The 57,671-nt window shown below is 68.4% G+C and carries 46 protein-coding genes, 1 tRNA gene and 1 pseudogene (2 of these 48 cut by a window edge); 20 read left to right on the forward strand and 28 right to left on the reverse strand.

Features of this window, described 5'->3' with window-relative positions; all coding sequences use genetic code 11:
- From BMZ45_RS13120 to BMZ45_RS13155, 8 genes are all read right to left on the reverse strand, one after another.
- Positions 1-412 carry the 5' portion of a DUF899 family protein gene (locus BMZ45_RS13120; RefSeq protein WP_091636993.1) on the reverse strand. It extends 275 nt beyond the left edge of the window, so 412 of the gene's 687 nt are visible here — the first part of the coding sequence; its start codon is at positions 410-412; its stop codon lies off the left edge, out of view.
- A gap of 247 nt (positions 413-659) precedes the next feature.
- Positions 660-2,072, reverse strand: coding sequence for a replicative DNA helicase (locus tag BMZ45_RS13125; RefSeq protein ID WP_091636994.1), 1,413 nt, complete (start codon positions 2,070-2,072; stop codon positions 660-662).
- 301 nt (positions 2,073-2,373) lie between these two features.
- On the reverse strand, positions 2,374-2,826 hold the full coding sequence (rplI, locus tag BMZ45_RS13130; protein WP_056175089.1) for a 50S ribosomal protein L9: 453 nt from the start codon (positions 2,824-2,826) through the stop codon (positions 2,374-2,376).
- A 166-nt stretch (positions 2,827-2,992) separates the two neighbouring features.
- Positions 2,993-3,223 (reverse strand): 30S ribosomal protein S18, encoded by a 231-nt coding sequence (gene rpsR, locus BMZ45_RS13135; RefSeq protein ID WP_055899483.1) that lies wholly within the window; start codon positions 3,221-3,223, stop codon positions 2,993-2,995.
- A gap of 12 nt (positions 3,224-3,235) precedes the next feature.
- A complete protein-coding gene (gene rpsF, locus BMZ45_RS13140; RefSeq protein WP_056175092.1) occupies positions 3,236-3,664 on the reverse strand; it encodes a 30S ribosomal protein S6 in 429 nt (142 codons plus the stop codon).
- A gap of 474 nt (positions 3,665-4,138) precedes the next feature.
- On the reverse strand, positions 4,139-7,249 hold the full coding sequence (locus tag BMZ45_RS13145; protein WP_091636995.1) for an efflux RND transporter permease subunit: 3,111 nt from the start codon (positions 7,247-7,249) through the stop codon (positions 4,139-4,141).
- Positions 7,250-7,259: 10 nt separating this feature from the next.
- A complete protein-coding gene (locus tag BMZ45_RS13150; RefSeq protein ID WP_254776634.1) occupies positions 7,260-10,763 on the reverse strand; it encodes an efflux RND transporter permease subunit in 3,504 nt (1,167 codons plus the stop codon).
- Positions 10,764-10,778: 15 nt separating this feature from the next.
- Positions 10,779-11,906: an efflux RND transporter periplasmic adaptor subunit gene (locus BMZ45_RS13155; protein ID WP_091636996.1), complete on the reverse strand. Its 1,128-nt coding sequence runs from the start codon at positions 11,904-11,906 to the stop codon at positions 10,779-10,781.
- A 320-nt stretch (positions 11,907-12,226) separates the two neighbouring features.
- On the opposite strand from BMZ45_RS13155, the gene BMZ45_RS13160 reads away from it, so the two are divergent.
- Both BMZ45_RS13160 and BMZ45_RS13165 read left to right on the forward strand, forming a co-directional pair.
- Positions 12,227-12,631 (forward strand): c-type cytochrome, encoded by a 405-nt coding sequence (locus tag BMZ45_RS13160; protein ID WP_091637255.1) that lies wholly within the window; start codon positions 12,227-12,229, stop codon positions 12,629-12,631.
- 11 nt (positions 12,632-12,642) lie between these two features.
- On the forward strand, positions 12,643-13,077 hold the full coding sequence (locus BMZ45_RS13165; protein WP_091636997.1) for a c-type cytochrome: 435 nt from the start codon (positions 12,643-12,645) through the stop codon (positions 13,075-13,077).
- Positions 13,078-13,204: 127 nt separating this feature from the next.
- On the opposite strand, the gene BMZ45_RS13170 is transcribed toward BMZ45_RS13165, so the two are convergent.
- Positions 13,205-14,893: a hypothetical protein gene (locus BMZ45_RS13170; RefSeq protein ID WP_091636998.1), complete on the reverse strand. Its 1,689-nt coding sequence runs from the start codon at positions 14,891-14,893 to the stop codon at positions 13,205-13,207.
- A 19-nt stretch (positions 14,894-14,912) separates the two neighbouring features.
- Positions 14,913-15,509 carry an NfuA family Fe-S biogenesis protein gene (locus tag BMZ45_RS13175; protein ID WP_091636999.1) on the reverse strand — a complete coding sequence of 199 codons (597 nt, stop codon included), beginning with the start codon at positions 15,507-15,509 and terminating at the stop codon, positions 14,913-14,915.
- Positions 15,510-15,638: 129 nt separating this feature from the next.
- On the opposite strand from BMZ45_RS13175, the gene BMZ45_RS13180 reads away from it, so the two are divergent.
- From BMZ45_RS13180 to BMZ45_RS13200, 5 genes are all read left to right on the forward strand, one after another.
- Positions 15,639-15,980, forward strand: coding sequence for a 4a-hydroxytetrahydrobiopterin dehydratase (locus tag BMZ45_RS13180; RefSeq protein WP_056175111.1), 342 nt, complete (start codon positions 15,639-15,641; stop codon positions 15,978-15,980).
- An 8-nt stretch (positions 15,981-15,988) separates the two neighbouring features.
- Entirely contained in the window at positions 15,989-16,420 is a 432-nt protein-coding gene (locus BMZ45_RS13185; RefSeq protein ID WP_091637256.1) for an energy transducer TonB, read from the forward strand.
- Between the two features lie 114 nt (positions 16,421-16,534).
- Positions 16,535-17,263, forward strand: a complete 729-nt coding sequence (locus BMZ45_RS13190; protein WP_091637000.1) for an energy transducer TonB — start codon at positions 16,535-16,537, stop codon at positions 17,261-17,263.
- 166 nt (positions 17,264-17,429) lie between these two features.
- Positions 17,430-18,206, forward strand: coding sequence for an energy transducer TonB (locus tag BMZ45_RS13195; RefSeq protein WP_091637001.1), 777 nt, complete (start codon positions 17,430-17,432; stop codon positions 18,204-18,206).
- A 20-nt stretch (positions 18,207-18,226) separates the two neighbouring features.
- A complete protein-coding gene (locus BMZ45_RS13200; protein WP_217643204.1) occupies positions 18,227-18,514 on the forward strand; it encodes a hypothetical protein in 288 nt (95 codons plus the stop codon).
- A gap of 9 nt (positions 18,515-18,523) precedes the next feature.
- Here the strand turns inward: BMZ45_RS13200 and BMZ45_RS13205 are convergent, their stop codons facing one another.
- Positions 18,524-19,483 (reverse strand): RluA family pseudouridine synthase, encoded by a 960-nt coding sequence (locus tag BMZ45_RS13205; protein ID WP_091637002.1) that lies wholly within the window; start codon positions 19,481-19,483, stop codon positions 18,524-18,526.
- Positions 19,484-20,000: 517 nt separating this feature from the next.
- Between BMZ45_RS13205 and BMZ45_RS13210 the strand changes: the two genes are divergently transcribed.
- Complete coding sequence (locus BMZ45_RS13210; RefSeq protein ID WP_091637003.1) at positions 20,001-23,330, forward strand: Rne/Rng family ribonuclease; 3,330 nt, start codon at positions 20,001-20,003, stop codon at positions 23,328-23,330.
- A gap of 335 nt (positions 23,331-23,665) precedes the next feature.
- Here BMZ45_RS13210 and BMZ45_RS13215 read toward each other — a convergent pair whose 3' ends face one another.
- On the reverse strand, positions 23,666-24,313 hold the full coding sequence (locus BMZ45_RS13215; protein WP_091637004.1) for a response regulator: 648 nt from the start codon (positions 24,311-24,313) through the stop codon (positions 23,666-23,668).
- A gap of 142 nt (positions 24,314-24,455) precedes the next feature.
- Between BMZ45_RS13215 and BMZ45_RS13220 the strand changes: the two genes are divergently transcribed.
- Positions 24,456-25,367, forward strand: coding sequence for a M28 family metallopeptidase (locus tag BMZ45_RS13220; RefSeq protein WP_175489062.1), 912 nt, complete (start codon positions 24,456-24,458; stop codon positions 25,365-25,367).
- 76 nt (positions 25,368-25,443) lie between these two features.
- Here the strand turns inward: BMZ45_RS13220 and BMZ45_RS13225 are convergent, their stop codons facing one another.
- Complete coding sequence (locus BMZ45_RS13225) at positions 25,444-25,869, reverse strand: ankyrin repeat domain-containing protein (protein WP_091637006.1); 426 nt, start codon at positions 25,867-25,869, stop codon at positions 25,444-25,446.
- A 255-nt stretch (positions 25,870-26,124) separates the two neighbouring features.
- Between BMZ45_RS13225 and BMZ45_RS13230 the strand changes: the two genes are divergently transcribed.
- The 4 genes from BMZ45_RS13230 (at position 26,125) to BMZ45_RS13245 (ending at position 30,164) form a co-directional block, all read left to right on the forward strand.
- On the forward strand, positions 26,125-26,928 hold the full coding sequence (locus tag BMZ45_RS13230) for an isocitrate lyase/PEP mutase family protein (RefSeq protein WP_091637007.1): 804 nt from the start codon (positions 26,125-26,127) through the stop codon (positions 26,926-26,928).
- Between the two features lie 85 nt (positions 26,929-27,013).
- Entirely contained in the window at positions 27,014-28,381 is a 1,368-nt protein-coding gene (locus BMZ45_RS13235) for a phospholipase D-like domain-containing protein (protein WP_091637008.1), read from the forward strand.
- 192 nt (positions 28,382-28,573) lie between these two features.
- Positions 28,574-28,816: a hypothetical protein gene (locus tag BMZ45_RS13240; protein ID WP_091637009.1), complete on the forward strand. Its 243-nt coding sequence runs from the start codon at positions 28,574-28,576 to the stop codon at positions 28,814-28,816.
- Positions 28,817-29,348: 532 nt separating this feature from the next.
- Positions 29,349-30,164 carry an aminotransferase class IV family protein gene (locus BMZ45_RS13245; RefSeq protein ID WP_091637010.1) on the forward strand — a complete coding sequence of 272 codons (816 nt, stop codon included), beginning with the start codon at positions 29,349-29,351 and terminating at the stop codon, positions 30,162-30,164.
- A 46-nt stretch (positions 30,165-30,210) separates the two neighbouring features.
- On the opposite strand, the gene BMZ45_RS13250 is transcribed toward BMZ45_RS13245, so the two are convergent.
- Both BMZ45_RS13250 and BMZ45_RS13255 read right to left on the reverse strand, forming a co-directional pair.
- Positions 30,211-30,300: transfer RNA gene (locus tag BMZ45_RS13250), tRNA-Ser, on the reverse strand.
- 166 nt (positions 30,301-30,466) lie between these two features.
- A pseudogene (locus BMZ45_RS13255) lies at positions 30,467-31,345 on the reverse strand (LysR family transcriptional regulator); the annotation flags it as partial.
- Positions 31,346-31,462: 117 nt separating this feature from the next.
- Between BMZ45_RS13255 and BMZ45_RS13260 the strand changes: the two are divergent.
- Positions 31,463-32,041, forward strand: a complete 579-nt coding sequence (locus BMZ45_RS13260; protein WP_091637012.1) for an FMN-dependent NADH-azoreductase — start codon at positions 31,463-31,465, stop codon at positions 32,039-32,041.
- A 435-nt stretch (positions 32,042-32,476) separates the two neighbouring features.
- On the opposite strand, the gene BMZ45_RS13265 is transcribed toward BMZ45_RS13260, so the two are convergent.
- The 9 genes from BMZ45_RS13265 to BMZ45_RS13305 form a co-directional block, all read right to left on the reverse strand.
- Positions 32,477-35,638, reverse strand: a complete 3,162-nt coding sequence (locus tag BMZ45_RS13265; RefSeq protein WP_254776635.1) for a discoidin domain-containing protein — start codon at positions 35,636-35,638, stop codon at positions 32,477-32,479.
- 195 nt (positions 35,639-35,833) lie between these two features.
- Positions 35,834-36,655: a carbohydrate ABC transporter permease gene (locus BMZ45_RS13270; protein WP_091637014.1), complete on the reverse strand. Its 822-nt coding sequence runs from the start codon at positions 36,653-36,655 to the stop codon at positions 35,834-35,836.
- Positions 36,655-37,533, reverse strand: a complete 879-nt coding sequence (locus tag BMZ45_RS13275) for a carbohydrate ABC transporter permease (protein WP_091637015.1) — start codon at positions 37,531-37,533, stop codon at positions 36,655-36,657. Before BMZ45_RS13275 ends, BMZ45_RS13270 begins: the two co-directional genes overlap by 1 nt.
- Positions 37,530-38,807, reverse strand: coding sequence for a sugar ABC transporter substrate-binding protein (locus BMZ45_RS13280; protein WP_254776636.1), 1,278 nt, complete (start codon positions 38,805-38,807; stop codon positions 37,530-37,532). Before BMZ45_RS13280 ends, BMZ45_RS13275 begins: the two co-directional genes overlap by 4 nt.
- Before the next feature lie 79 nt (positions 38,808-38,886).
- Positions 38,887-40,527 (reverse strand): glucoamylase family protein, encoded by a 1,641-nt coding sequence (locus tag BMZ45_RS13285; protein WP_254776637.1) that lies wholly within the window; start codon positions 40,525-40,527, stop codon positions 38,887-38,889.
- A gap of 112 nt (positions 40,528-40,639) precedes the next feature.
- Positions 40,640-43,666, reverse strand: a complete 3,027-nt coding sequence (locus BMZ45_RS13290; protein WP_091637018.1) for a TonB-dependent receptor — start codon at positions 43,664-43,666, stop codon at positions 40,640-40,642.
- An 81-nt stretch (positions 43,667-43,747) separates the two neighbouring features.
- Entirely contained in the window at positions 43,748-44,767 is a 1,020-nt protein-coding gene (locus BMZ45_RS13295; protein WP_091637019.1) for a LacI family DNA-binding transcriptional regulator, read from the reverse strand.
- Positions 44,768-44,929: 162 nt separating this feature from the next.
- Positions 44,930-45,205 carry a BolA family protein gene (locus tag BMZ45_RS13300; protein WP_091637258.1) on the reverse strand — a complete coding sequence of 92 codons (276 nt, stop codon included), beginning with the start codon at positions 45,203-45,205 and terminating at the stop codon, positions 44,930-44,932.
- 11 nt (positions 45,206-45,216) lie between these two features.
- Positions 45,217-45,516: a YciI family protein gene (locus tag BMZ45_RS13305; RefSeq protein ID WP_057159468.1), complete on the reverse strand. Its 300-nt coding sequence runs from the start codon at positions 45,514-45,516 to the stop codon at positions 45,217-45,219.
- 180 nt (positions 45,517-45,696) lie between these two features.
- On the opposite strand from BMZ45_RS13305, the gene BMZ45_RS13310 reads away from it, so the two are divergent.
- From BMZ45_RS13310 to BMZ45_RS13335, 6 genes are all read left to right on the forward strand, one after another.
- Positions 45,697-46,944, forward strand: coding sequence for a zinc-dependent metalloprotease (locus tag BMZ45_RS13310; protein WP_091637020.1), 1,248 nt, complete (start codon positions 45,697-45,699; stop codon positions 46,942-46,944).
- A 550-nt stretch (positions 46,945-47,494) separates the two neighbouring features.
- Entirely contained in the window at positions 47,495-48,508 is a 1,014-nt protein-coding gene (locus BMZ45_RS13315) for a segregation and condensation protein A (protein WP_091637021.1), read from the forward strand.
- A 92-nt stretch (positions 48,509-48,600) separates the two neighbouring features.
- Positions 48,601-49,572 (forward strand): SMC-Scp complex subunit ScpB, encoded by a 972-nt coding sequence (gene scpB / locus BMZ45_RS13320; protein WP_091637022.1) that lies wholly within the window; start codon positions 48,601-48,603, stop codon positions 49,570-49,572.
- Positions 49,569-51,254 carry a pseudouridine synthase gene (locus BMZ45_RS13325; protein ID WP_091637023.1) on the forward strand — a complete coding sequence of 562 codons (1,686 nt, stop codon included), beginning with the start codon at positions 49,569-49,571 and terminating at the stop codon, positions 51,252-51,254. Before scpB ends, BMZ45_RS13325 begins: the two co-directional genes overlap by 4 nt.
- Before the next feature lie 47 nt (positions 51,255-51,301).
- Positions 51,302-52,081, forward strand: coding sequence for a hypothetical protein (locus tag BMZ45_RS13330; RefSeq protein ID WP_139215508.1), 780 nt, complete (start codon positions 51,302-51,304; stop codon positions 52,079-52,081).
- A gap of 93 nt (positions 52,082-52,174) precedes the next feature.
- The gene (locus tag BMZ45_RS13335; protein WP_091637025.1) at positions 52,175-53,326 is read left to right on the forward strand and encodes an NAD(P)/FAD-dependent oxidoreductase; all 1,152 of its coding nucleotides are present in this window, start codon (positions 52,175-52,177) and stop codon (positions 53,324-53,326) included.
- Positions 53,327-53,519: 193 nt separating this feature from the next.
- On the opposite strand, the gene BMZ45_RS13340 is transcribed toward BMZ45_RS13335, so the two are convergent.
- The 4 genes from BMZ45_RS13340 to BMZ45_RS13355 all read right to left on the reverse strand — a co-directional run.
- Positions 53,520-54,740 (reverse strand): lipase family protein, encoded by a 1,221-nt coding sequence (locus BMZ45_RS13340; protein ID WP_091637026.1) that lies wholly within the window; start codon positions 54,738-54,740, stop codon positions 53,520-53,522.
- Between the two features lie 205 nt (positions 54,741-54,945).
- Positions 54,946-55,410, reverse strand: coding sequence for an aminoacyl-tRNA deacylase (locus BMZ45_RS13345; RefSeq protein WP_091637027.1), 465 nt, complete (start codon positions 55,408-55,410; stop codon positions 54,946-54,948).
- 602 nt (positions 55,411-56,012) lie between these two features.
- Positions 56,013-56,810, reverse strand: coding sequence for an amidohydrolase (locus BMZ45_RS13350; RefSeq protein WP_091637028.1), 798 nt, complete (start codon positions 56,808-56,810; stop codon positions 56,013-56,015).
- 118 nt (positions 56,811-56,928) lie between these two features.
- On the reverse strand, positions 56,929-57,671 hold the end of the coding sequence (locus tag BMZ45_RS13355; protein WP_091637259.1) for a type IV secretory system conjugative DNA transfer family protein. 922 nt of this gene lie beyond the right edge of the window; the window shows 743 of its 1,665 coding nt (coding positions 923-1,665); the start codon falls outside the window, past its right edge — the gene reads right to left on this strand; the stop codon is at positions 56,929-56,931.

Below are 57,671 nucleotides of genomic sequence, written 5' to 3' on the forward strand. Positions count from 1 at the left end.
ACGGCGCCGGCCAGCCCATGAAGTCGCGATAGGCGGCAAGCTCGGCCCAGGGGCCGCGGCTGAATACCGCATAGCCCACGTCGCGCTCGGCCAGATACGCCAGCACGGCTGCATTCATCGCCGATTGGCTGTGCGTGCAACCGTCGCATTGCCGCTCGTGGGGCGCGCCGGCATGCCACATGAAGTGATACACGATCAGCATGCGCCGACCTTCGAATACCTCGTGCAGCGGGATCGGCCCGTTCGCGCCAACGACCACGACCGGATCCATCCGCACCATGGGAAGACGCCTGCGGGCGGCGGCCAGCGCATCGCTGGCGCGCGTATGCGCTTTCTCGCGCACCAGCAGGTCGGCGCGCTCGCGCTCCCATTCGCTGCGATCGACGATGCGGGGAGTGGCCGGCTCGTTCATGCGGTGTCCTCCTGGAAGCCGTCAGGGCTCGTGGTCGATAGGCGCATCGTGCGCAAGATGCCCGCATCCGCAGCGGCCGCCTATAGGCGACACGCGCGCATCGATGCCGTTGTTGCGGCCCTGAGTAGCACACGGAACCTTCGCCCGGCGTCAACGAGGGCGTTGCAGGCCGCATAGGCGGGCGTGGCCACGGCCAGCGAGCCGGGTCGCCGCCATGCCAGGGCGGCGGCCGAGGGCCGCGCCCGGTTTACTCGAACGAACCCACCGAGTCGTGGGCCAGGTTGTCGAAGCGGGTGTATTCGCCGAAGAACTTGAGCTTGAGCGAGCCGGTCGGGCCGGAACGCTGCTTGCCGATGATGACCTCGGCCAGACCTTTGTCCGGCGAGGTTTCCTTGTTGTAGTAATCGTCCCGGTAGATGAACACGATCACGTCGGCGTCCTGCTCGATGGCGCCGGATTCGCGCAGGTCGGCCATCACCGGGCGCTTGTCGGCGCGCTGTTCCAGCGAGCGGTTGAGCTGCGACAGCGCGATCACCGGCAGGTTGAGTTCCTTGGCCAGATGCTTGAGCGAGCGCGAGATCTCGGAGATCTCGGTGGCGCGGTTCTCGCTGTTGCCGGGCACCGACATCAGCTGCAGGTAGTCGATCACGATCAGGCCCAGGTCGTGCTCGCGCTTGAGGCGGCGCGACTTGGCGCGCAGCACGTCCGGCGACAGGCCCGGGGTATCGTCGATGAAGATCTTGGCCTCGCGCAGCTGGCGGATCGCACTGGTCACGCGGCTCCAGTCCTCGTCCTCGAGCTGGCCCGAGCGCAGGCGCTGGGCGTTGACGCGGCCGACCGAGGAGATCAGGCGCAACGCCAGCTGGCTGGCCGACATTTCCATCGAGAACACCGCCACCGCCTTCTTGCTGCGGAAGGCGGCGTACTCGGCCATATTCAGGGCCAGGGTGGTCTTACCCATGGCCGGACGCGCGGCGATGATCAGCAGGTCGGTGTTCTGCAGGCCCGCGGTCATCTCGTCGAATTCGGTGTAGCCGGTCGGCAGGCCGGTCACGCTGCCGCCGTTGGCGTAGCGCGTCTGCAGCACGTCGAAGGCTTCCGACAGCGCCTTGTTGACCGGGGTGAAATCGGTGCGGCCGCGCGCGCCGGCTTCGGCGATCGCGAACACCTCCTGCTCGGCCTTGGCCAGGATCTCGCTGCTGTCGCGGCCGTCGGGCTGGAAGCCGTCGTTGACGATGCCGGTGCCGACCTCGATCAGCTGGCGCAGCACCGCCTTGTCGCGCACGATTTCGGCGTAGGCGGCGATGTTGGCGGCCGAGGGCGTGGTGCTGGCCAGTTCGATCAGATAGGCGCCGCCGGCGACCTGCTCGGACAGGCCCATCGAATCGAACCATTCGCCCAGGGTCACGGCGTCGAAGGGGCGGTTCTTTTCGGCCAGCTCGCGGATCGCGCGGTAGATCAGCTGATGGTCGCGACGGTAGAAGTCGTCCTCGACCAGCTGGTCGGCGACGCGGTCGTAGGCGTCGGGCGCCAGCATCAGGCCGCCGAGCACGGCCTGCTCGGCCTCGACGGACTGCGGCGGTACGCGCAACTGGTCGATGCGCTGCTCGGCGCGGGTCTCGAACCGCTTTTCGCCGCGGAATCCGCTTCGTGCGCTCATTGGTGTCGCGGTCCTCGCTGAGCGGCCGTCTTGTGCGGCCGTTGATATCGGGGTGATTCGTCGGCCCGCATAGGCCCCGGCCGGTCGGACATCCTAGAGGCGAATGCCCCGCCGGCGTTGCATACAAGGCTGTGACGAAGCTGTGGATAAGAGGTGGGCAACTTTCCCTCTATCGCACGCTTGGATCTCATCGGCTGCGACGGTAGCCGTCGCAGCGATGCCAGGGCCTGGCGTGGGCCGGCCCGCAAAAACGAAGGGCGCCTCGCGGGCGCCCTACGTTCTTACCCAACGTCGCGTCGGATCAGGCGGCTTCGCCTTCAATCACGACCTTGACGGTGACTTCGACGTCCGCGTGCAGGTGCAGCAGGATGTCGTATTCGCCGGTGCGACGCAGCGGGCCTTCGCCCATGATCACTTCCGACTTCTCGACCGGGTGGCCGTGCTTGGTCAGGGCCTCGGCGATGTCGCGCGGGGTGACCGAACCGTATAGCTTGCCTTCGGTGGAGGCGTTGGCGTGGATCGTCACCGAGACGTCCTCAAGCTTGGCCTTGCGGCCTTCGGCGCCGTCGAGCAGCGACTTGGCCTTGGCTTCGTAGTCGGCGCGCTTGGCTTCGAACTCGGCCAGGTTGGCGGCGGTGGCCGGCACGGCCTTGCCCTGCGGGACCAGGAAGTTGCGGCCGTAGCCCGGCTTCACGTTGACCTTGTCGCCGAGGTTGCCGAGGTTGGTGACTTTCTGCAGGAGGATCAGTTGCATGGTGGTGCTCCGTATTCGTTAGCGGGCCTGTAGGTCCGCAGCAGAGGACGCTGTCCGAAAAGGCTTTGTGCGGGTTCGGGCGCTGTCGCGGCCCTCACCCCTACCCTCTCCCGCTAGCGGGAGAGGGGGACAAAGGGTTCGCCCGCAAGCGGGCGAACGTCTTTACTTATGCGTTGTGGTTGTCGGTGTACGGGATCAGCGCGAGGAAACGGGCGCGCTTGACGGCCGTCGACAGCTGGCGCTGGTACTTCGACTTGGTACCGGTCACGCGGCTCGGCACGATCTTGCCGGTCTCGGTGAGGTACTGACGCAGGGTGTTGAGATCCTTGTAGTCGATCTCTTTCACGCCTTCGGCGGTGAACTTGCAGAACTTGCGGCGGCGGAAGAACTTGGACATGAGTGCGATCCCTTAGGCGGCTTCGGCGTTGTCTTCGGCGCTGTCGGCGGTGCCGACTGCGTTGTCGCTGTCGTCGTCACGACGACGGCGCTCGCCGCGCTCGGGCTTGTCGCCCTTCTCGTCCTTGAACTTCATGATCAGGGACTGTTCGGTGTCGGCCTCGTCGCGCTTCATGACCAGGTGACGCAGCACCGCGTCGTTGAAACGGAAGCCGTCGACCAGCTCGTTGAGCACGGTCTGGGTGACTTCGATGTTGAGCAGGACGTAGTGGGCCTTGACCAGGTTCTCGATCGGGTAGGCCAGCTGACGGCGGCCCCAATCCTCGAGACGGTGGATCTTGCCTTCGCCGGCTTCGATCAGCGACTTGTAGCGCTCGATCATGGCCGGGACCTGCTCGCTCTGGTCCGGGTGGACCAGGAACACGACTTCGTAATGACGCATCGTTGTTTCCTTGTGGGTGTCGGCCCGTCTGCCGGGCCGGTTCAGCCCCCCGCCACCGGGCGTAGCGACGCCGGGCGCGGTAGGGCAAGGGTCCTGCGACGGCACGGGGCCTCGCGGGAGCCGGAAATTATGGCAGGGTCAAGGGCTTAGGTGCAAATCGGGGGTTGGGGAGGCGCCGGCTGGGGCCGAATGGGGCTGGGGACGCGGGTTTGGGGCCCGATCGGCTCTGGTGGGGACCTGCGCGCGCCCTCGCGGGGGCGCGGTCGCGGCTTGCGCCGCTCCTACAGGGGGCGGATGGGGCTTGCGCGGCATGTCGGGGGCGCGCGGTCGCGGCTTGCGCCGCTCCTACAGGGGGTCGGACGGGGCTTGCGCGGCATGTCGGGGGGGCGCGGTCGCGGCTTGCGCCGCTCCTACCCCGGAGCATCGGGCCCGCCCTGCCCCGGGCCCGCCGTTGGGCGGACCCGGGACCGGGGCTCACTCGGCGTGCAGGGCCGCGACTGACGCGGCCGGCAGCGCCGGGTCGCCCGATTTGCCGCGCGCGCGGCGGACCGCGCGGGCGCTGCCGTTACGCAGGTCGTCGAGGATGGCGTAGATGGTCGGCAGGAACAGCAGGCTGACCAGGGTCGAGAATGCCAGGCCGCCGGCGATCGCGCGCGCCATCGGGTAATACGCCGGCATGTCGTTGCTGCCGCTGGTCGACAGCGCGATCGGCACCATCGCCAGGATCGCCGTGCCCATGGTCATCAGAATCGGCCGCAGACGTTCGCGGCTGCCCTCGACCAGGGCCTCGGTGCGCGACAGGCCGCGTCGGCGCAGGTTGTTGATGTGCTCGATCATGACGATGCCGTTGTTCACCACCACGCCCATCAGCACCAGGATGCCGATGAAGGACATGATGCCGAAGGTGGTACCGGTGATCCAGAACAGCCAGAACACGCCGAACACCGAGAACAGCACGCCGCTCATGATCGCTGCCGGAAACAGCAGCGACTCGAACACCGCCGCCATCACCACGTAGATCATGATCAGGGCCAGGACCAGGTTGAACACCATCTGCCCCATCGCGTCGTCCTCGTCCTCGAACGCGCCGCCCTCGAACGAGTAGCTGTAGCCGGCCGGGAACGACACCGCCTTGAGGGTGTCCTCCATCGCCTTGCGCGCATCCGGCACGGTGGCCTTGTCGGCCAGGTTGGCCTGGATGGTCAGGGTGGTCTGACGGTTGGCGCGCCGGATCTCGGTCGCGGCAGGACGCACGCTCACGTCGACCATGCTCAGCAGCGGCACGGTGCGGCCGTCGGGCGCGCGCACGGTGAACGAGGCGATGTCCTCGACGCCGTAGTTCTCGGCGCCGGCGAAACGCACCCACACCGGCACTTCGGTCTCGCCGCGACGGAACTCGCGCAGCGGCGCGCCGCGCAGGGCCAGGCCGACGAAGCGCGAGACTTCCTGGGCGCTGAAGCCGAACGAGGCCGCGCGCTCGCGATCCACGCGCACCGCCAGCTCGCTGTTCTGATCGCCGGCATCGACGCGTACGTCGCGCAGTTCCTTGCGCTTGGCCAGGATCGGCACGATGTCCTTGGCCACTTCGGCCAGGGTCTGGGTCGAATCGCCGACCAGTTGCACCTGCACGTTCTTGCCGGGCTGGCCGCCACCGCCACCGGGACCGCCCTGGTCGCCGATGCCGATGTCGGCGCGCGCCGACTTCGGCAGCGCCTTGCTGATCGCGTCCACCAGCGGCTTGGTCGCGCTGGCCTCCTTGGTGTCGAAGGTGATGCGGGTGCCCGCGCCGCCGACTTCGCTGTAGTAGGAGTAGACCTGGGTGATGTGGTAACGCTTGCGGTTGGCGTCGAGGAATTTCTCCACCCGCAGCACTTCCTCCGACATCTGTTCCTTGGTGTAGCTGCCCTTCCATTGGTAGAAGACGTTGACTTCGCCGCCCTCGTCGCCGCCGAACATGTCGAACTTGGTCATCTTCATCGGGATCACGCTGACCGCGACGATCAGCACGATGCCCAGCACGCTCCAGCCGCGATGGGCCAGGGTCCAGCGCAGGAAGCGCGCGTAGCGGGTCTGCAGGCGCGGGATCAGGCCGGTCGTGTTGTTGACCGTGGGCGGGGTCTTCAGGCGCGCCGAGATCATCGGGATCAGGCTGACCGCGACCAGCCACGAAGCCAGCAGCGACACCGAGATCGTGATCGCGATCTGGGCCATGTAGATGCTGAGGAAGTTGCGCTCGCCGAACAGGTTGGGCAGGAACACGATGCAGTGGCACAGCGTGCCCGCCGACAGCGCGATGGCGACGTGGCGGGTGCCCAGGATCGAGGCCAGTCGCGGTTGCCCGGGCATCTTCTCGCGTTCCTGGTAGATGCTCTCCACCACCACCACGGCGTTGTCGACCAGCATGCCGACCGCCAGCAGCAGGCCCATCATCGACAGGATGTTGAGGGTGACGCCGGCGAAGTACATGAAGCCCAGGGTCATCACGAAGCAGATCGGGATGGCCAGGGTCACCATCAGCGTCGACGGCCAGTGGCGCAGGAAGAAGAACAGCACCGCGATCGACAGCAGCAGGCCGATGCCGCCGGCCTCGGCCAGGTCCAGCAGCGAGGTGGTGACGTTCTCGCCCTGGTTCTCGATGATCTTGATCTGCACGCCGCGCAGCGAGGGTTCCTTGCGGATGTCCTCGACTTCCTGCAGGGCCAGCCGCGAGACCTCCACCAGGTTGGCGTTGCGCTCCTTGAAGATGTCCAGGCCCACCGCCGGACGGCCGTCGAGACGACGGCCGTAGTCCATGCGTGCCGGCTTCATGCGCACGTCGGCGATATCGCCCAGACGCGTGCCGTTGCCGCCGATCACCAGATCGCGCAATTGCTGCAGGTCGGTGACCTCGCCCACCGGCTGCACGCGCAGGCGCTGGCCGCCGTCGTCGATCTGCCCGGCCGAGACCGAGAAGTTCACCGCCTGCAGGCGCGTGGTCAGATCGTTGAGGCTGAGGTTGTGCGCGGTCAGGCGATCAGGCTGGATCGCGATCTCGACTTCGTTCGGCGGCGCGCCCGAGACCTCGACCCGGGCCACGCCGGGCAAGCGCTCGATGCGGCGCTTGAACTCGCGGTCGATCAGGTCGTAGGCGCCAGTGAGGTCGGTGTCGCCGGCCAGACGCACGCGCAGCACCGGCTGGTCGGTGGTGGAGAACTTGAGCACGAAATAGCGCTGCAAGTCGTCCGGCAGATCGGAGCGGATCGCGTCGATGCGCTCGCGCGCCTCGGACGCGGCGATCGCCACATCGCGGTCCCAGTTGGAGAACTGGATGAAGATGTTGGCGCCGTCCGCGCGCGCGCTGGCGTCCATGCGCTTGATGCCGGTCATGGTCGACAGCGATTCCTCGACCGGACGCAGCACCGTGCGCTCGACCTCTTCCGGGGTCGAGCCGCTGTACGGCATCTGCACGAAGATGAAGGGCGGCGAGACCTCGGGGAAGGCTTCCAGCGGCAGCCTGATCGCGGCGATCAGGCCGACCACGAACAGCGATACGAACAGCATCACCGTGGTGACGGGACGCTTGATGCTGAGCTCGGCGATGCTCATCGGGCGCTCCTCAAGCCTGGCCCGGGCCGGTCGGATCGACCAGCGGCGTTTGATCGTCCTCGATCAGCTCGGCCGCGGCGCGCTCCTCGCGACGGGCGCGACGCGCGCGTTCGCGATAGTGCTCGTCGGAGCGGCGGTCGAGCAGGTCGTACACCACCGGGATCACCACCAGGGTCAGCAGGGTCGACACCAGCAGGCCGCCGATCACCGTGATCGCCATCGGCGAGCGCACTTCCGCGCCCTGCCCCGTGGCGATCGCCAGCGGCAGGAAGCCGAACAGCGTGCACAGCGTGGTCATGATGATGGGCCGCAGGCGCGAACGCGCGCCCTCGACCAGGGCATCGCGCTTGGCCACGCCCTGCTCGCGCAGCTGGTTGACCTTGTCGATCAGGATGATCGCGTTCTTCACCACCAGGCCGACCAGCAGGATCAGGCCGATGAACACCACCACCGACACCGCCGAGTTGCTCAGCAGCAGCGCCAGCACCGCGCCGACCAGGGCCAGCGGGATGGTGAACAGGATCACGAACGGGTGCAGCAGCGATTCGAACTGCGAGGCCATCACCAGGTAGACCAGGAAGATCGCCAGGCCGAACGCGAACAGCAGCGAGTTGATCGATTGCTGCAGTTCCTCACCCTGACCGCCGATGTGCATGCGCACGTCCGGCAGCGGGTTGTCGGCGACCATCTTCTGGACCTCGGCCACGGCGCCGCCGAGGTCGATGCCGCGCAGGTTGGCCGAGACGATCGCCACCCGCACCTGGTCGGCGCGGTGGATCTCGCTGGGGCCGGTGGTGGAGATCACGTCGGCGACCGAATCCAGGGTCACCGGGCGGTTGCTGCCCGGATTGACGATCAGGCGGCGGATGCTCTCGACCGAGGCGCGGTCGGCTTCGCGCGCCCGCACCAGCACGTCGATCTTGCGATCGCGGAAGCTGTAGCGGGTGGCGACGTCGCCGCGCACCTTCTTGACCACCACGTCGGCGATCTGGCGCGTGGTCAGGCCCAGCGCACCGGCGCGCTCCTGGTCGAAACGGATCTGGATCTCGGGGAAGCCCTGCTCCACCGTCGATTTGACGTCGGCGTAGTGCGGGTTGTCGCGCAGCATCGCGGCCACGCGCTGGCCGGCGCGCTGGATGGTCTCCACGTCCTGGCCGCGCAACTCGATTTCCAGCGGCGTGGAGAACGAGAACAGCGCGGGGCGGCTGAAGTTGACCTGGGCGCTGGGATGGGCGCGCATGGTCTGACGCAGACGCTCGGTCTCGGCGGCTTCGATCTGCTTGCTGCCGCCATCGGTCATCACGATGCTGAGCTTGCCGATGTTCTCGCCGCTCTCGGTCGGATTGGCGTCCAGACGCGTGCCGGCGCCGCTGACGCCGAATACGGTGGCGATGCCCGGATCCTTGGCGTGCTTCTGCTGGAGTTCGCTGACCAGCGCATCGGTCTCGCGCAGCGGCGTGCCCGGCGGCAGCTTGACCGTCATTTCGAAACGGTCCTGGGCCAGCTGCGGGATCAGGTCGGCGCCCAGCATCGGCACCGCCAGCAGGGTCAGCGCGAACGCGGCGGCGGCCGCGCCCAGCACCAGCCAGGGCCGGCGCATGGCGTTGGGCAGCAGGCGCATGTAGCCGGCTTCGGCGCGGCTGTACGGCCACATCGCGATGTCGCTGGCCTTGCGCATGATCGGACCGACCATGGCGACGATGCCGCGCCAGAGCCGCACGAAGAACCAGGCGATGCCGAAGAACACGCCACGCCCCGCCACGCCCAAGCCATGCCCGGCGACGGCCAGCGGCTTCTGCAGCTTGGAATCGGGCTGCCAGCGCGGATGCGGCGCTTCCTCCGGGAACGCCATCGGCGTGCGGTCCTTGAGCGCGCTCAGCATCGGGATCAGGGTCATCGACACGATCAGCGAGATGCCGATCGCCAGCGCCACGGTCAGGGCCTGATCGCGGAACAGCTGGCCGGCGATGCCTTCGACGAACACCAGCGGCAGGAACACCGCGATCGTGGTCAGGGTCGAGGCGACCACGGCCATGCTGACTTCGCGGGTGCCGGTGACGGCGGCGTCGAAGATGCCCAGCCCGCGTTCTCGGGCTTTGGCGATGCTTTCCAGCACCACGATCGAGTCGTCCACCACCAGGCCGGTGGCCAGCGCCAGGCCGCCCAGCGACATCACGTTGAGGCTCAGCCCCAGGCGGTCCATGAAGAAGAAGGTGGTGACGATCGAGACCGGCAGCGACAGGCCGACCACGAAGGTGCTCCAGCCGTCGCGCAGGAACAGGAAGATGATCAGGATCGCCAGCGCCGCGCCGATGATGCCGTCCTTCTTGACCTCGTAAATCGATTCGCGAATGAACTTGGACTGGTCGTCGATGGTGGTCAGCTCGACGTCCGGCGGGATCTGCGCCTTGAGCTGCTCCAGGCGGGCCTGGATCGCGTCGGCGGTGGCGACGGTGTTGGCGTCGCCCTCCTTATAGATGGCCAGCTCGACCGCTTCCTTGCCGCCCATGCGGATGATCGCCTCGCGCTCCTTATAGCCCTGGCGCACCTCGGCGATGTCCTTCAGGCGCACCGGCATGCCGCCGGCGACCGAGGCGCTGGAACCGGAGTTGGCGCTCTGCACGGAGGCCGCTGCGGCCATCGCTGCCGCATCGCCGCTGGAGGCCGCGATCGCCGCCATCTGCGCGGCCGCGTCGGCGGCCGCGTTGCCGCCGCCGCTCTGGGTGGTGACCAGCATCTCGCGCATTTCCGGCACGCTGGCGAACTGGTTGACGGTGCGCACCAGATAACGCTGCGAACCTTCTTCCAGGCGGCCGCCGGAGATGTTGATGTTCTCCTGCTGCAGGCGCTGGATCACGGTGTCGATCGGCAGGTTCAGCTGGGCCAGCTTCTGCTGGTCGATGTCGACCTGGATCTCGTCCTCCAGACCACCGCCGACCTTGACCGCGGCGACGCCGTCGACCGGTTCCAGCTTCTTCTTCAGATCGTCGTCGGCGTAGCGGCGCAGCGCGGTGAGCTGGCGCACCGAATCGCCGTCGGTCTTGGCCGACAGCGCCAGGCGCAGTATCGGCTCGGTCGAGGGATTGAAGCGCAGCAGCACCGGGGCCTTGGCCTCCAGAGGCAGCTGCAGCACTTCCATCTTGTCGCGCACCTCCAGGCTGGCCTGGTCCATGTCGGTGCCCCAGGCGAACTCGAGCACGACGTCGCTCTGGCCGGTACGCGAGACCGACTTGAGCTTGCGCAGGCCCTTGACCACGCCCACGGCCTCTTCGACCGGCTCGGAGATCAGGGTTTCGATTTCCGACGGCGCCGCACCGGTGTACTCGGTGCGCACGGTCAGGGTCGGATAGCTCAGATCGGGCAGCAGGTTGACCTTGAGGGCGCGCAGCGCGATGAAGCCGAACAGGAGGAAGGTGATCGTCACCATCGCCACCGTGACCCGGCGGCGTGTGGAGAATTCGACCAAATTGAAGGAGCCGCCCTCGTGGGCGTGATTCTTGGAAGCCGGGGTCACGGTGCGTCTCCGCCCTTACTGCTTCGGCTTATCGGATTTCTCGGCGGACGCGACCTGCTTGGGCGCGTTCTTGCCGATCAGCTGCACCAGCGTGCCGTCGCGCAGCGCGGTCTTGCCCGCCACCACGACCTGATCGCCTTGCTTGATGCCGGCGCGCACTTCGGCCCATTCGCCGTCGAGGTAGCCCAGCTTGACCGGCACCCGCGCGGCCTTGGCGTTGCGGATCACGAACACCGCCGAATCGCCCTCGTCCTCCAGCAACGCGATGCGCGGCACCACGAGGGCGTCGGCGCGGTTGTCGTAGTCGATGCGGATGCGGCCGAACATGCCGGGCTGCAGGGTGCCGCCGCCTTCGAAGCTGCAGACCACGCGGAAGGTGCCGCTGCCCGAATCGACCACCGGGGCGACGCGGTCGACCGTGCCCTGGAATACCTTGCCCGGCAGCGCGTCCACCGCAAGCTGCACCGGCAGGCCGGCCTTGAGCGTGGCCAGCTCGCGCTCGGGGACGTTGAGCGTGGCCTCCAGGCGCGAGGTGTCGACGATGCGGAAGATCGGGGTGTTGATCTGGACGAAGTTGCCGGTCTTGATCGAACGCGAGGCGATCACGCCGGAGATCGGCGCCTGCACGTTGGCGTAGGACAGCTCCAGATTGGCCAGACGGTTGGCGGCGCGCGCGTTTTCCAGGTCGTAGCGCAGCTGGTCGTTGTCGTTGGCGCTGAGCAGGCGCTGCTCGGCCAGTTGCTTGGAACGGGCGAAGTTGGCCTCGAGCTTGCGCATCTGCGCCGAGGTCTGGGCGGCCTGCAGCTCCGAGCGCGCCGAATCCAGGCGCACCAGGGTCTGGCCGGCGTGCACGATCTGGCCTTCCTCGGCCATCACGTTCAGGGCCACGCCCGAGGTCTTGGCGACCACCTGGGACTCGGCGCGGGCCTCCAGAGGGGCGGTGCCGGTATAGCTGGCGGCGATCGCCCGGCGCGAGGCCAGGGCGACTTCGACCGGGACGGCGTCGGGCGCCTTCTGTTCCTTGGCCTGGGCCTCGCCGGCCCCGCCACCGCCCTTGCAGGCCGTCAGGGCCAGGGCGCAGGACAGCGCAAGGAGTGCGACGCGGGCGGCCCCGGCCTGACGGAATGTGGTGTTTTGACGCATTTCAGACGACCCCGATGGCTGAACTTGCTAGCTGGAACCGGCGCTTGTGCCGGTGTTGTATATAGGTATATCACCCGCCTCCGAAATCGCATCCGCCGAAGGTCATGGTGACTGCCGCCATGCCCCTGGCACGCCGACCGGCAAACAGGACAACGTGCGACGCGCGCCTCATCGGCACACCCTGTGTATGCGATGCGGTCAGGGACGACTTCGTTGCATCCGCATCGCGGGCTATACTTGCGGACTTATGCGCGGTCGTGACCGTGCACAGCCAGCTACAACTCTTTCGCTAGCCATTCGAGATTGCGGATTACGACATGATGCGACCGCTGACGATCGCCGCCTGCTTTGCCCTGACCATCGCCGCCGCACTGGCCGCGAATGCCGAGGACAAGGCTCCGGCCGCCACTCCCGCCGCTCCGGCCGCGGCCACCGCCGCCCCGGCTCCCGCCGCCAAGGCGCCGGCCATCAAGGGCAACGCCGACACGGGTCGCCAGCTCACCTACACCTGCCAGGGCTGCCACGGCGTCACCGGCTACAAGAACGCCTATCCGAACTATCACGTGCCGAAGATCGTCGGCCAGTCGGAGGTCTACCTGGCCAATGCGCTGACCGAATACAAGAAGGGCACCCGCAAGCATCCGACGATGCAGGCGCAGGCGCAGAGCTTCTCGGATCAGGACATCGCCGATATCGCCGCCTTCCTTTCGACCGCGAAGCAGTGAGCAGCCGCCCCATGACGACCAAGCACCTCGCCATCGCCCTGTTCGCCGCGCTCGCCGTGTCCGCCTGCTCGCAGGGCGACACCCCGGCCGAGCATTCCTCCGCCGACCGCGCCGAAGGCCACACCTCCTCCTCGTCCGGCCTGCCGGCCGGCCACATCGCCGCCGGCGAGAAGTTGGCCAGCACCAAGGGCGCGGCCACCGGCCAGTCCTGCGTGGACTGCCACGGCGCCGAAGGCAATGCCCCGATCGACGCCACCTACCCCAAGCTCGGCGGCCAGTACCACGACTACATCGCGCACTCGCTGCAGATGTACCGCGACGGCGACCGCGAGAATTCGACGATGGCGAGCCAGGCCAAGCCCCTGACCGACCAGCAGATCGCCGACCTCGCCGCCTACTTCGGTTCGCGCGAAAGCAAGCTGCACGATCTGCATAACGTGCATTGATTCAGGCGCACCCGATAGCAAAAAGGCCCGCTTCGGCGGGCCTTTTTTTTGGGAGTGAGGAGTGCGGAGCGAGCGACCGGCGCTCCTCGTTACTCACTGCTCACTGCTCACTACTCACTTCTCGCTCCTAGCCCCCAGGCTTCACGCTGCCATTGTCCTCCTGCAGGCCGGGCTTGAACGGAATGTCCGGCGGCGGGCGCGCGATCGCGGGCTGCTCGTTGAGGTTGGGGTCGTTGATGCTGCAGGCGCCGCCCAGGGCCAGCAGCGAGACGCCGCAGACGATGCTCTTGGTGGTGCCCGGAATCGGGATAGCGACTTCCTTGAAGCCCTTGCGCACCCACTCCTGCAGCAGGGTCTCGTTGGGCCGCCAGTACTTGTCGAACGCGGTCGGCTCGTAATCGTTGGGCTTGCGCCGCAGCCAGGTGCCGGCGCGGTCGATGTTTTTGATTTCCTGGGTGATCGTGCCCGGCGGGAAGCCCGGCGAGGCCGAGCCCGGCTGCGGCGCCAGGCGCACGCTGCCGTCGCTGTTGAACAGGCCCGGCTTTTCGCCGCGCTGGCCGCCCGGGACGTTGCGTGTGGACTGCCCCCAATCGTCGCCGCGCCGCGGCGTGGCGATGCTGCCCGGCGCCGGCGTCGGCTTGGGACCGGCACCGCCGGCGCTCGCGGCCGGACGCGTGCCGCTGGGGCTGGGCGTACCGGCGGTGCTGGGCGCGGTGGCCGGGGCGGAACTGGTGGCGGGCGTGGTGGCGGGCGCGCTGGACGAGGCGGCGGGCACGGTGGCCGCGGCCGTGCTCGCGGCCGCCGCCGCGGGTGCCGGGATGTCGCGGGTGCGCACGTTCGGGGTGGCCGCGCTCAGCTGCGGCGCGGCGGTGGTCGGGGTCGGCAGCGCGCGCACCGGCGCGCGCTGCAACGGTGCCGGCACTTCACGCGCAGCGACCTCGGGCAAACGCGCGCTCAAAGACGGCGCGGCGAGTTCGCGCTGCGGCAGTTCACGCCGGATCGGCTGCACCGGCTCGGACACGTCGGCCTGGCGCACCTGCTGGGTCGGCGCGGACAACTCCGGCACCACGATCGCGGTCTCGGTGCGGCGCTTGGTCGGCGGCAGGGTGAACACCGTGGTATCCGGCGGGCTGGGCACCGGCTCGCTTACCGCCACCGGCTGCTCCACCGTCGGCGGCGGCAGCTGCGGCTCGGGTACGTCGCGCTGCGGGATGTCGGGCGCGGCCGCTTCCAGGGTCGGCGTCGGCAGCGCCGGCGAGGCGATGCTGGCGCTCGCCGACGCGGCCGCCTCGGCCGGCGCAGGCGCGGCCTGGGCCGCGGATTCCTGCGGTTGCTCGCTGGGCTGGTCGGGACCGCCACCGGGCTCCTCCGGCGTGCCCACGCCGATGTACTCGACCTGGACCACGGTCTCGCCTTCGGGCGGCGGCGCCGGCGTGCCCAGGAACTGCAGGTACATCAGCCACAGCAGCAGGCCGCCGAAGAACAAATGCCACAACAGGGTGACCACGACCGCGAACCAGTGCACGCCGCGGGTCTCGCGCTCCGGCGGCTGCCATTGCTGGCGCCACAGGGTCGCGAAGGCCTGCCAGCGGTTGAGGTCGCCGACCCGGCGCGGCGGCTGCGCGAGCGGCCGCTGCAGCAGTTGCTCGACGATGGAATCGGCAGGCGCGCCGGTCACCCGGCCGATGCGTTCGCCCATCGCGGCGAACCAGCTCGCCCAACCGGGCGGGAATTCGCCGGGCTTGAGCGAATCGCGGCGCACATTCAGGCGTAGCCTGCGTTGCAGGGCTTCGATGAGTGCGGCGGCGGAATACATCTACGGCGCCGCGCCAGGCTCAGGCCGCGGTGTCGCGCGGGATGTAGGGCGCCGCGCCGGTGTCGTGGTCGGTGGCGTCGCGCACCGCGGTCACGCCGGGCACCTTGCTCATCAGGGTCTTTTCGATGCCCTGCTTGAGGGTGACATCGGCCATGCCGCAGCCGTGGCAGCCGCCGCCGAAGCGCAGCAGCACCACGCCGTCGGCGGTCACTTCCTGCACCGACACGTGGCCGCGATGTTCGGCCAGCTGCGGATTGATCTCGTGCTCGACCAGCCAATGCACGCGCTCGACCAGCGAGGCCGACTCGGTCGGCGCCTCGCCCTTGATCTTGGGCGCGCGGATCTGCAGCTGGCCGCCGGTGGCCATGGTTTCGTAGTCGATCTCGGCGCCGTCCAGGTAACGCACGCTGACCGCTTCCAGCCACAGGGTGAACCCGTCGCAGTCGATCGCCCATTCGTCGCCGGCCAGGTCGCCGGGCTCGGCGAACTCCAGGCGCACGTCGGCGCGCGGCGTGCCCGCGTGCACCGCCGACAGCTTCACGCCCAGGCCGGGCAGCGCCTCGCGCTCGATCAGCTTGCGGAAATGGGTCTGCGCGGATTCGGAAATGTTGATCATGGGGCTATTCTAGCGGGGTCCGTGTCACGTGAAGACACACCCCGACGGCCGCGGCGGCCGCTGTTGCGAGTTCCATTCAGGCAAGCCCGAACGGCCCCGCAGCCCAGCCCCGCAAGGAGCGCAAGTCCGATGAACGATCTGATCCCCCTCGCCCAGGCGCATTGCCTGGCCCGCCGCGGCAGCGAACACCGCCTCAGCGAGGCGCGCGTGCGCGAACTGCTGCCGGAAGTGCCGGGCTGGGAGCTGGCCGAAGACGGCCACGCGCTGGTGCGCACCTTCCGCTTCGACGACTATTACCGCACCATGGCCTTCGTGAACGCGCTGGCCTTCATGGCCCATCGCGAGGACCACCACCCCGACCTGGGCGTGCATTACGACCGTTGCGTGGTGCGTTATTCCACCCACGACGTCGGCGGGCTCAGCGAGAACGACTTCATCTGCGCCGCCAAAGCCGACGCCCTCACCGGTTGACCGCCGCCATGACCAGCCCCGTTTCGTTCCCTTCCCTGCGCATCGTGGCCGCGACCGTGGCCCTGTGCGCGTCGCTCGCGGCCTGCAAGAAGCCGGCCGAGGAACCCATCATCCGCTCCACCGAGCCGCTCGCGGTGAGCACGCCGCCGCCCGCGTATCCGATGGAATTGGGCTGCGAGGACATCGGCGGCACGACCGTGCTCAAGGTCGTCATCGGGGTCGAGGGCAAACCCACCGACATCCGCATCGTCCAAACCAGCAAGACCAAGCAGCTCGACGACGCCGCGGTCGCGGCGGTACGCGGCTGGACCTTCCGCGCCGCCACCCGCGCCGGCAAGCCCACGCCGGTCTCGATCCAGGTGCCGGTGACCTTCGCCCCGCCGGCCGTGCGGCCGGAATCGTGCTTCGTGTACGACGAGGAAAAGAAGAACAAGCTCTGAGTGCAGGCCGCAGGCGAGTCGCAAGGCTGTGCGGCGGATGGCGCACGGCCCTGCCCTTGCGCACCGATACTTGTTCGCCTCACGCCGCCACACGCTCCCGGGAGCCGCGCCGCCATGTCCCTTCGTTCGAATCGCCGCGCCGCGTGGGCGCTTGCGCTCGCCCTGCCGGCCGCTGGCGCGTTCGCGCAAACGCCCCTGCCCGGCCCGGCCGCGCCGGTCGCGATCGACCCCGGCAAGCCGCAGCGCCCGCTCACCGCGCTGTCGGCCGTGCAGCCGGTCTATCCGCGCGATCAGGCTTGTTTGCGCATCCAAGGCACGACCCGCCTGATCGTCACCGTCGGCGCCGACAACGGCGTGGCGGAGGTCGAGATCGAACGCAGCTCGGGCAGCGCCGAGCTCGATCGCGCGGCGGCCCAGGCCGTGCGTCGCGCACGCTGGCAGGCCGAAATCGTGAATGGCGAGCCGGTCGCCGCCAGCCTGCCGCTGGCGATCGAGTTCGTGTCGGACGACGAGCCGCGCGAGTACTGCCGCCGCGTCGAGATCACCCTGTTCGGGGACGACGGCGAGGACGTCATTCCCGTATCTGCGGAGCCGATCGAGATGCGGGTGGAATTGTTCGTGCCGGCCGCACTGGAAGCGCGGTGGCAATTGCGCCGCCTGGGCGTGCCGTCGCAGGGCGAATCCCTGCTCCACGAAGAGCGCCGCACGCTGCAGCGACCGGACAACGAGCGTCGCAGCTCGTTCGACGCGACCGTGCCGCGACCGCCTGGCCCGGGCCGCTACGCGCTGGACGTGTTGATCGACGGCGAGCAGCGCGCGCACCACGAGTTCGAAGTGCGCTGAGGCGTTTCGCGCGCCCGCCGGCGGCGCTACCGCAAGCCGCGCACGGCCTGCCGCAAGGCATCGGACGAGCGCGCAGCGAGGAAGTGCAAATCGGCGATGATGGCGTCCGCGTCCGTCATGGCGGCGGCAGCGCATCCCACCGAGACCTGGGGAGGCCTCGCTTTACATGACCCGTACCCTCGCGCGCCGCGCCGCGCCCCTGTTCGCGCTGGCCCTGTTGTCGTCGTATGCCGCGGTTCACGCGCAAGCGCTGCCCCCGCCGCCGCCCCCGCCGCCGGGCGGCTGGGACACACCGCCACGCGTGGTCGATCCGCGCCTGCGCCAGCGCGACGCCAAGATGAAGACACCGATGCGGGTGCGCTACCCCGAGGCCGAAGCCTGCATGCGCATCTCCGGCACCACCACTGTGATCGTGGCGATCGGAGCCAAAGGCGACGTGCTCGATGTCCAGATCGAACGCAGCTCGCGCAACCGCAACCTCGACCGCGCCGCGGTGGCGGGCGCGCGCGAGACGCGCTGGACCCCGGAGATCTTCAACGGCCAGGCCACGCCGTCGCGGGGGCGCATCCCGGTCGATTTCGTGCTGCCCGAGGTCTCGTCCGAAAACTGCCGGCGCGTGAGCGTGGCCCTGGTCGACGCGCAAGGCGCCGCGCAGCTCACCCCGCCCCCGGCCGGCCAGCCGCTGCGCGCGAAGATCGGCCTGTACGTGCCCGCCAAGCTCGAACTCAGGCTGGCGCTGCGCCGCGCCGACCCCAAGGCCAGCGACAACCCCGACCTGTATCCGGTGGTGCACGAAGAAAGCCGCAGCCTGGAACCCCCGGCGCGCGTTGAATTCAGCAGCCTCGACTACGCCACGCCACAGCCGCTGAGCGCGGGGCCGTACCTGTTCGAAGTCCGCGTCGACGGCGTACTGCGCAGCAGCACGGCGATCGAGGTGCGTTAAGCAAACACCGAGAGACGACGATGGGCAGCGATCTCGAACCCTTGATGCTCAACTGCGGCGAACACGGCCAGCGCATCGCCACCGTCATCTGCCGCCACTTGCTCGGCGGCAGCGACCTCCCCAGGGCGGGGTTCATCGAGAACAGCGACGACCCGAACGACCTTCAGGCCTGGTGCCATGCCTGCGAAGCCAAGTTCGAAGCGGAAGGCGACATGACCGAGGCCTTCCGGGCGTTCAACGACTTCGCGGTGGTGTGCGTGGACTGCTATCTGGCCGCCAAGGCGCACCACTCCTTGGCGGGCCACTGACTCGCTGGATCAAGCCAACCGATCCAGCACCTCGATCAACTCCGGCGCCAGCGGCGCGTTCAATAGATAAGGTTCGCGCCCGCCGTCCAGCGCGAACTCCAGGGTCGAGGCGTGCAGGAACAGCCGGCGCAGCCCGGCCTGGTCGCGCAGGCGCTTGTTGGCCTCCGGATCGCCGTACTTGTCGTCGCCGGCCACCGCGTGGCCGATGTGCTGGGCGTGCACGCGGATCTGGTGGGTGCGGCCGGTTTCGATCCGGACCTCGCAATAGGACTGCCCGCCGCGCCGCTCCAGCACCTTGAAATGGCTGAGCGAGGCCTTGCCATCGCGGTGGACCTGGACGTGGCGCTCGCCGCCCTGGCGCAGGCCGATGTGCAGCGGCGCGTCCACGCTCATCACCCCGTCCGGCAGGCGCCCGGTCAGCAGGGCCAGGTAGCGTTTTGCGATACCGCCGTCCTCGCGCATCAAGGCCTGCATCTCGGTCAGGGCCGAACGCTTCTTGGCCACGATCAGCAGCCCGGAGGTGTCGCGGTCCAGGCGGTGGACCAGCTCCAGAGTCTGGCCGGGGCGCAGCGCGCGCAGGGTCTCGATGGCGCCGAAACTGATGCCGCTGCCGCCGTGGCTGGCTACCCCGGAGGGCTTGTTCAGGGCCAGCAGGCGCGCGTCCTCGAACACGATCGCGGCGTCCAGGGCGTCCATGAAGCCCTTGGGCGGGGCGGCCTTTTCTCCGACCTCGCTGAGACGGACCGGCGGAATGCGCACCTCGTCGCCGGCCTCGAGCTTGCGCTCGGCCTTGGCGCGGCCGCCGTTGACCCGGACCTGGCCCGAGCGGACCAGCTTATAAATTAATGAACGCGGCGCGCCCTTGAGCTGGCCGAGCAGGAAGTTGTCGAGCCGCTGACCTTCACGGTCGTCCGGCACACGAATAGTGCGGGCCCCGGGGCCCGTGGCGGTGTTGGCTGGAGAGGTCATCCGGAAAGCGTTATCTGTTACACTCGCGACGCGAGATAAGGTTTTGATTTCGCTGGGAGTTGTCCTGCAGGTCGCGCCAGATGGGCATGACCGCAGGATTGGGCCGAAAGCCCCTCTTCGCGATTCCGGTCCGCGTCTAACCACTGCCCACGGGGTAGCCATGTTAGCAGCGACGGTCCGGCGGAACCCGCCCTCGCCCGGTGGTTCTCCCGCAGGGGCGACACCATCGCGATGAACACGACCCGTGCGGCGCCCCGGTTTGAACCGAAGGCTGCCGCCGGGCCCCCGCCCCGAGCGACGTTCGCGTCGCCGGTCCGAAAGTCACGCAACAAAGAAACAAGCGCTCCCGCGGCGTGCCGTGGTGTAGAAGCGCTGGTAGTGGAAGTTTCGCCGGCGCGCGCCGGGCGCAGAGCGGTTCACCGCCCTGCAGCGTACAGGCCGCGACGGCGGGGCTTCGGTTCCCAGATAGCGAAACGCCATGGCGTTCCGCGCGGTAGAGCGCGCGAGGAACGCAACAATGAAGCGCATGCTGATCAATGCGACGCAGGCGGAAGAACTGCGCGTCGCGATCGTCGACGGCCAGAACCTGTACGACATCGACATCGAACAACCGGCCAAGGAACAGAAGAAGTCCAACATCTACAAGGGTCGCATCACCCGCCTCGAGCCCTCGCTCGAAGCGGCGTTCGTGGAATACGGCGCCGAGCGCCACGGCTTTCTGCCGCTGAAGGAAATCTCCCGCGACTATTTCCAGGCCGGCGTCGACCACAACAAGGCCGGCCTGCGCGAGCTCCTGCGCGAAGGCCAGGAAGTGGTGGTGCAGGTCGATAAGGAAGAGCGCGGCAACAAGGGCGCCGCCCTGACCACGTTCATCTCCCTGGCCGGCCGCTACATGGTGCTGATGCCGAACTCGCCCACCGCCGGCGGCGTCTCGCGCCGCATCGAGGGCGACGACCGCGCCGCCCTCAAGGAGGCGATGGACAAGCTGGCGATCCCCGACGACATGGGCGTGATCATCCGCACCGCCGGCGTCGGCCGCGATGCCGAAGAACTGCAGTGGGACCTGGACTACCTGCTGCAGGTCTGGAAGTCGATCGCCGAGGGCGCCCTGAGCAAGCCCTCGCCGTTCCTGATCTACCAGGAATCGCGCCTGATCATCCGCGCCCTGCGCGACTACATGCGCCCGGACATCGGCGAGATCCTGGTCGACACCGACGAGATGTACGCCGAGGCGCGCGACTTCGTCGAACAGGTCATGCCGCACAACCTGCGCAAGCTGAAGAAGTACAGCGACGATACCCCGCTGTTCAACCGCTTCCAGATCGAATCGCAGATCGAGAACGCCTACGAGCGCACCGTGCGCCTGCCCTCCGGCGGCGCCCTGGTGATCGACCAGACCGAGGCCCTGACCGCGGTCGACGTGAACTCGGCGCGCGCCACCAAGGGCGGCGACATCGAGGAAACCGCGTTCAACACCAATCTGGAAGCGGCCGAGGAAGTCGCCCGCCAGATGCGCCTGCGCGACCTCGGCGGCCTGGTGGTGATCGACTTCATCGACATGTCGTCCAACCGCCACCAGCGCGAGGTCGAAAACCGCCTGCAGAACGCGCTCAAGCAGGACCGCGCGCGCGTCCAGATCGGCCGCATCTCGCGCTTCGGCCTGCTCGAACTCAGCCGCCAGCGCCTGCGCCCGTCGCTGGGCGAGTCCAGCCAGCTGGTCTGCCCGCGTTGCGACGGCCACGGCCGCATGCGCAGCGTCGAATCGCTGTCGCTGTCGATCCTGCGCGTGGCCGAAGAGCACGCGATGAAGGAGAACACCGGCCAGGTGCTGGTGCAGGCCCCGACCGAGATCGCCAATTACCTGCTCAACGAGAAGCGCCGCGCGCTCAGCGAGATCGAGCAGCGCCACGATTCGCCGATCGTGATCGTCGCCGACGAGCAGCTGGAGACCCCGCACTACGAGGTCACCCGCATCCGCGAGAACGAGCTGGGCGAAGAGTCCAACAAGCCCAGCTACCAGCGCGGCACCCCGCGCAAGCTGCCGACCCACGCCCTGACCAAGGCCCATCTGAACATCCCGGATGCGCCGATGGTGACCAACGTCAAGCCGGCCCAGCCCGCGCCGATGCGCGAGCCGCGCGAAGAACCGGCCGTGGCGGCCGTCGCCGCACCGGCACCGGTCGTCGTGGCCGCGCCGCAGGTCGGCGTGTTCGGCCGCATCCTGAACTTCTTCCGTGGCGAACCCACCGCGCCTGCCGCACCGGCGCCGGCCGCGCGCACTCAGGACGGCCGTGGCCGTAACGAGCGCAACGACCGCAACGGCGGCCAGCGCCGCGACGGCCGCAACGAAGGCCGCAACGGCAAGGGCGGCCGCGATGGCGGTCGCCGCGACGAGCAGCGCCGCGACAAGCCGCAGGCCCAGCAGCAGGCCCAGGGCGGCAAGCAGGAACCGCAGCCCAACCGCGGCAAGCAGGAGCAGCCGGCCAAGCAGCAACAGCCGCAGCAGCCCAAGCAGCCGCAACAACAGCAGCAGCCGAAGCAGCCCAAGCCGCAGCAGAACGAGGAGCGTGCAGCCAACCCGCAGCAGCAGGCGCAGGCCAACAACGCCCCGCGTCCGCCGCGCGAGCCCAAGCCGGCCGCGCCGCAGGCGCCCAAGCCCGACGCCGAGGCCCTGAACGCACCCGCGATCGCCGCGGCCGCCGCCCTGCCCGCTGTCGCCGCCGCGACCGGCGAAACCGTGGCCGCCGAGGAAGCGATCAAGCGCGAAGCCGCCGTCAACACCAGCAACGAGAACGGCGCCGCGGCCGATGACGCCGCCGGCGAAGGCAGCGGACGCCGCCGCCGTGGCCGTCGCGGCGGTCGCCGCCGTCGTCGCGGTGCGGGCGAAGCTGGCGCCGCCGGCGAGTCGCAGCTGCACGACGATGTGTTGAACGACGACGACGACGAAGTCGGCGACGAGCCGGGTGCGCCCGCGGTCGCGGCCGCGAACCGCTCGCAGCCCGAGTTCGACTTCGACGACGACACCTCGGCACCGGCCAAGCAGGCGCCGGCACCCGCTCCGGCCGCGCCCAGCGCGGTCGCCGCCGCGGCACCGGTCGCCGCCGCCGTGGCCGCCGCGCCGTCCCTGGACCTCCAGCCGGTCTTCGAACCGCACGAGCCCACGCGCAGCTACAGCGCCGCCGAACACGTCGCACCGGCAGCGCCGGCCGCCACGGTCGCCGTCGAACAAGCGCCCGTGCAGCCCGTCGCCGAGGCCGCGCCGGTGGCCGCCACGCCGGTCGTGGAGCCGACGCCGGCCGCCGCGCCATCCTTCGACAACCAGCCCGTGTTCGAACCGCACGAGCCCACGCGCAGCTACAGCGCCGCCGAGCACGTCGCAGCGGCAGCGCCCGCCGCCGCGGTCGCGGTCGAACAGGCCCCGGTGAAGGCCGCCATCCAGGCGGTCGAAGCCGCGGTCGTGACCGCGCCGCAGTACGCCCAGCCCGCCGCGCCCAAGGCCGACGCGCCTGCGGCCGCGACGCCTGCGGCGGTCGTGGTCGAGCCCGAAGTGGTCGCCCCGGTCGTGGTCGAAGCCGAACTGGTACCGGCGCCGGTCGCGATCGAAGAGACCGTGGTCGAAACGCCGGCCGTGATCGCGCCGGTCGAGCCCAAGGCCGAGGCCTCGACCGCGGTCGGCATCGACGCCGGCCCGCGCAACGAGACCGCGCCGTCGGTGCCGCACACCGCCAGCCTGTTCGATCCGGTGCCGCAGCCGCCGCGTCCCGCGACGCCGGCGCCCGCCGATGCCGCGGTCGAAGGCAAGGCCGATGCGGAAGGCGAGCACAAGGAAGGCGATCGTCACGCCTGATCGGCTGAGGTCGTAAGGCGATAGGAAACGGGCCGCGAACTGCGGCCCGTTTCTGTTTGGGGGCGAGGAACGCATGAGGCGCTCGTGGTAGTGCTGTCGAGCTATGAGCGCCGAGCGTGCGCGAGCAAAAGTAAGGCACGGTTCGCGAGCTTCGCTTTAGTAACCTCCCCTCTGCAAGAGAGTGAAGGCGCGCGTTTACGGACCGCAGGTTCGTGCGCGGTTGAACGCCAGCGGGCTGCGCCCGCCAGTCGCGCGGATTGAGGAGTATTTGCCCTTGCTGCGGCGCGCCAGTCGAAGCGTGAGCACCGATCCAAGCAGCCTCAGTCGCGCTGCGCCTACAACGCGTGCGCCGGATCCGCCAAGCCGTACTGCCCGGCCAGACGCGCCAGCGCGATCGTGTCGACCACGCCCAGCTTCGCGAACAGGCGCGTCTTGTGGGTGTTGACCGTCTTGGCGCTGAGGCTGAGGCGCTTGGCGATTTCTTCCTGGCGCAGGCCCTGCACCAGCAGCAGCGCGATTTCGATCTCGCGCGGCGACAACTCGTCGAACGGCGATGCGCCGCCGTCGACCTTGGCCAGGGCCATGTTCTGCGCGATCGCGGTCGCCAGATAGCGCTTGCCGCGCGCGACGTCGCGCACCGCGCGCAACAGCTCGGCGGCGTCGCCGCCCTTGTTGACGTAGCCCGAGGCGCCGGCAGCGAGCAGGCGCTGCGGCATCGGCCCGTCCTCCAGCACCGACACGATGATCACGCGCGTGCCGTGATCGCCCTTGATCACGCGCTCGGTCACTTCCAACCCGCTGTAGCCGGGCAGATGCAGATCGCACAGCACCACGTCGGGACGCAGCTTGCGGATTTCCGGCAAGGCGATCTCGCCGCTCTCGGCGTCGCCGATCACTTCGATGTCGGTTTCCGCCGACAAGATCATGCGCATGCCGGTTCGCACCAGCGCGTGATCGTCGACAAGGTAAACGCGTATCGTCATGCTGTCCCCGGCCGCTGCGGCCTGCCGCGAACGAGGCTACGCGGCACCCGCGGAGCACGCAAGCAGCCGCGAACCTTTGGCACATTCGATCAGTTGTCGCGCTGTGCAAACTCCAGTTAATTCGCTTGGCAAAGGAACCCTAATGCCGCACAAAACCCGCCTCGTCGCCCTCGCCCTCAGCCTCGCGATCGCCGCCTGCGCGCAGACCGCGCCGGTCGCGGCGCCGGTCGCACCGCCGCCCAGCGTGGACGCCGCCAGCCAACCCGCCGCCGCCGGCTGGCTGGCCGACGTGGTCGCGATGTCCGAAAGCCAGGCCGCCGGCGGCCGCCGCTCGGTGATCCAACGCCGCCTGGACGGTCTGGGCATCCCATGGCGCGGCGTGCCGTTCAGCACCGGCGAACACAGCGGCGAGAACCTGCTGGCCGAGGTGTCCGGCGAGGCCGCCGCGCCGCTGCTGTTGCTGGGCGCGCATTCGGACAAGGTCGACGTCGGCCACGGCGCCACCGACAACGCCTCCGGCAGCGCGGTGGTGCTGGCCCTGGCCGAACGCTTCAAGCGCGAACCGCTGCAGCATCATCGCGTCGCGGTCGCGTTCTGGGATCTGGAAGAACTCGGCCTGCTCGGTGCCAAGGCCTACGTCGCCGACGGCAAGGTCAAGCCCGCGCTGTACGTCAATTTCGATGTGTTCGGCTGGGGCGACACGCTGTGGATGATGACGCCCGACGCCAACCAGCCGCTGGTCGCCGCATCGCGTGCCGCCACCGACGAAACCGGCCTCGGCCTGTCCGCCGGCGACAAGTACCCGCCGTCCGATCACCTCGCCTTCCTCAAGGCCGGCTGGCCGGCGGTGTCGTACTCGCTGCTCGGTGCCGACGAAATTCCGCTGACCCTGCAAGTCTTCGCCGGCAAGAAGCCCAAGCCGGTGCCGAAGGTGATGCAGGTGATCCACAGCGAAGCCGACACCGTGAGCCAGATCGACGCGGCCGCGGCCGCGCGCGGCGTGGATGCGGTCGAACGCGCGCTGCGCCGTTGGGACGCGCAGTCGACGCCCTGAGAGGGCGACCGTGTTCAAGCCCAGTCCGCTCCCCGTTTAGGAGCGCCGGCGCCGCCATCCACGGCGGGTCATGAGCTTACTGACCCGCCTCCGATAGCAGCGATTCGATATCTCGAAGGCGGTACAACCTAGCCAACTCGAGAGGAGTTTGGTCGACGCCGCCGGCGCGCGGACTGGCGCCGGCGGCCAGCAGCGACGCGAGGGCCATGAGGAGCTCGTCGCGCCGTGCGGGCGAGGCAGCTTCTCCGAGTTCGTGCAGCACATAGGACATCGGTGTGCCCCCCATCACTTCGGGAGCGTCTGGTGAGCGCGCGAACGCGAGCAGCACCTTGAGCAACTGGGGGTTATGGAGGACCGCGGCATGCAACGCGCTCCAGCCCGCCGCCTGGTCGATGACGTCGGGCGGAACTCCCCGAACGAGAAGCAGCTCAACCTGCTCAGCGTCGCCCTGCGTGACCGCCGACACCAGATCTCGCAGCAGTGATGCGGCCAAGAGCTCCATCGCTGTCGCCTTCCTCAATCTTGCACGCCTTAATTCAGTCGAACCGCGAATACGCCGCGCCGCCGGACGCGTACGAAACGAATTCGCAAGCAACGCACACGCCGACCACAACTCGTGGGCTATCGTTGGCGCGTCAGCGATGGCCCACCTGGCATCCGAATCATCGCCCCGCTCGCTACGGCACCGGCCGAATCCGGCGAGTCGAAATCGCGCCTAACTGGCAGCATAACCGCATCCCCTGTCCCGGAGCCCCGCATGACCGACCACGCCACCACCTTCCGCCGTCTGCACCAGGAAGGCCTGCTCCTGCTCGCCAACGCCTGGGACGCCGGCAGCGCGCGCCTCATCGAAAGCGTCGGCGCCAAGGCCATCGCCACCACCAGCGCCGGCCTGGCCTGGTCGAACGGCTACGCCGACGGCGACACCCTGCCCGTCGAGCGCCTGTACGCCGCCGTGGAAAGCATCGCGCGCGCGATCCGCGTGCCGCTGACCGTTGACGCCGAAAGCGGCTATTCCGACGATCCGGCCGCGGTCGGCGCCACCATCGCGCGCCTGGGCGCGCTGGGCGCGGTCGGCATCAACCTCGAAGACGGCGACGGCACGCCCGAGGCGCTGTGCGCCAAGCTCGACGCGATCAAGCGCGCCTGCGCCCAAGCCGGCGTCGACCTCTTCGTCAACGTGCGCACCGACATCTACCTGCGCGGCCTGGCGCCCGAAGGCGAACGCGTCGGCGCCACCCTGGCGCGCGCGCGGCTGTACCGCGACGCCGGCGCCGACGGCCTGTTCGTGCCCGGCATCACCCAGCGCACGGACATCGCCGACGTCGTCGCCGGCACGTCGCTGCCGGTGAACGTGCTCGCCTACCCCGGCCTGCCCGCCGCGGCGGAACTGGCGCAGTTGGGCGTGCGTCGCCTCAGCGCGGGTTCCGGCCTGTCGCAGACCCTGTTCGCGCGTGCCGCCGAACTCGCGCGCGGCTTCTTCCGCGACGGCGACTCCGCGCCGCTGTCGGCCGGCGCCATGCCCTACCCCGAGATCAACGCCCTGTTCGCGCAGCGCTGACGCGGCGGTGCGACGCACCGGTGTACATTGCCTGCAACGCGCACGCGCCGGCCCACCGGCGCGGCGCTAGCGCCGAGGCAGACGCATGTTCCATTGGCTGACAGGCACCTTCGCGCACCTGGCGGCCGCCGCGCTGGCGGTGCTGATCTACGTCCTGACCACGCGCGTCGCCCAGGAGCGGCGCGCGCCCGCGGCCGCGATCGCCTGGGTGATCGCGCTGGCCCTGCTGCCCTATCTCGCACTGCCGCTATACCTCGCGTTCGGGCGCCGCAAGCTCACGCGCGAGCGCGTGCACCTGCGCGCGCAGGCGCAACCGCAGGCGCATTGGGCCGCGGAACTGCTGGTCTCGCTGGGCCTGCCGGCGCCGGCCAAGGCGAACACGCGTTTCGACGCCGACGGCGCGGCCGCGCTGGCCTCGGTGCTGGCGCTGATCGACGGCGCTCGACAACGGCTGGACATCTGCAGCTTCATCCTCGGCAGCGACGAAGTCGGCGCACGCGTGCTGCAGGCCCTGGGCGCGGCCCAGCAACGCGGCGTGCGCGTGCGGCTGCTGCTGGACGGCGTCGGCTCGCTGCGCACCGACCGCGCCGCCTTGCGCGCCCTGCGCCGCGGCGGCGCCGAAGTCGCGTTCTTTCGCGGCTTGCTCGGGCGCCCCGACGGCGCGCCGCGCAATCTGCGCAACCACCGCAAGCTCGCGATCGCCGACGGCCAGCGCCTGTGGAGCGGCGGCCGCAATCTCGCCATCGAATACTTCCTCGACCATCCCGACCGCCCGGCCTGGCTGGACCTGTCGTTCACCGTCGACGGCGCCGTCGCCGCGGACGCCGGCGACCGTTTCGAGCGCGACTGGTGCAAGGCCCGGCACAGGCCGCAGCCCCCGCCTGCCGCGCCCGCGCCCGAGCCGGCGCAGCCGCGGGTCTCCGCCGCGCAGTTCCTGCCCAGCGGCCCGGAACTGCCCGAGGACAGCGCCCAGGCCTTGCTGGTCGCCGGCGGCTACCGCGTGCGTCGCCGCCTGCTCGCGGTCACGCCTTACTTCGTGCCCGACGACGGCCTGCAGCAGACCCTGAAACTGGCGGCGCTGCGCGGCATCGAAGTCGATCTGGTCGTACCGGCGCACTCCAACCACCGCCTCGCCGATCTCGCCCGCCGCCGCTCCATGCGCGAGTTGGCCGCGGCCGGCGCGCGCTTCTGGCTGCACCCGCGCATGCTGCACGCCAAGGCGGTGGTGTTCGACGACGACTTGGCGATGTGCGGCTCGATCAACCTCGACCTGCGCAGCCTGTTCCTCAACCACGAGGCCTCGGTGCTGTTCTACGGCCGCCCCGAGATCGACTGGCTTGCGCAATGGATCGAAACCCGGCGCGGCGAATCCCGGGCCTACCAGCCCCACCCGGCCGGCATGGGCGCCGACCTGCTGGAAGGCGCCGTGCGCGCGATCGCCTTCCAGCTCTAGCGCTGCCCGCTGGCGCCATCGGCCACGCTGATTGGGGATTCAGATCACACCTTTTACGCCTACTCGAAGCCCGTCGGCCGATTCCGTGCTTCCATGCCGCCAAAGACCGCGCGGCTGGCACGCTCACGCCTTATCCTGTGCCCGGACACGACACTGTCAGCCACGCCAGGCATCACACGGGGCCGCACCACCATGCCGGACAAGGAACGCCGACGCACCGCCGAACCGACCGACGCGCAACTGCGCGCCGGCCTGACCCCCGAACAGCTGTCCGCCCTGGAGACGCTGGAGCATTTCCGCTGGACCCTGCGCTTCGTGCGCCGCCCGCTGTTCCGCGAACCGATCCCCGTGGTCTTCCACGCCGACGGCCGGTACGCCGTACTGGAACCGGACGGCTCGATCAACGAAAACCCCGGCTTCGACATCCGCAAATAGCCGCGCCCGCAACGTCGCCGCTAAAGCCATCCAGGAGCAGGAGCGGCGCAAGCCGCGACCGCGCCACCGGACCCACGTCGCCAACCCAGCTCCCACGCCGCCCCTGCATCCTGTGGGAGCGGCGTAAGCCGCGATCGCCACTGCATCGGCGTCGCCAACCATCCTCTCCTCATCGCTCCAACCGCCCCCTGTAGGAGCGGCGCAAGCCGCGACCGCGCCACCGGAACCACGTCGCCAACCCAGCTCCCACGCCGCCCCTGCCTCCTGTGGGAGCGGCGTAAGCCGCGATCGCCACTGCATCGGCGTCGCCAACCATCCTCTCCTCATCGCTCCAACCTCCCCCTGTAGGAGCGGCGCAAGCCGCGACCACGCACTCCGGTTACGACGCCTCCAAACTTCAAGAAAAACTTGAAACCCAGCAAAAAACATTCGTTTCCCCACACCGAAGCAAGCGCAGATAGTTGCCCCATCGAACCGCTGCACTACCGCCCCGCTGGCATTGCAGCGCGCCCATTCCTTGGAGTGCCCTGCCATGCCCACCGCCTCACCCGCCTTCGTCACCCAACGCAACGGCCAAGACGCCAGCGCCGACACCCTCGCCCCACTCGCCTTCGCCGGCCACGCCCACTTCACCGCCATGCAGGTCCGCGACCGCAAGATCCGCGGCCTCGACCTGCACCTGGACCGCCTGCGTTCCGCCTCGATGCAGATGTACGGCCGCGCCCTGCCCGACGAACGCATCCGCGCCTACCTGCGCAGCGCCATCGCCGCCGGCCCGGCCGACCTCTCGCTGACCGCCACGGTCTACTCGCCGGCCGGCGAATTCGTCGTCGCCGCCCCCGGCATCGAACCCGAAGTCCTGATCCGCACCAGCCCCGCCGCCACCGGCCCTACAGGCCCGGTATCCCTGGCCACGTTCGACTACGAACGCCCACTCGCCCACGTGAAGCACGTAGGCGAAGTCGCCAAAACCCACTACCTGCGCGCAGCCGTCGCACAAGGTTTCGACGACGCCGCCTTTGTCGACCGCCACGGTCGTCTTAGCGAAGCCTCGATCTGGAACTTGGTGTTTTGGGACGGCGAAGCTGTCGTGTGGCCGATCGCCGACATGCTGATCGGCACGACGATGGGGATCGTGCGGCGGCAGCTGGAGCGGCTAGGCGTGGCGCAGCGCGATCAAGAAATACGACTGACCGACCTGTCCGGCCTGGCGGGTGCTGCGGTCATGAATTCGTGGACGCCGGGAATCGCTGTGAGCGGCATCGGACCGACCGCATTGCCGCAGGCGGCGATTTTCATGCAGGCGCTACATAGTGCTTACAAGGCCGAGCGGCAGCACACGCCATAACGACGACCAGCGAACAAACGATGCTGTCGCGATGTTCCACAGATGTTGGCGGAGAGAGTGGGATTCGAACCCACGGAAGGTTTAACCCTTCGGCGGTTTTCAAGACCGCTGCCTTAAACCACTCGGCCATCTCTCCGTAGCGGGGTCGCGGCGCCGGGCGTGGCCGGCGGCGCCGCGGGATTCTCTCATGCCGCGGTCTTGCTGCGCGCCTTGGCGTCGTTCTTGGCGACGCCGTCGGGGCACGGGGCGCCCTTGATGTCGCTGCACTGCAGACGCGCGGATTCGACCAGGGACGGGGCCTTTTCGGCCAGGAAGTCGATGAACACGCGCACCGCCGGCAGCAGGCCGCGGCGGGAGGCGAACACGGCGTGGAAGATGCCTTGCGGCAGGCGCCAGTTCGGCAGCACCACTTCCAGTTCGCCGCGGCGCACGGCTTCGGCGCAGACGGTTTCCGGCAGCAGGGTGATGCCCACGCCCTGTTCGGCCAGCGCCATCAGCATCGGGAAGTCGAAGCCCATCACGCGCGGCTTGAGTTCGACGCGGCGCACTTCGCCGTCGGGGCCGTGCAGCTCCCAGCGCTGGCGGGCGTCGTCCTCGCTGATGCTGAGGGTGACGTGGTCGGCCAGTTCGTCGGGGTTCTTGGGGCGGCCCATGCGGGTGAGGTACTTCGGGCTGGCGACCAACAGTTCCTGGATCTGGCCGAAGCTGCGCATCACCAGGCTGCCGTCGTCGTCGAGCTTGGAACGCACGCGCAAGGCGACGTCGATGCCTTCATTGATGATGTCGACGCGGCGGTTGCTGACATGCAACTGCACACGCACCTGCGGGTATTTGGCGAGGAACTCGGGCAGCAGCTTAGGCAACTGCTGCTGCGCCAGGCCGACCGGCACGCTGACGCGGATCACGCCGCGCGGTTCGGCGCTGAGGCGGTCCACCACTTCGCGCGCGGCCTGCGCTTCGGCCAGCATCGACTGGGCGTGGCGATAGACGCTGTTGCCGACGTCGGTGACGGCGAAGCGGCGCGTGGAACGCTGCAACAGGCGCACGCCCAGGTCGGTCTCGAGCTGGCTGATGCGCCGGCTCAGACGCGACTTCGGTATGCCCAGCGCGCGCTCGGCGGCGGCGAAACCGGCGTGGTCTACGACCATCGCGAAGTAGTAGAGGTCGTTGAGATCGTGCATGGCGATAGTTCCGAATTCAGAACAGTAAGTGATATTAAACCAGCTTTATCCTATTTCTGCAACGACCTACAGTTCGCCTCAACGCGGCACCGCCGCAACCGCCCACCGAGGCAAACCATGAAACTCCTGCACATCGATTCCAGCGCCCTGGGCGCCAATTCCGTGACCCGCGAGCTTAGCGCGGCCGTGGTGGCACGCTGGCAGGACGCTCTGCCGGCCCTCCAGGTCGAGTACCGCGACCTGGACGCCGAGCCGATCCCGCATCTTACCGGTCGCACCCTGGCCAAGGCCGATCCGGCCGAAGCCGACGAGGGCGAGCGCGTGATCCAGCAGTTCCTGGACGCCGACGTGATCGTGATCGGCTCGCCCATGTACAACTTCGGCATCAGCTCGACCCTGAAGGCCTGGATCGACCGCGTCGCCGTCGCCGGCCGCACCTTCCGCTACACCGAGGCCGGTCCGGAAGGCCTGGCCAAGGGCAAGCGCGTGATCGTCGCCACCGGCCGCGGCGGCTTCCACACCGGTGCGCCCAGCGACTTCCAGGAGCCCTACCTGCGCCAGGTGCTCGGCTTCCTGGGCATCGACAAGGTCGAGTTCGTGCGCGCCGAGGGCGTGGCTTATTCGCCGCAACACCGCAGCGACGCCCTCGCCCAGGCGCATGCGTCGATTCCGACCCCGCTGCGTCTGGCCGCCTGAGTTCTCTCCCCGAGCCGGCGCCCTCCCCTCGCCGGCACCGCGCCGGGCCTGCATGCAGGCCCGGCGTTTTTGTTTGGTGGCGGTGCTATGCGAAGGGCGCCCGCGGCTTTGGGGTAGGAGCGACGTGAGTCGCGACACGCGCAACGGGCCGCAGGGTCGCGGTCGCGACTCACGTCGCTCCTACCCCAAGGCGACGGCATCGTTGCGATCGCCTTGAGGGCTCCGGCCAGCGCATGGCCCAACCCCGAAAAACATCTGCCGACTGTAGGAGCGACGCGAGTCGCGACCGCGCAAACTTCGGCCACCTGCGCAGCCTGCCTTCTGTGGGAGCGACGTGAGTCGCGATTACGCAACTTCGACAACCTGCGCGGGTCGCGACTCGCGCCGCTCCTACAGGGGCGGTAACGCGAGCTCGGGTGGCGGCATCGCCTCCGCCTACTGCGCCAACTCGACCGTCACCTTCGCCGGCACGCGCTCGATACGCAGCTCGCCGTTGCGCCATTGCGCGGGCCGGCCGTCGATGCGGGTCGCGCCCGGCGCCTGCGGATACGGCCAGCTCAACACCACGCCGCCTGCGGGCGGCGTCAGCCCGGGTTCGACGCTCAACTGCAACTGCTGGCGCTCGCGCCGCAGGCGATAGCTCAGCGCGCCGTAGGGCGTGCGCAACGCGGTCACCGAAACGCCCTCGCCGTCCAGCCAATCCGCCGGCAGACCGGCGCCGATCACCAGCGCCTCGTCCAGGTCGCGGGTGTAGGCGAACAGGTCCAGCGCCGAGCGCACATAGTCGGACTCGACCCAGGCGTGCGGCAGGTCGCCTACGAAGAACGGCTTGCGCGGCGTGCGCGAGACCACCTCGGCCCATTGGTTCCACGCGCGCGGCTGCTGATCCTTGAAGAAGAAGTCCAGGGCCTCGTGCGCGCGCTCGCGCCAGCCCAGGCGCACGAAGCTGCCGATGGTGCGCAGTTCGTAGGGCGTGTAGTCCTTCCATTCGCGGCGGCCGTCGCGACGGTCGACGAACTCCTTCCAATAGCGCTCGAAGGTGTTGCGCAGCAGCGTCTCGGGCAGGCGGCCCTGCTCACCGCCGGGCGCCAGCGCGATCGTGGTCGAGGTGGCGTCGAAGTCGCCCAACTCAGCGGCGCCCGGGATGAAATCGATGCCGCGATCACGGGCGGCGGCGGCGATGGAGGCATAGAGGTCGTCGCGGAACTGATCGCGCGAGGCCGCGAAACGCCGGGCCTCGTCGTCCTCGCCCAGCCATTGCGCGATCTCGACCGCGTCCTTGTAGCCGCGCAGTGCCCAGAAGTTGTCCCAGTACGAGTGCATCGGCTTGGCCGAGTAGCCCTCGTGGCTGATCGAGGCCGGCATCATGCCGTAGAAGGCCGGGTTCTTCGTGCGATTGGCCTCGGTGCGCTCGCTCAGGCGCAGCTCATCCATGTACTTCACCGCGCCCACGACATGCGGCCACATCGCTTCCAGCAGCGCGCGGTCGCGGCGGTAGCGGTAGACCTCGGCGACGGTGAAGATCAGCTCGCCGTGGCTGTCGTTCTCCGGGACCGGGTCGCTGCCGCGGTCGTCCACGCAGCACGGCACCTTGCCGTTGTCGAACTGGTAGGGCGCATACCAGCGCAGGAACTCCTCGGCCACGTCCTCGCGCCCCATGCGCAGCAGGCCCTCGCCTATCATCGCGCCATCGCGGATCCAGGCACGCGAATAGGATCGCGTGCCCGGCTGCAAACGCGGGCCGACGCGGCTGATCAGCATGTGAGCCAGGCCGGTGCGCAGCGTGTCGACCACGTGCTGGCCCTGCTTCGGAACCGAGATGCGCACGCGGTCGAGTTTGTCGCGCCATTGCTGGGCGACCTGGTCCTGAATCTGTTGCGGCTGCAGCGGCGGAGGCGACACGGTGGGATCGGCGCCGCTCAGGCGCGTATCCCAACTGAAGTCCTGGCTGGCGCCTGGCGCCAGCTCGACGACGTAGAGCAAGGCACCGGAGGCCAGGCCACTGGCGTCGCTGACTTGAGCGGCGCTTCGGCCGACCAGATCGAACGGCTGCTGGTTGTCGGCGCAGGGCCGCTTGCAGAAGTTCAACCAGTCCGCATTCGCAAGCCGTTCGACCACGTCGCCTTGATCGTAGGCGCTGGCGAAAGCCGCCGCGGATTGGTCCGCGTGCACGCGGGCGCGCCCGGCAATTTTGAAGTTGCCTTCGCTCACCGAGATCTCATAGATCGGGCTGACGCCGCCAACGGTACTGAGGAACTGGGTGGGCGGGTTGACCTGCAAGGGCCGCGCGGCCAGCACGAACACATAACGGCGCGGCGAAGTGCCGGTATTGCTCAGGCGGTAACGCGCATGCAGCGTTGAGTCGTCACGTGTGCCCTGCGCGAACGCCGTGATATCGAGCGCGAACTCCGGATGCGCCCATTTCACCGACGGGATCGGCAGATAGCCGTCCTGCAACGATTGCGATGTCTGCACATCCGCCCAGGTCACCAGCCGATCGCCGCTGACCACGAAGGGCTCGACGCTGAAACCGCCCTTGCCCACCTCGATCGCGCCGTCTTCGCCGATCAGGCCCTGGTCCTCACCGCCGTCGACGCCGACGATGGTCCAATACGGCTGTTCGCCGCTGAAACCACGCGGATAACGTCCGCGCGGCGCGTCCTTGGCCATCACGGCGACGAAGTCGTTGGGAGTCGCAGCAAAAGCCAACGGCTGCACGCTGAACTCGACCAATCCGAAACCGAGCCCGGCGCCGTTCTCGGGGAGCAGCCGCAAATAGCGTGCCTCGGATTCGGGCAGCGGAAGATAGTCGACACCGCCGTTGCCGCCCCGCACGCCGCTACCGGCGCGCCAGTGCTTACCGTCATCGGACAGTTGCAGGCGGTAGTCGGACGCGTACTCCTCCGCCGACCAACGCAGCACCACGCCACCGAACTCACGTTTGCGGCCCAGATCCAGGGTCAGCGCCGGATCGGGATCGGTCGCGAAGCCGGCGTGCCAGGCGGTCTTGGGGTTGTCGTCGACGGCGAACTCGGCGCGACTGCCCTGGGCGCTGGTGGTCGCGACGACGCGGCCGGTCAGCGGCGCACCGTCGTCCTTGGGCAGCGGCTCGAACGTGAGCTGATCGAAGCAGACCGAACCCTTGCCGCCGCTGCTGTTGTAGATGGTGAATTCGAGCTTGGCGCTACGACGCAGCACCGGGTCCGGCGCCGGGCCCCAGGCGCGGCTGATGTGGCGCTGCTTGTAGACCACCGGCGTCCACTGCTTCGGGAACGCGTACTTGGGCCGGTTCACCCACCACACGTTGTCGCCGCTGGCGTCGACCAGCTTGAACTGCAGGTCGTTGACCGGCGAGTCGCCACGCAACTGGAACGAGAACGCGTAGTTGTCCGGGTAGTCCATCGGCAAGGCGCGCTGCAGGCCGACGTAGCCGGAGACGTCGTTGAAGTCGTAGTCCAGGCAGATCGCTTTGCCTTGCGCGCCGTCGGCGAGGCGCAGCTGGCCGCTGACCTGGTTGGAGGTGACGACGGTCCAGGGGGCGGTGGATTCGAAAGCGTCTAGCGTGCGGGGTTTGGCGTTGGTTGGCGGAGCGGCCAATAGCAGCAGCGCAAAGCAAATCCCCCCTAGCCCCCCTTTTGCAAAGGGGGGGATAGCCGCGAAGGAGGAGAAGTTACTCGCTCGCGTCGGAGCAACGCTGGTCTTCCCCCTTTGCAAAAGGGGGATTGAGGGGGATTTGCCCTTAAAAAAACGCACCGCACTCGCCAACATGCCGCTCCTCATCCGATCCGCCGCTCAGCCCTTGACGCTGCCCACCAGCAGGCCCTGCAGGTAATAGCGCTGCAGCACCAGGAACAGCAGCAGCACCGGCAGCACGGTGACCACCGAGCCGGCCATCATCAGTTCGTTGTCCTGCACGTGTTCGCGCGACAGCGAGGCCAGCGCCACCGGCAGGGTCTGCAGGCCGCTGTCGCTGAGCACGATCAGGGGCCACATGAAATCGTTCCAGGCGCCCAGGAAACTGAAGATCGCCAGGGTCACCAGGATCGGTTTCAGCGCCGGCAGCACGATCTGGAAGAAGATGCGGAACTCGCCGGCGCCGTCGATGCGCGCGGCCTCCAGCAGTTCGTCCGGAATCGAGCGCGCGTACTGGCGCACCAGGAAGATGCCGAAGATGCCGGCCATGCCCGGCACCACCGCGCCGGCATAGGTGTTGATCAGCCCGATCTGCTTGAGCATCAGGAACAGCGGCATCATCGTGACCTGGGCCGGGATCACCAGCGCGGCCAGCAAGACGCGGAACACGCGATCGCGGCCGGCGAAGCGCAGCTTGGCGAAGGCGTAGCCGGCCATGGTGTTCAACAGCAAGGCGATCAGCGTGGTGAACGCCGCGACCAGGAAGCTGTTGAACAGGTAACGGCCCATGCCGATGCGTTCGAACAGCTCGTGGTAATTGCCCAGCGTGGGATGCGCGGGCAGCAGCGGCGGTGGGAAGCTCGCGGCCTCGCCGGGCTGCATCAGCGACACCGACAGCATCCACAGCAGCGGCGCCAGGCTCAGCACCGCCAGGCCCAACAGCAGGCCGTTGATGATGGCGCGCGCCAGACGCGGGTTCATCACTCCACCCCCTTGCGGCGCGCGAACCAGAGCAGGCCGCTGGTGACCGCGGTCATCAGCACGAACAGCAGGAACGCGACCGCCGAGGCGTTGCCCAGGTTCCACCACTTGAAGCCCTCTTCGTACATCAGATACAGCACGCTGACCGTGCTTTGCAGCGGGCCGCCCTGAGTGATCACGTAGGGCTCGGCGAACAACTGGAAGTAGCCGGCCAGGGTCAGGATGCCGACCAGCACCAGCACCGGCCCCAGCATCGGCAAGGTCACGTGACGGAACTGCCGCCATGGCGAGGCGCCGTCGATGCGCGCGGCTTCGTACAGGTCTTCCGGGATCGCCTGCAGCCCCGCCAGGAAGATGATCATGTTGTAGCCGAAGTTCTTCCACACCGCGAACAGGATGATGGTCGGCATCGCCCAGGTCGGGTCGCCCAGCCAGTCGATCGGATCGATGCCCAGCCCCGACAGCGCCCAGTTCACCAGACCGTAGCGGGTGTGGAACAGGTAGCGCCAGATCACCGCCACCGCCACCACCGTGGTCACCACCGGCGCGAAGTAGGCGGTGCGGAAGAACGGCTTGAAGTAGCCCAGTTTGGAATGCAGCAGCAGCGCGGCGCCCAGCGACACCGCGATCGACAGCGGCACGCCGACGACCACGAAGTACATCGTGTTGCCCAGCGCGCGCCAGAACAGCGGGTTCTGCAGCAGATTGAGGTAGTTGTCGAAGCCGACGAAGCGCAGATTGCCGATATCGGCCAGTGCGTAGATGTCGAAATCGGTCAGGCTGAGCGCGAGCGCGGCCAGCACCGGCAGGCCGAAGAACACGCCGATCACGGTCAGCGCGGGCCCGGCGAACACCCAGCCGGCGGTGGAGGCCTTCATCGCCCTGCCCCCGCCTGTGCCCCGGCGGCGTGGTCCAACATCCAGCGGCGCTTCTGCAGAATCTTGTCGGTGCGGCGGTCGAGCTCGGCCGCGGCCTCGTCCACGCTGAGACGGCGATTGGCCAGTTGCTCGCCGACCAGCTTGATCTCCATCGCGATGCGCTCCCACTCCGGCACCTTCGGCGTGGGCCGCGCGCGTTCGAGCTGGTCGCGATAGGCGCGCGCATACGGGTCGGCCGTCAGAGCCGGCGCGTTCCAGGCGCTGCGACGCGGCGGCAGGTTACCGGTCAGCCCGTGGAAACGAATCTGGGTATCGGCGCGCGACAGGTATTCGACCAGCTTCCAGGCCGCGTCCTGGCGCTTGGAGCCGCGGAACACCACGAAGCTGGCACCGCCGGCCACCGAAGCGCCGGGGCCGTGCTCGCCGGGCAGCGGCATGGTCATCCAGTCGCCCTGCACCTGCGCCGGCAGACGCTTGCGGAACTCGGCGATGTTCCAGGGGCCGTTGACGTAGTAGCTGAAGTAACCGCGCCCGAACTCGTTCCAGACGTTGGCGACCTGGGTGTTGGTGAGCAGCGGCGCCCAGCGCTGGTCGAACATTTCGCGATAGAAACCCAGCGCGCGCTTGAAGCCCGGGCTGCGGAAATTGCCGTAGCGCCCGCCGTCGCGCAGCAGCGGGTCGGGCGACTGGATGCCCAGGTTGAGCAGCGGCTCGGGTTCGTTCAACGGCAGCAGGATCGCGTAACGATCGGGCCCGACCTCGCGCTTGATCGCCGCCATCGCCTGACGCCACTCGTCCCAGGTCTGCGGCGGCGTCTTGATGCCCGCGCGCTGCGCGATGTCGCGACGGTAGAACGGCAGCCGCGTCTCCACGTACCACGGCACCGCGTACACCTGGCCGCCGATCACGCCGCTGTCCCAGGCGCCGGGAAAATAGTCCTGCGCCGCCAGCGACGGCGTCGCCGCGATGCGCGCATCCAGCGGCGTCAAGGCGTTCAACAGCGCGAACTCGGGGATCCAGGTATTGCCGATCGCGCACACGTCCGGCAGCGAATCGCCGGCGAACGCGGTCAGCAGCTTCTCGTGCGCGGAGGTGATGGGCAGTTGCTGGAGCTCGACCCGGAGGCCCGGATTAAGGCGCTCGAATTCCGGGATCAGCTGGGCGACGATCTCGCCCTCGTAGCCCATGGCCCAGAGGCGCACCACCTGGCGGCGGTCGTCCTGACGCGTGCAGGCGGCGGCAAGCAGGCAGACCAGCAACACCAACCAAGCCACGGCACCGGCGCGCGCACGCGACGCGCTGGCACTGCGCGGGCGATCGGGGGAGGCGGACGCGATAGGCATAAGCCGCAGCTTAGTCCGGCTGCTGCTTGGGCGCCTGGGCCTCGTTGGCGCGGCCCGCGCGCGACTCCGCCTCGCCCAGTGCGCGCGCGGTCGCGGCGTCCTTCTCGGCCTTGGTCTGCGGCTTGGGCGTGGTCTCGGGCAGCGCCTCCTTGCCGTCGGCCTGGACCTTCGGCGGTTCCAGCCAGCCGCCCTTGAAGCCAGCGCGTTCCAGGCCGGAGCGGATGTAGGGATTGCGCTTCATCACGTTCCAGACGAAGTCGTTGCGGTAGTTGGCGATCATGGCCAGGATCGGGCCCTGATCGATGCCGATGTAGTCGCTGGCCACCCAGCCCTGGTTCGGCACCACGCGCCCGGTCTTGAGCGGGATGTCGTACTTGAAGCTGGGATTGAACGAATCCAGGAAACCGTAGCTGGAGTACAGGAACTCGCCATAGCGCTCGTGCATGGCCACGGTGCTGGGAATCACGATCTCCGGCGCGAACGGCAGCGAGGCGATCGCCGCGGTCGGGGCGATGGTGCCGTCGTCGAAGTTCTCGCGCAGGCCGGCGCCGCGCGCCGAGTAGTGGCGGAACTGGCGCTGCTCGCCGCGGTATTCCTGCAGGGTCTGCTGCGGACCGTCGCTGGCGGTCAGGCCCCAGACTTCCGGGCCGTAGTCCTCCCACTTCATCGGGTTGGCGATGGCGTAGGCGCGCTGAGCGTAGGCGGCGCGGCGGCTGTTCTCGAAATAATCGATGCCGCGCTCGCGCATGTAGTCGTCCTGGATGCCGCGGAAATCGATCCAGACGTGGCTGTACTGGTGCCCGAACAAGGGACCGAACGCGAGGAACTCCTCGCCCTGGTACACGCCCCAGACGTCGTTGTAGGTGCGCGTCCAGACCGTCCACGCGTCCGGGCTGACCGGATGGCTGGGCGAACCCAATGCCAGCACATACAGCAGCATGGCCTCGTTGTAGCCGGTCCAGTCGTGCTTGATGAAGCCGCTCTCCGGGAACCAGCCCATCGACACCAGCGGCTTGTTCTTCTGCAGCCAAGTCCAGTCGACGCGGCGGTACAGCGTGTCGGCGATGTCGCGGATCTCCTTCTCGCGCGCGTCGTCGCGGTCGTAGTAGGACTGCGAGAACAGCACGCCCATCATCAGCAGCGCGGTGTCCACGCTCGACAGCTCGACCCAGCTGTCGTAGCGCTGGCCCTTCTGCATGTCGAGGAAGTGATAGTAGAAGCCGTTGTAACTGCCCTTACCGGTCTTCTGCGGGCCCGAGGGCAAGTCGCGGAAGAACTTCAGCGTCAGCAAGGTGCGGTCCACCGCCTGGCTGCGGCTGACCCAGCCGTTCTCGACCCCGATCGGGTACGCGGTCAGCGCATAGCCCACCGAGGCGATGCTGGCGAAAGGACGCGAGGGGAAGCGGTCGGGCGTGAGCCCGTTCTGCTCGTTGGTGGTGTCCCAGAAGAACTGGAAAGTGCGCTTTTCGATGTCGCGAAACAGCGGCGGCAGCTCCATCTTGGTCGCCTTGAGCGGCTCGACCTCGACGGGGCCCGCGGGCGCGATCGGATACGTCTGGGTTTCCTGACGCTGGCAACCCGCAAAGAAGGTCAGCGATGCCACCAGCAGCATCGTGATCAGGGAGCGCGGGACGGAAGCGGCTGACGGCATGAAACGGTGGCCTGTGATGACGGGGGCGACCGAAAGGCGGCCGCGAATGGGGGTGTGGGGGTGTAGCGTCGCACCGCCTGCCGCCCGGTTAGGGGCGGCAGGCGGACGGGGGTTACCAGCTGAAGCCTAGCGAGAGCTTGAAAGTACGGGTTGGGTTGGTGATGTTGTCGTTGCTGCGTTCGCCGAAGTTATTGCTTTCCACGCCGTTAACGCCACGGAAGGTATTGAAATCGGTCCAGTTGCGAGCGTTGGTCACGTTCAGGACATCAGCGCGGACCCGCAGCTTCACGTCAGTACCGGTATCCCACTCCTTCTGCACGGCCAGATCCCACTGGAAGAAATCGGCATCGTCGAAGTAGCCCGCTTCGAAAGTGCCGTGGGCGCAGCCGTCCTGTCCCGGGTTGGTCGGTGCAAGGCAATTCAGCACGTCCTTGGCGATAGGGCTTGCGACGGTGACCTTGGTCGAGAAGGTCAGTCCCCAGCGACTGAAGATGCCTGTGCCGACAAAGCGATGCTTGGACACGCCGATCGACCGCACCCACGGCGCATCACCCAGATTCGGATAGTCGAACACGTAGTGCTCGTCGTTGTTGGCAGCATTGCTGCGGTTTTCCTCGCCGTCGGTGTAGGTATACGCGAGGGTAACGCCCCAGGGCGACTCTTGTGTGTACGGTTTCTCTGCCGACAAGAGCAGCTGATTCATCCGAGTCTCAACGCCATTGCTGGCGATAATCAAAGAACCGAACCCGGGAATACGCTCACCGAACGGAGCGCCGCCGAAGGTACGGCCCGGACCATAGAAGCTGCCGTCCGGGTACCGGTTTCCGAGGCTGAAGATGATGCCGTCGTGGCTGCGCACATGCGCCACCGCCACCGAGGTGTTCCAGTCCTGGTTGAACACGGCGATGGTATTGCGCATGCCCAGACTGAACTGATCGGAATACGGCACCTTGATGTCGTTTTTGATCAGGTTGACCTCGGAGCCCAGGTTGGGATTGGCAGCCACCAAGGCATACAACTCTTGCGGGTTGTAGTACTTCGGATCCCAATTGAAGCAGGTCGTATTGTTGACCGTGCACGGATCACCGGCGACGTTGAACTGGAGGTTGTATGACGGGAACGTGCTCTTGGATTGCTCCAGCGCGATGTAGTCGAACAGGTTGCGGTCGTAAGCGCGCCCGGCGCCACCGAAGATCACGTGACGCTGATCCGCGAACAAGTCATAGGAGAAGCCCAGACGCGGTTGCCAAGCGTCTTTGAACGCCTTGCGATTGTTGCCGGTGCTGATGTAATCCTCGATGTTGTAGCCAGGATTTCCGGTATGGATGTTCGACCAGGAACGCAGCGCCGTGACCAGATTGGCCGGGGTTACGTAGTCCTCATAACCGGGCGAAACTTCGTAGTCGTAGCGCAGACCCAAGTTGAGGGTCAGCTTGTCGTTGACCTGCCAGTCGTCCTGGAAATAGATACCGTACTGTTTGTTGGTCGACTGGATATCACGATCGCCAACACCTGAGAGCGGCGCGCCGAAGCGAACCTGGAACGGCTGGAAGGTGGATAGCGATGTTCGGCCCGCGTCGATGTTCGCCGGGAGATTGACGCCGAACTGAGGGTTGTAAGGCTGCTGTTCAAAGGCGTTGACTTCGATCGACTTGTACTTAAAGCCCATCTTCATCGTGTGACCTTCGAGGCCGCTGAAGGTCAAATCGTTTTGGAAGCCCCACCCCTTCTGGCCTTTGTCCTGGTAGTCCTGACCGCCGCCGACATTGAGAATGGTGGCGCGGTTTCGACTCAGGATATTGATGCCGTTCGCCAGCGTGATCGCACGCGGATTGAACGTGTCATCCTCATAGGTCAAGTGGGCATCGTTCAACCAGTTAATGCCGCTCCACTGATAACGCAAGTCGATACGCGTGCTGTCGTTGTTGTTGGTCTTGCCGTAGCTCTGCGTGTTGCGGTCGCCGATATCTTTGATCTCGGACTCCTCACGCACCTTGCCGGACAGCTCGACCAGATGCGCGTCACCGGGTTGCCAGGTCAGCTTGCCGAACCACAAATCCTCCTTGAAGGGGATGGATGTCGGCCCAGTCAGGGCCAGGAGATCGGGCGTCAGGCTGTAACCGGGCTCGAGATTCGTTGCCGAAATCGTCCTGGGCTTCTCGAACTCCTTCGCTTCGTAAGTGAGGAAGAAGAACAAGCGATCTTGAATGATCGGCCCGCCAAACGCCGCACCGTACTGCGTCTCGCCCGAAGGGCTCTTTCTACCGGCCTTCTCTTCGGCAGGGGTCGGCGCGCGCCAGCTGGGCGTGGCGTACCGATCCCAGAAGAAATCGCCGTGGAACTCGTTGGTGCCCGACTTGGTCACCGCGGTCACCGCCGCGCTGCTGATCTGGTCGTACTCGGCTTTGTAGTTAGAGGTAATCACTTTGTATTCGCCGATCGCCAACTGCGGGAACGGATTGCCTTGGCTGCCCTGTTGACCTCCCAGTCCACCGCCCAACACGTAGCCCTTCTGACCGACACCATCAATGAAGACGTTGACGCCGTTCGAGGCCTGCGCGCCGCTACGCAACGAAGTTGATCCATCCGACTTGGTGTCGAACAGCATGCCCGGCACGATATCCGCGAACGCCAGGAAGTTACGCGACGTCTGCGGCAGCGCCTCGATCTGGCGCTGGGTGATGTAGGTGGCCACTTCCGAGGTCTTGGTCTCGAACACCGGCGCGGCGGTCACGGTCACCGCGTCGATGTTGGTCGCCTCGCCTGCGGGCGCGGTCTCGGCCACGCCTCCGGTCGACAGGTTCACGGTGGCTGTCTGACCGACCTGGACGGTGATGGTCTTGGAATTGGTCTGCCCGCCCGCGCTTACGTCGATTCGGTAGGTACCCGGCGGCAGGCCGGCTACGGCATAACCGCCGTTGGCGGTGGACTGCACGCTACGGGTCAAACCGGTAGCGACATTGGTGGCGGTGACCTTCGCGTCGGTCGCCGGCGCCGAATCCACGGTCACTTGACCTCGGATGGTGGCGGCGGTGGACTGAGCGAAGGCGGCGGGGGCGGCCATCGCCAGGCAGCTGGCCAGGGCGCAGGCTAACAATCTCGGCGTGGGCCGACGGGTCGAGCGGTGATACGGCTTCATATGCTTTCCCTCTCTCCAAGAAGCATTCGAGCTGAGTTGTAAACGGTTACATCGCAACGCAAAAAAAGGTCGATCAGGCGCTTAGCTGCGCTTGCTCTCCACGGATGCACTGGAGGCGCGCACGATCAGTTCCGGGCGCAAGGCCGCGCGGCCTTCGTCCGGCAAGGCTTCGCCGGCGATCTGGATCAACAGCAGCCGCGCGGCGCGCGCGCCGAGTTCGGCGATGTTGACCCGCATGGTGGTCAAGGTCGGGTGCACGTAGCGCGCCAACGGGATGTCGTCGAAGCCGGCCAGCGCGATCTCGCCCGGCACGTCCACCCCGCCCTGCGCGAACACGAACAGGCAGCCCAGCGCCATCATGTCGTTGGCCGCGAACACCGCGTCCGGACGCTGTTTGGAGCCCAGAATTTCCAGGCCGGCCTGATGGCCCGAGGCCTCGTCGAAGTCGCCCGGCAGCACCCACTCCTCGGCGTCCGGCAGCAGGCGATGCAGCGCGTCGCGATAGCCGCGCAGGCGTTCGTGAGCGTCGAAGTTGTCGCTGGGGCCAGCGATGAAGGCGATGCGGCGGTGGCCGGAGGCGACCAGGTGCTCGACCATCGCCACGGCGCCGCCGTAGTTGTCCACGCCCAGCGAGATCACGCCCGCGGTCGCGTGTTGGGTATTGATCAGCACCGTCGGCAGGGTCGGCGCGAGTTCTTCGGCCAGCGGACCGGGCGCCGCCACGAAGGGCGACATCACCAGCAGGCCATCGACGCGACCGCGCATGGCGCGCAACGCGGCGCCCTGCTCTTCCGGATGGCCGTGGTAGCTGGAGACCAGCAGGTGCAGACGGTGCTCGCGCGCGACCTGGTCGATGCCGCGCACCAGTTCGGAGAAGAACTCGCCGTGCAGGTCCGGCAGCACCACGCCCAGGGTCTGGGTGCGGCGGCTGCTGAGGCTGCGCGCGGCGGCGTGCGGGGTGTAACGCAGTTCGTTGGCGGCAGCCAGCACGCGGCGACGCACTTCCTCGGCCACGTTGCCGTGTCCGTTCAGTGCCCGCGATACGGTGGCCACGGAGACTTGGGCCACTCTCGCTACGTCTTTGATGGTTACGCTGGTCACGCCCTGAACCGCCCCTCCGCGGCTGGGATGCGGGGCCGACTGTAAACGTTTTCAAACACGAGTGTAAAGTTCGTGTTATCCAAACCGGTCCCGGCGGCAAATCCTTGCAGGAACAAGAGACTTGGCCGGCCGCGCATGCTGCACTGCGGCATCATGCGGCGCTCAAACCTCCCCCGGCGCCCGCGCCTTGATCGCCAGCGCATGAATATCGGTGGTCATCATCTCGCCCAGCGCCGCGTACACCGCCCGATGCCGGGCGATCGGGTTGAGGCCGGCGAAGACCGCGCTGACGATCTCGACGTTGTAATGCCCTCGCCCGTCCTGGGCGCCGGCGTGGCCGGCGTGGCGGTGGCTGTCGTCGACCACGGACAGCGATTCGGGCGACAGCGCGGCTTCGAGGGCAGCGCGGATCGCGTCCACGCGTTGCTCGCGCGGCAGCGGGCCGGCGCTCACGGCAGTACCCGTTTGAACGGGCGCACGTCGACGCGGGTGTAGACGCCGGCGGCGACGTAGGGGTCGGCGTCGGCCCAGGCGCGCGCGTCTTCCAATGAATCGAACTCGGCCACGATCAGGCTGCCGCTGAAACCGGCCGGGCCGGGATCTTCGGCATCGATCGCCGGGCACGGGCCGGCCAGCATCAGACGGCCTTCGTCGCGCAAGGCGATCAGGCGAGCGAGGTGTTGCGGACGCGCCGCAAGACGTTGCGGCAGCACGTCGCTGCCGTCATACCCTTCGATGAGATACCACATGTGATTCCGATCAACCTCCAAGCGTGATGCGGGGTTCTGGGTTCAGCAAATTGGGGGAAATCCCGATTGCATGAACACAGGGCGAGCGCGTCCTAATCGCTGCGTCCCGCACAGGGGAACGTGACAACCGGGACATCTTCATTCGGGCGGCGGCGCCGCCATCTACTCAGGAGGAGTGACATGAAGTCGAATTCCGTGAAGGCCACGGCCGCGATCGTGAGCATGATACTCGCAGGTTCCGCGGTTGCCGCCGGCAAGCCGCTGGTGAGCAGCACCGCCACGCTGGCCAAGGCCGGCAACGACGTCGCACTGGAAAGTCTGCTATCCAGCGCCTCGACCGCCAACGTGCGCCTGGTCAAGGTCGACGCGAGCGCGGTGGACGGGTCGCAGATCGAAATCGAGCTCGACGGGCGCGTGCTCACCGCCAACCGCAACAAGGTCGAACGCACCGAGACCGGCGACACCGTGTGGTACGGCAACTTCGGCCCGCGCGTGAGCGCCAAGACCCTGTCGGGCGTGGATCCGCTGAACTCAGCGATCCTGGTGCGCAGCGGCGACACCGTCACCGGCACCCTGCGCAGCCACGGCAAGCTCTACCGCGTACGTCCGCTGCCGGGCGGCGAACACGCGATCGTCGAGGTCGACGAGAGCCGGCTGCCGGCCGAACATCCGCACGACTACAACCGCCTGCCGACCATCCGCATGGCCGCGCCCGCGGACGACGGCCGGGTCGGCGCGCTCGGCATTCCGCCGGGACCGACGGCGACGATCCGGGTGATGGTGGTGGCGACCAACCAGGCGGTCGCGGCCTACGGCGGCAACATGCAGTCGCTGATCCAACTGGCGGTGGCCGAGTCCAACCAGGGCTACGTCAACAGCAACGTCGGCATCAACCTGGTGCTGGCCAGCTACACCACCACCAGCTACACCGAGTCGGGCAACTTCAGCACCGACCTGGCCCGCTTCCGCGGCACCAGCGACGGCTACATGGACAACATCCACACCACCCGCAACAGCAGCGCGGCCGACGTGGGCGTGATCGTGCTCAACAACAGCTCGTACTGCGGGCTGGCCTCGGGCATCGGCTCGACCGCGGCCACCGCGTTCGCGTCGGTGTACTGGGACTGCGCGACCGGCTACTACAGCTTCGCCCACGAGATCGGGCACCTGCAGAGCGCACGCCACGACCCGGCCACCGATCCGTCCACCAGCCCCTACGCCTACGGTCACGGCTATCGCTATCAGCCGGCCACCGGCACCCGCTGGCGCACGATCATGGCCTACAACTGCAGCCCCAGCTGCACGCGCCTGAACTACTGGTCCAACCCCAGCATCAGCTATGGCGGTGTGCCCATGGGCACCGCGACCCAGAGCGACAACCAGCGGGTGCTGGTCAACACCAAGGCCACGGTCGCCGGCTTCCGCTGACCTGAACGACCGCTCAGGGCGTTCATCGGCGCAGGCGCGCCAGCGCCCACCGGGGCCGGACCCGCGAGTCTCCGGCCCCGGCCGTCCAGCCCGCCCCGCTGAACGCCGGAGTACCCGGCGCGCCCGTCCAGCGCCGGCCCCCCGGCCGGCGCTGGACACTGCGGGCGTCAGCGCTTACCCTAAGTCTCAACGCCCGAGGCCGGACGCAGCGGCCCGTCGCGACAGGTTCCCCACACCGTCGCCACGACTCAGCACCGCTGCAACCCACCGGCCCGCGCCCGCAACCCTCTCGAACTTCGTCGCCACGCGGTCAGCGCGGCACGGGCCGAGCCGTTCGGGCCCTGCTCCGACTTTATTGAGTTACGCCTCGCCTTCGTCCAGGCCGGACCGCGCCCGTTGCCGGTTGGCCACAGGCACCGCCCGGTGCCGGGTCGTCGTGCGCGGATGTGGTTGCCGAGGTCTGTCTTCACCCGGCGCCGCCGAGCCGCGAACCCTCGCGCTCGTCGCGTCGCCATCAGCAGTACCCACGGCCCGGAGGGGCCGGCCCAGCATGACCAACGAAAACGTGTCCGACGAAGCGCAGCCCGACGAGAGCGCGCCCGACGCCTCCGCAGCGGAGCCTTCCGCCGCCGGCGCCGAGCCCGCGTCGCCCGCGCCCGACGACACCGCCCCCGCGGCCGATGGCGCGGCGGCGAGCGCCGCCAGCCGTCCGCAGCAGCAGGAAATGCCGCTGGCGATGATCCACGGCCAACCGGTGCTGCAGATCCCGCAGGACCTGTACATCCCGCCGGACGCGCTGGAAGTGATCCTGGAGGCGTTCGAAGGCCCGCTGGATCTGCTGCTGTACCTGATCCGGCGCCAGAACCTGGACATCCTGGACATCCCGGTGGCGGACATCACCCGCCAGTACGTCCAGTACATCCAGGCCATGCACGAGATGCGCTTCGAGCTGGCCGCCGACTACCTGGTCATGGCCGCGATGCTGGCCGAGATCAAATCGCGCATGCTGCTGCCGCGCGCGCCCAACGAGGAAGGCATCGAGGAAGACCCGCGCGCCGACCTGGTGCGCCGCCTGCAGGAGTACGAGCGCTTCAAGAAGGCGGCCGAGGACATCGACGCCCTGCCCCGCCAGGACCGCGACACGGTGCCGGTGCAGGCCTTCGTGCCCGACCGCGCCTCGATCCGCCTGCCGCCGCCGGTGGACCTGAAGGAAATGCTGCTGGCGCTGCACGACGTGTTCAAGCGCGCCGAGCTGTACACCCAGCACGCGATCAAGCGCGACGCGCTGAGCGTGCGCCAGCGCATGGGCGAGTTGCTCACGCGCATGGCCGACGGCGTGTTCCACCGCTTCGAGTCGCTGTTCACGGTCGAGGAAGGCCGGCTCGGCGTGGTGGTGACCTTCCTGGGCCTGCTCACGCTGGCCAAGGAGCAACTGATCGAGATCGTCCAGGAAGGCCCGCTGGAGCCGATCTACGTCAAGTCGCTGGCGCTGATGAAGGACCCCGACGAGATCGAGCTCAGCAGCGAGTTCGACCACGCCGCCAACGACGATCCCAACGCATGAGCCTGACCCTGCGCGCTTCCGCCGGCTACGACCGCGCCCCGAATGCCGCAGCGCCGCCGCAAGGCACCTAACGGTAAGAACACGCACGCCCCATGGATCAACATTTCATCACCCGCATCGTCGAGGCCGCCCTGCTCGCGGCCAACCAGCCGCTGACCCTGGCGCAGCTGCACTCGCTGTTCCCGGAAGACCAGCCGGCGCCCGCCGACAGCGTCGAACAGGCGCTGGAAGCCCTGCGCGAAGGCTGCGCCGAGCGTGGCGTGGAACTGGTCGAGCTGGCCTCGGGCTTCCGCTACCAGGTCCAGGCCGACGTGCACCCCTGGGTCGCGCGCCTGTGGACCGAGCGCCAGACCCGCTACACCCGCGCCACCCTGGAAACCCTGGCCCTGATCGCCTACCGCCAGCCGATCACGCGCGGCGAGATCGAGCAGGTCCGCGGCGTCGCGGTCAACAGCAACATCATCAAGGCGCTGGAAGAGCGCGAGTGGATCCGCGTGGTCGGCCACCGCGACGTGCCCGGCAAGCCGGCCCTGTTCGGCACCACCAAGACCTTCCTGGACTACTTCGGCCTCAAGCGCCTGGACGAGCTGCCGCCGCTGTCGGAGCTCAAGGACATCGGCGAGCTGGAACCGCAGCTGCAGTTCGACGGTCCGCCCGCGCCCAGCCAGATCGAGGCCGGCGGTATCGGCAACGCGGGTGATGAGGACGGCGCGGCCGGCAACGATGAAGCCGAGGGCGAAGACGCCGGCAACGACGAGACCGCCGGCGACGACCGCGACGCCGCAACGAATGCCAACGACAACGAGGCCGTGGGCCTCGACGATGGCGACGCCGAGCCCGAAGCCGGCGACCAAACCCAAGACAACGAAGACGCCGCCGGCGAACCCGCCGACGACGATCGGCAAGACCCCGAATCCGTCCCCATGGACGACCCCGATGCCGCGCCGGGCGAGCGCGCGGCAGACGCGAACGATCACGAGCAAGACCCTCACGCCGTCGAGACGACGACCGTTCCGAACACAGAGGCCGAGTCCGAAGACGACCGGCCGGAGCAACAGAAATGAGCGAACACAAACCCCGCAAGCTTTCCCTGAAGCGCAGCGGTGACGCCGCCTCCACCGAGGCGCCGCGTCTGGAAGAGCGTCTGCACAAAGTGCTGGCGCAGGCCGGACTGGGCTCGCGCCGCGCGCTGGAACAGCGCATCGCCGACGGCCTGGTCAAGGTCAACGGCGAGACCGCGCAAATCGGCATGAGCATCAAGGGCGGCGACAAGATCGAGCTCGACGGACGCAGCTTCGTCGCCAGCGCGCTGACCGAGCCGGCCCGCGTGCTGATGTACAACAAGCCCGAAGGCGAAGTCACCACCCGCGAAGATCCCGAAGGCCGTCCGACCATCTTCGAATCCCTGCCCGCGCTCAAGGGCGCGCGCTGGATCGCGATCGGCCGCCTCGACATCAACACCACCGGCCTGCTCCTGCTGACCACCGACGGCGAGCTCGCCAATGCGCTGATGCACCCGTCGTTCGAGGTCGAACGCGAGTACGTCTGCCGCGTGCGCGCGCCGGAAGGCCAGGACAAGGTCGCCGACAACATCGTCGACCGCCTCGCCCGCGGCGTCTCGCTGGAGGACGGCCCGGCCAAGTTCGACGAGATCGAGCGCGTCGGCGGCAGCGATTCGCACGACTGGTTCCGCGTCGTCGTGAAGGAAGGCCGCAACCGCGAAGTGCGCCGCCTGTGGGAATCGCAGGGCTGCCAGGTCAGCCGCCTCAAGCGCATCCGCTACGGCAGCGTCTCGCTGCCGCGCGAACTGCTGCGCGGCCAGTCGCAGGAACTCGCCTCCGACAAGGTCGAAGCGCTGCGCGGCGAACTGGGCCTGGAAGACGGCACCCCGTCGGCCCTGACCCTGCAGCCGGTGATCGGTCAGCGCAAGGCGGCCAAGGCCACCGTGCACCTGTCCGGCGGCGAGCGTTCGCCCGGCTACGTGGGCGGCCACAACACCGCCGACGAAGGCCGCGAACTGCGCCGCTTCGATCACGTGCGCGAAGACCGGGGCGGCCGCGGCCGCGGCGGTCCGCGCAAGCACGGCGGCCTCACGGTCAGCGGCGAAGCCGCGGCCAACCAATCGCAGAAGCCGTTCAAGCAGCGCAAGGACAAGGGTCCCAAGCCGTTGCCGGACGGCAATCCGGCTGCGTTCCGCACCTGGTACGTGCCCGACGGTGTCGACACCGGCCCCAGCGGTCATCGCAATCCCGATAGCCGCGGTCCCAAGAAGCCTTACGGCGGCAAGCCCGGCGGCGGCGGCGGTCGTGCCGGCGCGGGTGCTGGTGGCGGCGCGCGCAGCGGCGGCGGTTACGGCGGTGGCGGCCAGGGTCGCTCCGAGCGCGGCCCGGGCGGCGGCGGTTTCGGCGGCGAGCGCGGCAACAGCCCCTACGGCGAGCGTCGTGGCGGCGGTGGCGGTCAGGGACAAGGCCAAGGTCAGGGCCAGCGTTCGCGCCCCTACGGCCACCCCGGCAATGCGCCCAGCTTCCCCTCCGATCACGCCAATCCGGGCGGCTTCAATCCCTACGGCGATCGTCCGCGCAGCCCGCGTCCGGCCGGCGGCCCGGGTGGCCCGGGCGGCAAGCCCGGCGGTCGTCCCGGTGGCGCCCCGCGCCCCGGTGGCGCGCGTCCGAACGCCAACGGCCCGCGTCCCGGCGGCCCGCGCGGCGGCGGCCGTCCCGGTGGCGGTCGCGGCCCACGCGGCTAAGCGCTAGCGACAGGTCTTGAAGAAAAGGCGCCTCGGCGCCTTTTCTTTTGCGCGCGCTCGCGCAGCCTGCATACTCTGCGCGGGGATTCGGTCGCAGGGGGACCGGGATGTACACGCACGCCGATTTCGTCGAGCGCTTCCGCGCGCTCGAAGACTACGAATTGCTCGATCGCCTGGCGACGTCGCAACTTACCGACGAGGCGCGCGCCGCCTTGCAAACCGTGCTGCGCGAACGCGGCGTATCGGCGCACGAATTGCCGGCCCTGGTGCTACAGGCGAAGAAGGACCGCTACCGCCGCACCGGCGTCACCAACGATTGCGACCGCTGCGGCAAATCCTGCGGCGTGGCCACCGTGCACGACGGCGGGCAGACCTTCTGCGGCCCCGCATGTCGCGAGCACATGCGGATCATGGAAGCCGCTGCGGACTACGACGACGACGCCGTCCATCGCCATGCGCAAACGCTGCAACACGGCCCCTGCCCGCATTGCCAACGCCAGGGCTCGCCGATCGAGGTGCGTCGGTCCTATCACGTCTGGTCGGCGCTGTTCATCACCCGCTGGGGCACGACCAGCAAGGTCCGCTGCCGCGCCTGCGGTATCCGCGCCAACCTGCTGGACGCGGGCTACTCGGCGACCCTGGGCTGGTGGGGCTTTCCGTTCGGCCTGCTGATGACGCCGGTGCAGATCCTGCGCAACCTCGGCGAAATGGTGATGCGCGATCGCGCGCGACCGCCTTCGCCGGAGCTGCTGGAATTCGCGCGCGCCGATCTGGGCCTACAGGCTTTGCGTCGGCAGCGGCTCGCAAGCGGCGCCGAAGCGCCTTAGCGACGCGTCTCCGCGCCCGACTTCACATTCGCCCCATCCAGGCTTCATCGCCTGGCGCGACAGTGGCTGCGCCCTTCGATACGGACGCATGCCATGGCCCTGCACGACTCCTCCTACGATTGCGATGTGCTGGTGGTCGGCGCCAGCTTCGCCGGCGCGGCCTGCGCGCTGGCGGCCGCACGCGCAGGCCTGCGCGTCACCGTGCTGGAACGCAAGACCGATCCCGGCGAGCGCCTGCGCACCACCGGCATCGTGGTCAAGGAAGCCGCCGAACAGACCTGGCTGAGCCGCGCGCCCAGCGACTGCCTGCACCGCGTCGAACGCGTGCGCCTGTACTCGCCGCGCCTGCAAAGCCTGGCCCTGAACGCGCCCGGCTACTACTTCCTCACCACCGACACGCCGCGACTGATGCGCTGGCTGGCCGACGAACTGCGCCGCAACGGCGTCGATCTGCGCCTGGGCGCTTCGTTCACCCAGGCGCAGCGCGACGGCGACGGTTGGCGCGTCGAAGGCAGGTCGCAGGGTCTGCTGCCGATCCAATGCCGCACGCGCAGCCTGGTCGGCGCCGACGGCGCCAAGTCGCGCGTGGCCGAGCGCACCGGCCTGGGGCGGGTGCGCGAATTCCTGTACGGCATCGAGTACGAATTCGCCGGCGCGCAACTGCCCGAGCCCGACGCCCTGCACTGCTTCGTCAGCAAGCGCTACGCGCCGGGCTACATCGGCTGGGTCGCGCAGAACCCCACCGGCGTGCAGGCCGGCCTGGCCCTGCGCCACGATCCCGAGCGCGCGCGCGTGCCGGACATCGACGGTTTCCTGGCCCGCGTCGGCGCGCTGGTCGGCCTGCCCAGCGAGCGCCCCGATTCGACGCGCGCCGGGCTGATTCCGTGCAGCGGCCCGGTGTTCCCGCTCGCGCGCGACGGCGCCCTGCTGACCGGCGATGCGGCCGGCATCGTGTCGCCGGTGACCGCCGGCGGCATCCACTCGGCCTGGGCGCACGGCTGGACCCTGGGCCAGGCCCTGGCCGCGCAGGTGCGCAGCGGCGGCCCCGCGCCGGAACGGGTCGCGATCGACAGCGCGCCGCGCTTCCGCACCAAGCGCGCCCTGCGCTGGGCCTTCGACCGCTTCCAGTTCGACTGGCCTTTCGATCTGCTGCTGCACTCCGCGCCGCTGCGCTGGGCCGCCGAGCAGGTCTATTTCCACAAGCGCGGCGACAGCCAGGCGCAGGTGCTGCGGCGGGTGGATTGAGGCGGGCCTCGCTGCGACTCGATTGGGCGCTCCCCGCCCTCGCGTCCGCCCCGTTTGAGGGGTTGCTTCGCGGCATTTACGCAAGGCGATCGATAGTCACCACAAACGCAGGGGGCGGTTAGCGAACGCGGACCGCAGCATCGCGCCCTCCCGCTCTCGCGACGGCGCGGTCAACACCGTCCCCTGCGACGTGCTACTGCGCGGCGCTCAGCGCGTCGAACCAGGCCAAGGCCGGCGCGTAGGTCAACGCGGCGCTGTTCCAATGATCGACCGCGCCCAAGGCGTGCAACGACACGTTGCCGCCATGCGCCTTCGCGTACGCATAAAAGGCCTGCGCCGACTGCGGCAGCACATCGCTGTCGTCGTCGCCGTAGTAGATGCGGAACGGTGCGACCGGCGCCCAGTTATCCGTGCGGTTCTGTTCCAGCGCGCGCGTGAGCCAGTTGTCCTGGTCGGCTTGCAGCGCCCGCAGGAATTCGGGCCGGAACAGACTGCGGGCATCGGCGGGCAGCACCGGCGCGAGCTGCTCCGGGGTCTTGCTGCCGTCGAACAGCGCGGGCACGGCGGCCGCGTACTCGGGCGTCAGGGTTTCGTCCAGCGCATGTCCGTAGTAGCCCGAATAGGCGTTGGCGATGAAGGCGAAGTAGCCCGCGTTGTTGGGCGCGTCGGCGTGGGCGGGCGCCAGCTTGTTCACGACCAGCGCACGCAGATCATAGGGGCCGGCGATGCCGATCGAACCGCGCAACCGATAGCCCGCCAGCGGCTCGCGCTCCAGGGCGCGATGCACGGCCGCCGCGCTCTGCCCGCCCTGCGAGAACCCCATCAGGAACAAGGACGGCGCGGCGCGGCGTCCCAAGCCGATCGACGCCGAGCGCGCGGCGCGCAGCAGATCGAGGGTGGCGTCGGCCTGGGCCGCAGCGATCAGATAGGCCTGCGGTTCGGTGGACACGCCCAGGCCGATGTAGTCCGGCAGGACCACCTCGTAGCCATTGCCGGCGAACACCGCGGTCTCCTCGTTGCCGTCGACGCGCGCCGGCTGCGAAGGCGACGAAGCACGCGTGATCTGGGTGCCGTGCAGGTAAACCACGGTCCCTTTCGAGGCCTCGCGGCGTTCGGGCACGGCGTACAAGCCCGACGCCCGGATCGGGGCGCCACGGTGTCGAGTCCAGTAGACGATGCGGTAAAGCTCGGCGCCGCCGGCGACCGGGATCTGGCCGGGGAACTCGGACGCGATCCGCTGCAGGTGGGCGCGATCGAGCGGTCCCAGCGCTTCCAACTGGATCAGCTCGCCGCGGCGATGCGCGCGATCGCGGCCGTCGGTCTGGTGCGCGGTCGAGGATCGCAGCGCGCCGCAACCGCTCAGCGCGATCGCGGCGGCGGCGATGAAGCCGAGCATGAGCTTGTCGAGCGGCATGGCGCGATCCCCGCTCCCGACGGACGCCGCGGGATGGCGGGCTACGTTTGGGCATAGCCCGCCCGCGCGCACAGTGCCATCGGTCACGCGGGCGCATCGGCGTCTGTCGCGTTGCGCTGCGCGCAGGGGTCGCCCCGATGCCGTCGCTCAAGCCCGGTCGCGGATGGCTCCAGCGCCCGATGCGCTGCCAGGCCGCGATGCGCCTTCAATGACGCGTGAGCACGGCCACACGCGGGTGCACCAGGTGCTCGAAGTCCGACCAGGCTATGCGCATCAGCTCGCGGTGGGTGCCGGCGTTGAACGCGATGCGCCCCTCGCCCGCCAGGCTGTCGGCGGCATAGACCTCCAGGCCGTAGAGGTTACCGAACGGCGGCATTGCGCCGACCTCGCATTCGGGGAAACGCTCCTTGAACTCGGCTTCGCTGGCCAGGGTCACGTACTGGGCGCCGCTGGCCTCGCGCAGACGGGTGAGGCGCAGCCATTCGTCGGCGGGCACCACAGCCATCGCCAGGCGACCGTCGAGCTTGACCATCACCGTCTTGGCCATCTCGTGATCGTCGATATCGGCGCTGACCGCTGCGGCGTGCGCGGTCATCGCGTAGGGATGTGCGAGGGTGTCGTAGGCCACCTGATGCGAATGCAGGTAGTCGTGCAGGCGTTGCGATGCCATGGCGGGCTCCTCCGGTGTGGGAGCCGGCGCCGCGGTCCGGGCCGGCCGGACGCTGGGCGCCGGCATCCGTGGGTGCGGTCGCCGCGCGGAGCGCGGCCCGGCCAGTTTAGTCCCGGCATCGGCGCTGGGTGTGGGCGCGATGTGAGGTGGCGATGAATGGGCGCACGGGATAGTCGGGCGCTCGGAGCGCGTCGCCGCACCGATCGCGGCTCACGCCGCTCCCACAGAAAGCCGCGACCTTCGCTTTGGGGTAGGAGCGGCGTAAGCCGCGACCGGGATCGGCCCGTTCGCGACATGAATCGGGCAGCCGTAATCGCGCCCGCAACGAAACCCGCGCAGGCCTCCGACGTTGCGGGTCGCGGTTTGCGCCGCTCCTACAGGGAGGTATGCGGGATGCCTTATGTAGGAGCGGCGCGAGCCGCGACCGTGATCCGTCCGATCGGGAGGTAAATCGTGACCACCGTGGCTACGGCAGCAGCGGCTCTTGCGCGGGCGCTGGGCGTTGCGAAATCGCGGCTTGCGCCGCTCCTACAGGGAGGTGGCGTGGCCGCTTCTGAATCGGAGCGGGCGTTATCGCTTGGGGCGAGGCGGCCGCCCTGCCCTCACTTCAGCTCGAACGCGTCACCGTCCAGCATCGCCGGGAAGCGCGCGCGGTGCGCGGCCAGTTCTTCGGCCTGCAGGGTCGTGGTCGACACCACTTCTTCGTCGGTGCATTCGCTGACCGGGTGGCCGAGGAAATCGATCACCGCGCTGTCGCCGGAATAATGCAGGCCGTTGCCGTCGTCGCCGACGCGGTTGAGGCCGGCGACGTAGCACAGGTTCTCGATCGCGCGCGCGCGCAGCAGGGTCTTCCAGGGATAGGCGCGCGCCGACGGCCAGTTGGCCACGTACAGCAGCAGGTCGTAGTCGAGCGCGCCGGGGCGCTCGACGTCGTAGCGGTTGCGCGAGTACACCGGGAAACGCAGGTCGTAGCAGACCTGCGGGCAGATCCGCCAGCCCTTCCACTCCACCGTGAGGCGGTCGCGGCCGGCGGCATAACGCTCGTGCTCGTTGGCGTAGCGGAACAGGTGGCGCTTGTCGTAGGTCTGCAGGGCGCCGTCGGGCGTGGCGAACAGCAGGCGGTTGAACACGCCCTCCTCGGTGCGCAGCTGGACGCTGCCCGTGACCGCCGCGCCCAGCTTGGCCGCCTGTTCGCGGATCCAGGCCACGGTCGGCCCGTCCATGGTCTCGGCGTTGCCGATGGCCTCGTTGCTGAAGCCGCTGGTGAAGGTTTCCGGCAGCAGCACCAGGTCGGTGGTGCCGCGCAGTCCGGCGATCAGATGGCCGTAATAGTCGCGGTTGCCGGCCGGATCGTGCCAACGGGTGGCGCCTTGGACCAGGGAGATGCGCAGATTCTGCATGGGGGAAGCTTCGGTCGCTGGGGGCCGCGGGGGCGGCCGATAACGCACATCGTATCGCCGCGGCCGCGATCGTGCAGCCGCCGCGCCGCTGCGCGGCGACGGCGGCGTGCCGGTGCGATCAGACCCGGATGGTCAGGGTCGGCACTTCCACCTTGGGCAGCAGGCGCGAGGTGAAGTGCTTGTCCTGGTAGTACTTGATCTTGTCGCACTTCACCGGGTGCGGGATGCCTTCGTACAGGAACACCTCGGTGTCGAAGCCCATGGCCTTGAGCTCCTGCGGCAGCATCAGCGCGCGCCGCTCTTCCGATTCGCTGCGCGAGAACTCGCGGCCGCGGGTCACGTTCTGCTTGCGCACCGTGGTGTAGCCCAGCATGTCGGAGTAGTCGTTGGCGTCCTGCTGCTCGCGCGGCGCATAGATGATCTGCAGCGCGTGGTTGGTGATGATGGTGCGCGAAATGTCCTTGCCGTAGGTCGCGTCCAGCTGCGACATGCTCTGGATGATGGGCAGCAGGCGGATGTTGTAGCCGGCCATGTACGACACCGCCGAGGCGATGATGTCGACCTTGCCGATCGAGGTGAACTCGTCCATCAGCAACAGGCACTGATGCTTGAGCGCCTTGTTGTTCTGCGGGAGTTCGCGGGTGTTGAGGTTGATGATCTGGCTGAAGAACAGATTCACGATCAGGCGGCTTTCGGCCAGCTTGTTGGGCTGGATGCCGACGTAGATGGTCATCCGCTTCTTGCGCAGGTCGGTGAGCAGGAAATCGTCGGCGCTGGTGGCCGCGTCCAGCACCGGGTTGATCCAGGGGTTCAGCGGTTCCTTGAACGTGCCCAGGATGGAGGCGAAGGTCTCGTCGGCCT

Origin of the sequence: Lysobacter sp. cf310 (assembly GCF_900114355.1) — a bacterium.
Lineage (GTDB): Bacteria > Pseudomonadota > Gammaproteobacteria > Xanthomonadales > Xanthomonadaceae > Lysobacter.

What these genes read in the sequence shown, in the direction of transcription:
- rplI (WP_056175089.1), bottom strand. Translation starts at nt 2,826, where the DNA reads ATGCAACTGATCCTCCTGCAGAAAGTCACCAACCTCGGCAACCTCGGC.
- rpsR (WP_055899483.1), bottom strand. Translation starts at nt 3,223, where the DNA reads ATGTCCAAGTTCTTCCGCCGCCGCAAGTTCTGCAAGTTCACCGCCGAA.
- BMZ45_RS13200 (WP_217643204.1), top strand. Translation starts at nt 18,227, where the DNA reads ATGGGCAGCGATCTCGAACCCTTGATGCTCAACTGCGGCGAACACGGC.
- BMZ45_RS13225 (WP_091637006.1), bottom strand. Translation starts at nt 25,869, where the DNA reads ATGGAGCTCTTGGCCGCATCACTGCTGCGAGATCTGGTGTCGGCGGTC.
- rpsF (WP_056175092.1), bottom strand. Translation starts at nt 3,664, where the DNA reads ATGCGTCATTACGAAGTCGTGTTCCTGGTCCACCCGGACCAGAGCGAG.
- BMZ45_RS13180 (WP_056175111.1), top strand. Translation starts at nt 15,639, where the DNA reads ATGAACGATCTGATCCCCCTCGCCCAGGCGCATTGCCTGGCCCGCCGC.
- BMZ45_RS13220 (WP_175489062.1), top strand. Translation starts at nt 24,456, where the DNA reads ATGCCGCACAAAACCCGCCTCGTCGCCCTCGCCCTCAGCCTCGCGATC.
- BMZ45_RS13190 (WP_091637000.1), top strand. Translation starts at nt 16,535, where the DNA reads ATGTCCCTTCGTTCGAATCGCCGCGCCGCGTGGGCGCTTGCGCTCGCC.
- BMZ45_RS13305 (WP_057159468.1), bottom strand. Translation starts at nt 45,516, where the DNA reads ATGTGGTATCTCATCGAAGGGTATGACGGCAGCGACGTGCTGCCGCAA.
- BMZ45_RS13195 (WP_091637001.1), top strand. Translation starts at nt 17,430, where the DNA reads ATGACCCGTACCCTCGCGCGCCGCGCCGCGCCCCTGTTCGCGCTGGCC.
- BMZ45_RS13170 (WP_091636998.1), bottom strand. Translation starts at nt 14,893, where the DNA reads ATGTATTCCGCCGCCGCACTCATCGAAGCCCTGCAACGCAGGCTACGC.
- BMZ45_RS13275 (WP_091637015.1), bottom strand. Translation starts at nt 37,533, where the DNA reads ATGAAGGCCTCCACCGCCGGCTGGGTGTTCGCCGGGCCCGCGCTGACC.
- BMZ45_RS13185 (WP_091637256.1), top strand. Translation starts at nt 15,989, where the DNA reads ATGACCAGCCCCGTTTCGTTCCCTTCCCTGCGCATCGTGGCCGCGACC.
- BMZ45_RS13245 (WP_091637010.1), top strand. Translation starts at nt 29,349, where the DNA reads ATGCCCACCGCCTCACCCGCCTTCGTCACCCAACGCAACGGCCAAGAC.
- scpB (WP_091637022.1), top strand. Translation starts at nt 48,601, where the DNA reads ATGGATCAACATTTCATCACCCGCATCGTCGAGGCCGCCCTGCTCGCG.
- BMZ45_RS13315 (WP_091637021.1), top strand. Translation starts at nt 47,495, where the DNA reads ATGACCAACGAAAACGTGTCCGACGAAGCGCAGCCCGACGAGAGCGCG.
- BMZ45_RS13325 (WP_091637023.1), top strand. Translation starts at nt 49,569, where the DNA reads ATGAGCGAACACAAACCCCGCAAGCTTTCCCTGAAGCGCAGCGGTGAC.
- BMZ45_RS13205 (WP_091637002.1), bottom strand. Translation starts at nt 19,483, where the DNA reads ATGACCTCTCCAGCCAACACCGCCACGGGCCCCGGGGCCCGCACTATT.
- BMZ45_RS13175 (WP_091636999.1), bottom strand. Translation starts at nt 15,509, where the DNA reads ATGATCAACATTTCCGAATCCGCGCAGACCCATTTCCGCAAGCTGATC.
- BMZ45_RS13125 (WP_091636994.1), bottom strand. Translation starts at nt 2,072, where the DNA reads ATGAGCGCACGAAGCGGATTCCGCGGCGAAAAGCGGTTCGAGACCCGC.
- BMZ45_RS13230 (WP_091637007.1), top strand. Translation starts at nt 26,125, where the DNA reads ATGACCGACCACGCCACCACCTTCCGCCGTCTGCACCAGGAAGGCCTG.
- BMZ45_RS13285 (WP_254776637.1), bottom strand. Translation starts at nt 40,527, where the DNA reads ATGCCGTCAGCCGCTTCCGTCCCGCGCTCCCTGATCACGATGCTGCTG.
- BMZ45_RS13215 (WP_091637004.1), bottom strand. Translation starts at nt 24,313, where the DNA reads ATGACGATACGCGTTTACCTTGTCGACGATCACGCGCTGGTGCGAACC.
- BMZ45_RS13310 (WP_091637020.1), top strand. Translation starts at nt 45,697, where the DNA reads ATGAAGTCGAATTCCGTGAAGGCCACGGCCGCGATCGTGAGCATGATA.
- BMZ45_RS13340 (WP_091637026.1), bottom strand. Translation starts at nt 54,740, where the DNA reads ATGCCGCTCGACAAGCTCATGCTCGGCTTCATCGCCGCCGCCGCGATC.
- BMZ45_RS13160 (WP_091637255.1), top strand. Translation starts at nt 12,227, where the DNA reads ATGCGACCGCTGACGATCGCCGCCTGCTTTGCCCTGACCATCGCCGCC.
- BMZ45_RS13260 (WP_091637012.1), top strand. Translation starts at nt 31,463, where the DNA reads ATGAAACTCCTGCACATCGATTCCAGCGCCCTGGGCGCCAATTCCGTG.
- BMZ45_RS13235 (WP_091637008.1), top strand. Translation starts at nt 27,014, where the DNA reads ATGTTCCATTGGCTGACAGGCACCTTCGCGCACCTGGCGGCCGCCGCG.
- BMZ45_RS13290 (WP_091637018.1), bottom strand. Translation starts at nt 43,666, where the DNA reads ATGAAGCCGTATCACCGCTCGACCCGTCGGCCCACGCCGAGATTGTTA.
- BMZ45_RS13165 (WP_091636997.1), top strand. Translation starts at nt 12,643, where the DNA reads ATGACGACCAAGCACCTCGCCATCGCCCTGTTCGCCGCGCTCGCCGTG.
- BMZ45_RS13350 (WP_091637028.1), bottom strand. Translation starts at nt 56,810, where the DNA reads ATGCAGAATCTGCGCATCTCCCTGGTCCAAGGCGCCACCCGTTGGCAC.
- BMZ45_RS13335 (WP_091637025.1), top strand. Translation starts at nt 52,175, where the DNA reads ATGGCCCTGCACGACTCCTCCTACGATTGCGATGTGCTGGTGGTCGGC.
- BMZ45_RS13270 (WP_091637014.1), bottom strand. Translation starts at nt 36,655, where the DNA reads ATGAACCCGCGTCTGGCGCGCGCCATCATCAACGGCCTGCTGTTGGGC.
- BMZ45_RS13210 (WP_091637003.1), top strand. Translation starts at nt 20,001, where the DNA reads ATGAAGCGCATGCTGATCAATGCGACGCAGGCGGAAGAACTGCGCGTC.
- BMZ45_RS13145 (WP_091636995.1), bottom strand. Translation starts at nt 7,249, where the DNA reads ATGAGCATCGCCGAGCTCAGCATCAAGCGTCCCGTCACCACGGTGATG.
- BMZ45_RS13155 (WP_091636996.1), bottom strand. Translation starts at nt 11,906, where the DNA reads ATGCGTCAAAACACCACATTCCGTCAGGCCGGGGCCGCCCGCGTCGCA.
- BMZ45_RS13345 (WP_091637027.1), bottom strand. Translation starts at nt 55,410, where the DNA reads ATGGCATCGCAACGCCTGCACGACTACCTGCATTCGCATCAGGTGGCC.
- BMZ45_RS13240 (WP_091637009.1), top strand. Translation starts at nt 28,574, where the DNA reads ATGCCGGACAAGGAACGCCGACGCACCGCCGAACCGACCGACGCGCAA.